At 73.1% G+C, this 56,639-nt stretch carries 51 protein-coding genes and 1 pseudogene (1 of these 52 only partly in view); 22 read left to right on the top strand and 30 right to left on the bottom strand.

All coding sequences use genetic code 11. From position 1 onward, the window contains the following. Positions 1 to 47: 47 nt before the first annotated feature. Both ABVB68_RS04720 and ABVB68_RS04715 read left to right on the top strand, forming a co-directional pair. Positions 48 to 1,064: a DUF8189 domain-containing protein gene (locus tag ABVB68_RS04720; RefSeq protein WP_353599571.1), complete on the top strand. Its 1,017-nt coding sequence runs from the start codon at positions 48 to 50 to the stop codon at positions 1,062 to 1,064. A gap of 10 nt (positions 1,065 to 1,074) precedes the next feature. Then, positions 1,075 to 1,467, top strand: coding sequence for a hypothetical protein (locus tag ABVB68_RS04715; RefSeq protein WP_353599762.1), 393 nt, complete (start codon positions 1,075 to 1,077; stop codon positions 1,465 to 1,467). 238 nt (positions 1,468 to 1,705) lie between these two features. Here the strand turns inward: ABVB68_RS04715 and ABVB68_RS04710 are convergent, their stop codons facing one another. From ABVB68_RS04710 to ABVB68_RS04680, 7 genes are all read right to left on the bottom strand, one after another. Further along, the gene (locus ABVB68_RS04710; protein WP_353599570.1) at positions 1,706 to 2,731 is read right to left on the bottom strand and encodes a cytochrome d ubiquinol oxidase subunit II; all 1,026 of its coding nucleotides are present in this window, start codon (positions 2,729 to 2,731) and stop codon (positions 1,706 to 1,708) included. A gap of 94 nt (positions 2,732 to 2,825) precedes the next feature. Beyond that, a complete protein-coding gene (locus ABVB68_RS04705; protein ID WP_353599761.1) occupies positions 2,826 to 4,208 on the bottom strand; it encodes a cytochrome ubiquinol oxidase subunit I in 1,383 nt (460 codons plus the stop codon). Positions 4,209 to 4,502: 294 nt separating this feature from the next. Next, positions 4,503 to 6,632 (bottom strand): 3-hydroxyacyl-CoA dehydrogenase NAD-binding domain-containing protein, encoded by a 2,130-nt coding sequence (locus ABVB68_RS04700; RefSeq protein WP_353599569.1) that lies wholly within the window; start codon positions 6,630 to 6,632, stop codon positions 4,503 to 4,505. After that, positions 6,629 to 7,849 (bottom strand): thiolase family protein, encoded by a 1,221-nt coding sequence (locus tag ABVB68_RS04695; protein ID WP_353599568.1) that lies wholly within the window; start codon positions 7,847 to 7,849, stop codon positions 6,629 to 6,631. Before ABVB68_RS04695 ends, ABVB68_RS04700 begins: the two co-directional genes overlap by 4 nt. Before the next feature lie 312 nt (positions 7,850 to 8,161). Further along, complete coding sequence (locus tag ABVB68_RS04690; RefSeq protein ID WP_353599567.1) at positions 8,162 to 9,451, bottom strand: ribonuclease D; 1,290 nt, start codon at positions 9,449 to 9,451, stop codon at positions 8,162 to 8,164. Between the two features lie 146 nt (positions 9,452 to 9,597). Next, positions 9,598 to 10,257: a response regulator transcription factor gene (locus ABVB68_RS04685; RefSeq protein ID WP_258778726.1), complete on the bottom strand. Its 660-nt coding sequence runs from the start codon at positions 10,255 to 10,257 to the stop codon at positions 9,598 to 9,600. A 305-nt stretch (positions 10,258 to 10,562) separates the two neighbouring features. After that, positions 10,563 to 11,234, bottom strand: coding sequence for a DUF3000 domain-containing protein (locus ABVB68_RS04680; protein ID WP_353599566.1), 672 nt, complete (start codon positions 11,232 to 11,234; stop codon positions 10,563 to 10,565). A gap of 98 nt (positions 11,235 to 11,332) precedes the next feature. Between ABVB68_RS04680 and hemE the strand changes: the two genes are divergently transcribed. Further along, complete coding sequence (gene hemE, locus ABVB68_RS04675) at positions 11,333 to 12,400, top strand: uroporphyrinogen decarboxylase (protein WP_353599565.1); 1,068 nt, start codon at positions 11,333 to 11,335, stop codon at positions 12,398 to 12,400. A gap of 165 nt (positions 12,401 to 12,565) precedes the next feature. On the opposite strand, the gene ABVB68_RS04670 is transcribed toward hemE, so the two are convergent. After that, positions 12,566 to 13,387, bottom strand: a complete 822-nt coding sequence (locus ABVB68_RS04670) for a rhomboid family intramembrane serine protease (RefSeq protein WP_353599564.1) — start codon at positions 13,385 to 13,387, stop codon at positions 12,566 to 12,568. Between the two features lie 92 nt (positions 13,388 to 13,479). Here ABVB68_RS04670 and ABVB68_RS04665 point away from each other — a divergent pair, with 92 nt between their 5' ends. Then, positions 13,480 to 13,767 carry a hypothetical protein gene (locus ABVB68_RS04665; RefSeq protein WP_353599563.1) on the top strand — a complete coding sequence of 96 codons (288 nt, stop codon included), beginning with the start codon at positions 13,480 to 13,482 and terminating at the stop codon, positions 13,765 to 13,767. A gap of 125 nt (positions 13,768 to 13,892) precedes the next feature. Here ABVB68_RS04665 and ABVB68_RS04660 read toward each other — a convergent pair whose 3' ends face one another. Continuing rightward, on the bottom strand, positions 13,893 to 15,305 hold the full coding sequence (locus ABVB68_RS04660) for an FAD-dependent oxidoreductase (protein ID WP_353599562.1): 1,413 nt from the start codon (positions 15,303 to 15,305) through the stop codon (positions 13,893 to 13,895). Between the two features lie 27 nt (positions 15,306 to 15,332). Further along, a complete protein-coding gene (locus tag ABVB68_RS04655) occupies positions 15,333 to 16,352 on the bottom strand; it encodes a DUF4349 domain-containing protein (RefSeq protein ID WP_353599561.1) in 1,020 nt (339 codons plus the stop codon). 390 nt (positions 16,353 to 16,742) lie between these two features. Between ABVB68_RS04655 and hemG the strand changes: the two genes are divergently transcribed. Together hemG and hemQ are read left to right on the top strand one after the other, a co-directional pair. Beyond that, positions 16,743 to 18,377 carry a protoporphyrinogen oxidase gene (gene hemG / locus ABVB68_RS04650; RefSeq protein ID WP_353599560.1) on the top strand — a complete coding sequence of 545 codons (1,635 nt, stop codon included), beginning with the start codon at positions 16,743 to 16,745 and terminating at the stop codon, positions 18,375 to 18,377. Between the two features lie 5 nt (positions 18,378 to 18,382). Then, on the top strand, positions 18,383 to 19,114 hold the full coding sequence (gene hemQ, locus ABVB68_RS04645; protein ID WP_353599559.1) for a hydrogen peroxide-dependent heme synthase: 732 nt from the start codon (positions 18,383 to 18,385) through the stop codon (positions 19,112 to 19,114). Between the two features lie 274 nt (positions 19,115 to 19,388). Here hemQ and ABVB68_RS04640 read toward each other — a convergent pair whose 3' ends face one another. The 3 genes from ABVB68_RS04640 to ABVB68_RS04630 all read right to left on the bottom strand — a co-directional run bounded on the left by ABVB68_RS04640 (position 19,389) and on the right by ABVB68_RS04630 (position 22,850). Beyond that, positions 19,389 to 21,053: an alpha/beta hydrolase gene (locus tag ABVB68_RS04640; protein ID WP_353599558.1), complete on the bottom strand. Its 1,665-nt coding sequence runs from the start codon at positions 21,051 to 21,053 to the stop codon at positions 19,389 to 19,391. A 149-nt stretch (positions 21,054 to 21,202) separates the two neighbouring features. Further along, positions 21,203 to 21,982 (bottom strand): TIGR04222 domain-containing membrane protein, encoded by a 780-nt coding sequence (locus ABVB68_RS04635; protein WP_353599557.1) that lies wholly within the window; start codon positions 21,980 to 21,982, stop codon positions 21,203 to 21,205. Positions 21,983 to 22,079: 97 nt separating this feature from the next. Next, positions 22,080 to 22,850, bottom strand: a complete 771-nt coding sequence (locus ABVB68_RS04630; RefSeq protein WP_353599556.1) for a DUF4142 domain-containing protein — start codon at positions 22,848 to 22,850, stop codon at positions 22,080 to 22,082. A gap of 791 nt (positions 22,851 to 23,641) precedes the next feature. Here ABVB68_RS04630 and ABVB68_RS04625 point away from each other — a divergent pair. Both ABVB68_RS04625 and ABVB68_RS04620 read left to right on the top strand, forming a co-directional pair. Next, on the top strand, positions 23,642 to 24,355 hold the full coding sequence (locus ABVB68_RS04625) for a peptidyl-tRNA hydrolase (RefSeq protein WP_353599555.1): 714 nt from the start codon (positions 23,642 to 23,644) through the stop codon (positions 24,353 to 24,355). Positions 24,356 to 24,594: 239 nt separating this feature from the next. After that, on the top strand, positions 24,595 to 26,064 hold the full coding sequence (locus ABVB68_RS04620) for an MbnB/TglH/ChrH family RiPP precursor modification enzyme (RefSeq protein ID WP_353599554.1): 1,470 nt from the start codon (positions 24,595 to 24,597) through the stop codon (positions 26,062 to 26,064). A 215-nt stretch (positions 26,065 to 26,279) separates the two neighbouring features. Here ABVB68_RS04620 and ABVB68_RS04615 read toward each other — a convergent pair whose 3' ends face one another. The 9 genes from ABVB68_RS04615 to zapE all read right to left on the bottom strand — a co-directional run bounded on the left by ABVB68_RS04615 (position 26,280) and on the right by zapE (position 35,345). Then, positions 26,280 to 26,462, bottom strand: coding sequence for a hypothetical protein (locus tag ABVB68_RS04615; protein ID WP_353599553.1), 183 nt, complete (start codon positions 26,460 to 26,462; stop codon positions 26,280 to 26,282). A gap of 18 nt (positions 26,463 to 26,480) precedes the next feature. Beyond that, positions 26,481 to 27,326, bottom strand: coding sequence for a polysaccharide deacetylase family protein (locus ABVB68_RS04610; RefSeq protein ID WP_353599552.1), 846 nt, complete (start codon positions 27,324 to 27,326; stop codon positions 26,481 to 26,483). Positions 27,327 to 27,449: 123 nt separating this feature from the next. Continuing rightward, positions 27,450 to 28,976 (bottom strand): FAD-dependent oxidoreductase, encoded by a 1,527-nt coding sequence (locus ABVB68_RS04605; RefSeq protein ID WP_353599551.1) that lies wholly within the window; start codon positions 28,974 to 28,976, stop codon positions 27,450 to 27,452. Between the two features lie 120 nt (positions 28,977 to 29,096). Next, a complete protein-coding gene (locus ABVB68_RS04600) occupies positions 29,097 to 29,987 on the bottom strand; it encodes a PPK2 family polyphosphate kinase (protein ID WP_353599550.1) in 891 nt (296 codons plus the stop codon). A 98-nt stretch (positions 29,988 to 30,085) separates the two neighbouring features. Next, positions 30,086 to 31,111, bottom strand: coding sequence for a slipin family protein (locus ABVB68_RS04595; protein WP_353599549.1), 1,026 nt, complete (start codon positions 31,109 to 31,111; stop codon positions 30,086 to 30,088). Between the two features lie 272 nt (positions 31,112 to 31,383). Further along, on the bottom strand, positions 31,384 to 32,895 hold the full coding sequence (locus ABVB68_RS04590; protein ID WP_353599548.1) for a SulP family inorganic anion transporter: 1,512 nt from the start codon (positions 32,893 to 32,895) through the stop codon (positions 31,384 to 31,386). Positions 32,896 to 32,903: 8 nt separating this feature from the next. Next, positions 32,904 to 33,482: a carbonic anhydrase gene (locus ABVB68_RS04585; RefSeq protein ID WP_353599547.1), complete on the bottom strand. Its 579-nt coding sequence runs from the start codon at positions 33,480 to 33,482 to the stop codon at positions 32,904 to 32,906. A 102-nt stretch (positions 33,483 to 33,584) separates the two neighbouring features. Further along, entirely contained in the window at positions 33,585 to 33,980 is a 396-nt protein-coding gene (locus ABVB68_RS04580; protein ID WP_353599546.1) for a hypothetical protein, read from the bottom strand. 267 nt (positions 33,981 to 34,247) lie between these two features. After that, the gene (zapE, locus tag ABVB68_RS04575; protein WP_353599545.1) at positions 34,248 to 35,345 is read right to left on the bottom strand and encodes a cell division protein ZapE; all 1,098 of its coding nucleotides are present in this window, start codon (positions 35,343 to 35,345) and stop codon (positions 34,248 to 34,250) included. Between the two features lie 37 nt (positions 35,346 to 35,382). Here zapE and ABVB68_RS04570 point away from each other — a divergent pair, with 37 nt between their 5' ends. The 4 genes from ABVB68_RS04570 to msrB all read left to right on the top strand — a co-directional run bounded on the left by ABVB68_RS04570 (position 35,383) and on the right by msrB (position 39,078). Continuing rightward, the gene (locus ABVB68_RS04570) at positions 35,383 to 36,276 is read left to right on the top strand and encodes a pyrimidine reductase family protein (RefSeq protein WP_353599544.1); all 894 of its coding nucleotides are present in this window, start codon (positions 35,383 to 35,385) and stop codon (positions 36,274 to 36,276) included. Between the two features lie 131 nt (positions 36,277 to 36,407). After that, complete coding sequence (locus tag ABVB68_RS04565) at positions 36,408 to 36,881, top strand: indole-3-glycerol phosphate synthase (RefSeq protein ID WP_353599543.1); 474 nt, start codon at positions 36,408 to 36,410, stop codon at positions 36,879 to 36,881. A gap of 380 nt (positions 36,882 to 37,261) precedes the next feature. After that, entirely contained in the window at positions 37,262 to 38,656 is a 1,395-nt protein-coding gene (gene murC / locus ABVB68_RS04560) for a UDP-N-acetylmuramate--L-alanine ligase (RefSeq protein ID WP_353599542.1), read from the top strand. 14 nt (positions 38,657 to 38,670) lie between these two features. Next, positions 38,671 to 39,078 (top strand): peptide-methionine (R)-S-oxide reductase MsrB, encoded by a 408-nt coding sequence (gene msrB / locus ABVB68_RS04555; RefSeq protein ID WP_353599541.1) that lies wholly within the window; start codon positions 38,671 to 38,673, stop codon positions 39,076 to 39,078. 676 nt (positions 39,079 to 39,754) lie between these two features. Here msrB and ABVB68_RS04550 read toward each other — a convergent pair. Together ABVB68_RS04550 and arr are read right to left on the bottom strand one after the other, a co-directional pair. Beyond that, a pseudogene (locus ABVB68_RS04550) lies at positions 39,755 to 39,838 on the bottom strand (IS5/IS1182 family transposase); the annotation flags it as partial. Between the two features lie 49 nt (positions 39,839 to 39,887). Then, positions 39,888 to 40,298: an NAD(+)--rifampin ADP-ribosyltransferase gene (arr, locus tag ABVB68_RS04545; RefSeq protein WP_353599540.1), complete on the bottom strand. Its 411-nt coding sequence runs from the start codon at positions 40,296 to 40,298 to the stop codon at positions 39,888 to 39,890. Between the two features lie 203 nt (positions 40,299 to 40,501). Here arr and ABVB68_RS04540 point away from each other — a divergent pair, with 203 nt between their 5' ends. From ABVB68_RS04540 to ABVB68_RS04525, 4 genes are all read left to right on the top strand, one after another. Further along, the gene (locus ABVB68_RS04540) at positions 40,502 to 41,632 is read left to right on the top strand and encodes an ABC transporter ATP-binding protein (RefSeq protein WP_353599539.1); all 1,131 of its coding nucleotides are present in this window, start codon (positions 40,502 to 40,504) and stop codon (positions 41,630 to 41,632) included. Further along, the gene (locus ABVB68_RS04535; protein ID WP_353599538.1) at positions 41,629 to 42,282 is read left to right on the top strand and encodes an ABC transporter permease; all 654 of its coding nucleotides are present in this window, start codon (positions 41,629 to 41,631) and stop codon (positions 42,280 to 42,282) included. The genes ABVB68_RS04540 and ABVB68_RS04535 overlap by 4 nt, the downstream gene beginning before the upstream one ends. After that, on the top strand, positions 42,279 to 42,947 hold the full coding sequence (locus ABVB68_RS04530; RefSeq protein ID WP_353599537.1) for an ABC transporter permease: 669 nt from the start codon (positions 42,279 to 42,281) through the stop codon (positions 42,945 to 42,947). Before ABVB68_RS04535 ends, ABVB68_RS04530 begins: the two co-directional genes overlap by 4 nt. Positions 42,948 to 43,140: 193 nt before the next feature. After that, a complete protein-coding gene (locus tag ABVB68_RS04525) occupies positions 43,141 to 44,100 on the top strand; it encodes an ABC transporter substrate-binding protein (protein ID WP_353599536.1) in 960 nt (319 codons plus the stop codon). A gap of 165 nt (positions 44,101 to 44,265) precedes the next feature. On the opposite strand, the gene ABVB68_RS04520 is transcribed toward ABVB68_RS04525, so the two are convergent. From ABVB68_RS04520 to ABVB68_RS04510, 3 genes are all read right to left on the bottom strand, one after another. Beyond that, positions 44,266 to 44,721 carry a tellurite resistance TerB family protein gene (locus tag ABVB68_RS04520; protein ID WP_353599535.1) on the bottom strand — a complete coding sequence of 152 codons (456 nt, stop codon included), beginning with the start codon at positions 44,719 to 44,721 and terminating at the stop codon, positions 44,266 to 44,268. A 163-nt stretch (positions 44,722 to 44,884) separates the two neighbouring features. Beyond that, positions 44,885 to 45,346, bottom strand: coding sequence for a DUF6114 domain-containing protein (locus ABVB68_RS04515; RefSeq protein WP_353599534.1), 462 nt, complete (start codon positions 45,344 to 45,346; stop codon positions 44,885 to 44,887). A 5-nt stretch (positions 45,347 to 45,351) separates the two neighbouring features. Continuing rightward, positions 45,352 to 46,050, bottom strand: coding sequence for a DUF6230 family protein (locus ABVB68_RS04510; protein ID WP_353599533.1), 699 nt, complete (start codon positions 46,048 to 46,050; stop codon positions 45,352 to 45,354). Between the two features lie 724 nt (positions 46,051 to 46,774). On the opposite strand from ABVB68_RS04510, the gene ABVB68_RS04505 reads away from it, so the two are divergent. Next, positions 46,775 to 47,428 (top strand): Tat pathway signal sequence domain protein, encoded by a 654-nt coding sequence (locus ABVB68_RS04505; protein ID WP_353599532.1) that lies wholly within the window; start codon positions 46,775 to 46,777, stop codon positions 47,426 to 47,428. An 18-nt stretch (positions 47,429 to 47,446) separates the two neighbouring features. On the opposite strand, the gene ABVB68_RS04500 is transcribed toward ABVB68_RS04505, so the two are convergent. Beyond that, positions 47,447 to 48,403, bottom strand: a complete 957-nt coding sequence (locus ABVB68_RS04500; protein ID WP_353599531.1) for a lytic polysaccharide monooxygenase auxiliary activity family 9 protein — start codon at positions 48,401 to 48,403, stop codon at positions 47,447 to 47,449. Positions 48,404 to 48,886: 483 nt separating this feature from the next. Here ABVB68_RS04500 and ABVB68_RS04495 point away from each other — a divergent pair, with 483 nt between their 5' ends. Further along, positions 48,887 to 49,534 carry a ScbR family autoregulator-binding transcription factor gene (locus ABVB68_RS04495; RefSeq protein ID WP_353599530.1) on the top strand — a complete coding sequence of 216 codons (648 nt, stop codon included), beginning with the start codon at positions 48,887 to 48,889 and terminating at the stop codon, positions 49,532 to 49,534. A 22-nt stretch (positions 49,535 to 49,556) separates the two neighbouring features. Then, on the top strand, positions 49,557 to 50,756 hold the full coding sequence (locus tag ABVB68_RS04490) for a damage-control phosphatase ARMT1 family protein (protein ID WP_353599529.1): 1,200 nt from the start codon (positions 49,557 to 49,559) through the stop codon (positions 50,754 to 50,756). On the opposite strand, the gene ABVB68_RS04485 is transcribed toward ABVB68_RS04490, so the two are convergent. Both ABVB68_RS04485 and ABVB68_RS04480 read right to left on the bottom strand, forming a co-directional pair. After that, positions 50,733 to 51,971, bottom strand: coding sequence for a cytochrome P450 (locus ABVB68_RS04485; RefSeq protein WP_503006015.1), 1,239 nt, complete (start codon positions 51,969 to 51,971; stop codon positions 50,733 to 50,735). The two genes, ABVB68_RS04490 and ABVB68_RS04485, sit on opposite strands and share 24 nt — an antisense overlap. Before the next feature lie 20 nt (positions 51,972 to 51,991). Further along, positions 51,992 to 52,849, bottom strand: coding sequence for an alpha/beta fold hydrolase (locus ABVB68_RS04480; protein ID WP_353599527.1), 858 nt, complete (start codon positions 52,847 to 52,849; stop codon positions 51,992 to 51,994). Between the two features lie 166 nt (positions 52,850 to 53,015). Between ABVB68_RS04480 and cyc2 the strand changes: the two genes are divergently transcribed. From cyc2 to ABVB68_RS04465, 3 genes are all read left to right on the top strand, one after another. Continuing rightward, a complete protein-coding gene (cyc2, locus tag ABVB68_RS04475) occupies positions 53,016 to 55,178 on the top strand; it encodes a germacradienol/geosmin synthase Cyc2 (RefSeq protein ID WP_353599526.1) in 2,163 nt (720 codons plus the stop codon). Positions 55,179 to 55,776: 598 nt separating this feature from the next. Continuing rightward, positions 55,777 to 56,340: a PDZ domain-containing protein gene (locus tag ABVB68_RS04470; RefSeq protein ID WP_353599525.1), complete on the top strand. Its 564-nt coding sequence runs from the start codon at positions 55,777 to 55,779 to the stop codon at positions 56,338 to 56,340. Positions 56,341 to 56,604: 264 nt separating this feature from the next. After that, on the top strand, positions 56,605 to 56,639 hold the start of the coding sequence (locus ABVB68_RS04465) for an aminopeptidase P family protein (RefSeq protein WP_353599524.1). 1,093 nt of this gene lie beyond the right edge of the window; only the first 35 of its 1,128 coding nucleotides appear in the window; its start codon is at positions 56,605 to 56,607; the stop codon falls past the right edge of the window.

The raw sequence follows: 56,639 nt of genomic DNA, 5'->3' as shown, positions 1-56,639 counted from the left end.
CCGGGGGCGGTCCGGCCGCACGGTGCGCACCGGATTAAGGTGAACCGGTGAACGGCGACTGGCTCCTCCGCGGCCGCGACGGCCGGCTCAGCGCCTACCGGCTGTCGTCCGATACCGTCCTGTGCCGCGCAGAGAGCGGCCCCGGCGGCTCCTGGACCGGCCCGCGGCGGGTGGGCGGCGAGCAGAGACTCCATCCCGTCCTCGCCGTCGGCCAGGGCGCCGACGGCTACGCCCACCTGGTCTCCTGGCGCCCCACGGTCAAGGGTGAGTCGGGGCTGGTGCACAGCACGCACTTCCGGCCGCGGCTGGCGGCCCTGGACTGGAATCCGATCGGCCATCCGGACAAGAAGGGCGACCGCACCGGCACGCCCGCCGTCGCGGTCGACGCCCAGGGCCGCGCCCATGTCTTCGTGCGCAACGCCGGCGGCGGCGTGAGCCTCCTCGCGCAGAAGGAGAAGGGCGGCTGGGAAGCCTGGCGGCACCTGGAGGGCGAGGAGGTCCAGGACGGATTCGCGGCGGTGACGGGCGAGTCCGGCCGGGTCGAGCTGTACGCGGCCGTTCCCACGGGCCTGGCGTACTGGCACCAGTCGGAGCCCGGCGCCCGGCCCGTGCTCCAGGAGACCCTGCGGGCCCCGGTCCGGCCGGGCACCCTGTACGCCCTCGCCACGTCCGCCCGCAGCACGACCGTCTTCTACACCGACACCTCCGGCGACCTGTGCGCCTGGCGTCCCGGCGGCAAGCCGGCCACCCTGCTGCCCTCGGCCGGCTCCGGCCCGGTCGCCGCGGTCCGCTGCGAACTCGACGGCCACGACTGCACCCTGCTCGCCCAGCGCTCCGCGAGCGGCCGGGTCGTCTTCGCCGCGTACCCGACGGAGCTGGAGGCGGCGGGCGCCTGGTGGACCGAGTCCGGTCCGCGGCTGCCGGTGGACGCGCGGGTGTCCCTCGCGACGGACGGGACCGGCCGGGTGGTGGCGGCCACCTCGTCCGCGTCGACCGGGCAACTCCTGCTGACCCGGCGCAAGGACGAGCCGGGTCTGGCACTGGAGGCGTGGCGGCAGGTCTGAGTGCGCCATGATGGCTGCCGTGGACACCGAGACACTCATAGGCGCATGGCGGCGACTCCTCAGCGGCTCCGGGAAATCGTGGGTGCTCTTCGAGCACGGCACGTGCGTGGTGCTGGAGGAGCCCGTGGGACCACTCGCCGACCGGGGCACCGAGATCCTGCGCGAGTTCGGCCCCGTCAGCGTGAGCGGCCCGGCGGGCGACTTCCGCGTGCTCGAACTGAAGAACGGCGAGGGCTGGCTGGTGACCGGACACCACCCGGACGTCGTCACCTACGTCGCCCTCGACGAGTGCGAGGACCCCTCGCACCTGGCCGTCGGCATCCACGGACGGTCCAAGCGCGACCGGGACGGCAGGGAACCGCACGTCGTCCACGTCGAGGACGCCCGTCCGCCCGCTCCCTAGGTCCCGCGGCCACCCTCCGGTCGGCCGCCCGCACGGCAGGCCACGCGAGGTCGCCCACGGCGCCTAGGTGTACTCGGCCCATTCGCGTCTGCCGCGCGACGCCGTGCACGCCCTCCCGCCGCACCGGCCCCGGACCCGAGTACGTCCGGTACGAGCGCCTGGGGCCGGCACGCCGAGAGCACGCACCTGACGCCGCGCGGCCGCCCTTCGGGCGACGACGCGAATTGTCGGAGAGGACCTAGGAGTCGGACGCCTTGACGCCCGGCGGTTCGGGGGTGGCCGCCCGCTGGAAGGTGCCGTACAGCAGCCAGAGCCCGGGGATCAGCAGGACGGCGCCGCAGGCCAGGGCGATCAGGCAGGCGGACAGGACGGCGGGGCTGGAGGCGGCCTGGTCCACGGTGAGGCCGCCGACCAGCATGGCCGGGTACTGGGCCGCGCCCCAGGCCCACAGGATCGCCGCGACGGCGAGTGCGGCCGCCGCACGGGCCGCCACGTAGTGCCCCTTCACCAGCAGCCACAGCCCGGTGACACCGGCGACCGCGCTGATCACCACGAGCGGCAGTGCGCGATGGGTCAGCCCGTGGAACAGCTCGGGGGCGTCCGCGTGCAGCACCGCCGTCCCGGCCAGGGCGACGGCACCGCTGGCGAGCCCGCTGACCAGGGCGCGCCGCACGAACGTCCGGGCCAGTTCGTCCTCGCCCGCACGGTCGGCGTCGGCGCACAGGTAGACGGCCGCGAGGTGGGCGCACGTGAGGACGGCCAGTACGCCGCCGAGCACGGACGTGGGGTTGAGCCAGCTGGTGATCACGTTCCCTTCGGCGAGTCCGGGCGGTACCCGTCCCGAGGCGACCGCGCCGGCGACGGTGCCCAGGAAGAACGGGGTGACCAGCGAGGAGACCGCGAAGCACGCGCCGAACAGCCGCTGCTGCCACAGCTCGGTGCTGGCCTTGCGGAAGGCGAAGGCGGCACCCCGCGCGATGATGCCCAGGGCCGCGAAGGTCAGCGGCAGGTACAGGGTGGACATCACGGCCGCGAAGACCGGCGAGAAGCAGGACCACAGCAGGACGACCACGAAGATGAGCCAGACGTGGTTCGCCTCCCAGATCGGCCCGATGCTGTGCTCGATGAGCAGCCGCTGCTCACGGCCGCGAGCGGTGCCCCCGGCGAGCAGGTCCCACACACCGGCGCCGAAGTCGGCGCCGCCGAACAGGGCGTAGCAGGTCAGTCCGACCCACATGACGGCGAGGGCGGTGTCGGCGAGCACGTGACCTCCAACGGGGCGACACTTCGGGGCGGCGGGCGGCGGGCGGCGGGCGGCGGGCGGCGGGCGGCGGGGGCCGGTGACGGCGCGGTCCCGGTCACACGACGGGGTAGCTCCGCACGTCCGCCTCCTGCGGAGCGACCGGTACGGCCGTGCCACGGGCGAGGCGCCGCAGCACGTACACCGTCGCGACGGTCATGGCCGCGTACACCGCCAGCACCAGCCACAGGCCCACCCACAGCCCGGGCGCCGGATTGACGGCGTCCCGCACGCTCATCACACCCCACACGATCCACGGCTGCCTGCCCAGCTCGGTGACGGTCCAGCCGCTCTCCAGCGCCACCACGGACGCCGGGCCGGAGACCGCGACCAGCGCCAGCAGCAGCCGGCTGCCGCGCCGGTCGAGCAGTTCGCCGCCGGAACGCCGGGTCCGCCACCACGACAGCAGCAGCCACAGGCCGAGCGCCAGCAGGAAGAAGCCGATGGCGACCATCAGGTCGAACGCCCAGTGCACGCCCGTGACCGCGGGCCACTGGCTCCGGGGCACCTGGTCGAGGCCCCGGACCACGGTGTCGGCCCGGTACCCGACGAGCAGGGACAGCCCACTGGGAACCTCCAGCCCGTACTTCAGCCCCGAGTCCCCGGCGATCCCACCGAGGGTGAGGGGGACGTGGGAGCCGGTGCGGTAGACGCCCTCGATGGCGGCCAGTTTGGTCGGCTGGTAGTCGGCCAGGAAACGGGCGGCCCAGTCGCCCACCACGAGCTGGAAGGGGGACACGACCGCCCCGACCGTGAGCGGAAGGGCGAACCCGGCCTTGTGGTACACGTCCCGGCGCCCCCGGAGCAGGGCGACCGCGTAGACGGCGGCCGTCAGGAACGACGCCACCATGAAAGCGGCGAGGATCATGTGCACCGTCTGCGGCGGACTCGCCGGGTTGAGCATCGCCGCCCAGGGGTCCACGCGCACCACCTTGCCGTCGCGCAGGGTGAATCCGCGGGGCTGGTTCATCCAGGCGTTCGCGCAGACCACGAAGAACGCCGAGGCGGTGCCGGCGATCACGATGGGGATGCCGGTGAGCAGGTGCCTGCGCGGCGGCAGCCGGTCCCAGGCGTACAGGTAGATGCCGAGGAAGATCGCCTCGATGAAGAACGCGATGCCCTCGAGCGCGAAGGGCAGCCCGATGACCTGGCCGAACCGGCCCATCAGGCCGGGCCACAGCAGACCCATCTCGAAGCTGAGGATGGTGCCGGACACGGCGCCCACCGCGAACAGCACCCCCATGGCCCGGGCCCAGCGCCGGGCCAGCAGCTTCAGCGCCGGATCGTCCCGGCGGATGCCGAGCCATTCCGCCAGCAGGGTGAGCGCGGGCAGCCCGACCCCGAGGCAGGCGACGACGATGTGCCAGGCCAGAGAGAACCCCATCTGCGCCCGTGCGGCCGACAGATCGCCCTCCGTCACGCTGCGCGCGAGGACCGGCATGGGCCAGGAGCCGAAGGCAACAGCGATGTCATACACGGAGAGTCTGTACCCTGCCCTCTGCCGTGAACCGCCCGGACGGCCACATGATCACCCCATTAGGCAGCAATCACCCGCGACATCGGCTCTGTCCGGGATTCGGAGCCGAGTGTCACGCCGTATCAGCGGGGGCGCCGGGGTGACGGGCCGCCGAGGCTGCCGGGCCTGTCCGGGGCGTTCGACGACAGGCCCCGGGGCGAGACGCCGATGCCCGGCACACCAGGAGGTGTGCCGGGCATCGCGGGATCGTGCGGAGGGTTACGCCGGGACGCTCGCCACGCCCGGAGCGAGGAACTTCCTTCCGTTCACGCGCTCCGAGACACCCTCGCGGTCCAGGTACGGCGTGATGCCGCCCAGGTGGAAGGGCCAGCCGGCGCCCGTGATCAGGCACAGGTCGATGTCCTGGGCCTCGGCGACGACGCCCTCGTCGAGCATGAGCCCGATCTCCTGCGCCACCGCGTCCAGCACCCGGGCCCGCACCTGCTCCTCGGTCAGGACGGCGTCGCCCTGCTGCAGCAGCGCGGCGACCTCCGGGTCCAGCTCCGGCTTGCCGCTGTCGTAGACGTAGAAGCCGCGCTTGCCCGCCTCGACGACCGCCTTGAGGTTCGGGGAGACCGTGAAGCGGTCCGGGAAGGCCCGGTTGAGGGTCTCCGAGACGTGCAGGCCGATCGCCGGGCCGACCAGCTCCAGCAGCACCAGCGGGGACATCGGCAGACCGAGCGGCTCGATCGCCTTCTCGGCGACCTCGACCGGGGTGCCCTCGTCGATGACGTTCTGGATCTCGCCCATGAAGCGGGTCAGGATGCGGTTCACGACGAACGCCGGGGCGTCCTTGGTGAGGACCGCGGTCTTCTTCAGCTTCTTGGCGACGGCGAACGCGGTCGCGAGCGAGGCGTCGTCCGTCTTCTCGCCGCGGACGATCTCCAGCAGCGGCAGGACCGCGACCGGGTTGAAGAAGTGGAAGCCGACGACCCGCTCGGGGTGCTTGAGCTTCGACGCCATCTCCGACACCGACAGCGACGAGGTGTTGGTGGCGAGGATCGCGTGCGCCGGGGCGACCGCCTCGACCTCCGCGAACACCTTCTGCTTGACGCCGATCTCCTCGAACACGGCCTCGATGACGAAGTCCGCGTCCGCGAAGCCCTCGGCCTTGTCCAGGACACCGGACACCAGCGCCTTCAGGCGGTTGGCCTTGTCCTGGTTGATCCGGCCCTTGCCGAGCAGCTTGTCGATCTCGGCGTGGACGTAGCCCACACCCTTGTCGACGCGCTCCTGGTCGATGTCGGTCAGCACGACCGGCACCTCCAGGCGGCGCAGGAACAGCAGGGCGAGCTGCGAGGCCATCAGACCGGCGCCGACGACACCGACCTTGGTGACCGGGCGGGCCAGGTTCTTGTCCGGGGCGCCGGCGGGACGCTTGCCGCGCTTCTGGACCAGGTTGAAGGCGTAGATGCCGGAGCGCAGTTCACCGCCCATGATCAGGTCGGCGAGGGCCTGGTCCTCGGCGTCGTAGCCCTGCTGCAGGTCGCCGTTCTTGGCGGCCTCGATGATGTCCAGGGCGCGGTAGGCGGCCGGAGCGGCGCCGTGCACCTTGGAGTCGGCGATGGAGCGGCCCTTGGCGACGGCCTGGTCCCAGCCCTCGCCGCGGTCGATCGCCGGACGCTCGACGGTGATCTCGCCCTTGAGCACCTGGGCGGTCCAGATCAGCGACTGCTCCAGGAAGTCGGCACCCTCGAAGAGGGCGTCGGCGATACCGAGTTCGAAGACCTGCCGGCCCTTGAGCTGCTTGTTCTGGTTCAGCGAGTTCTCGATGACGACCGATACGGCCTTCTCGGCGCCGATCAGGTTCGGCAGCAGCGTGCAGCCGCCCCAGCCGGGGACGAGACCGAGGAAGACCTCGGGCAGCGAGAACGCCGGGATCGCCGCGGAGACGGTGCGGTAGCCGCAGTGCAGGCCGACCTCGACGCCGCCGCCCATCGCGGCACCGTTGTAGTAGGCGAACGTCGGGACCGCGAGGCCCGCGAGGCGCTTGAAGACCTCGTGGCCGCCCTTGCCGATGGCGAGCGCGTCCTCGTGCTTCTTCAGCAGTTCGACGCCCTTGAGGTCGGCGCCCACCGCGAAGATGAACGGCTTGCCGGTGACACCGGCGCCGACGATCGTGCCCTCGGCCGCCTCCTTCTCGACCTGGTCGATCGCCCTGTCGAGGTTGGCGAGCGACTGGGGCCCGAAGGTGGTCGGCTTGGTGTGGTCCAGGCCGTTGTCCAGGGTGATGAGCGCGAAGCGCCCGGCACCGAAGGGCAGGTCGAGGTGGCGTACGTGCGCCTGCGTGACGACCTCGTCCGGGAACAGCTCGGCCGCGCCCTTCAGGAGCTCAGCGGTGGTGCTCACTTGTCGCCTCCGTCGAAGTGCGGGTTCTCCCAGATGACCGTCGCGCCCATGCCGAAGCCGACGCACATGGTGGTCAGGCCGTAGCGGACCTGCGGCTGCTCCTCGAACTGGCGGGCCAGCTGCGTCATCAGACGGACGCCGGAGGAGGCGAGCGGGTGGCCGTAGGCGATCGCGCCGCCGTACTGGTTGACGCGCTCGTCGTCGTCCGCGATGCCGTAGTGGTCGAGGAAGGCGAGCACCTGGACGGCGAAGGCCTCGTTGATCTCGAACAGGCCGATGTCGGAGATGGAGAGGCCCGCCTGCGCGAGGGCCTTCTCCGTCGCCGGGATCGGGCCGTAGCCCATCACCTCGGGCTCGACGCCCGCGAAGGCGTAGGAGACCAGGCGCATCCTGACCGGCAGGCCGTTCTCGCGGGCGAAGTCCTCGCTCGCGATGATCGACGCGGTGGCGCCGTCGTTCAGACCGGCCGCGTTGCCCGCGGTGACCCGGCCGTGCACCCGGAACGGGGTCTTCAGACCGGACAGGTTCTCCAGGGTGGTGCCCGGGCGCATCGGCTCGTCGGCGGTCACCAGGCCCCAGCCGGTCTCGCCGGCCTCGGCGTTGGTACGGCGCACCGAGATCGGCACCAGGTCCTGCTGGATCTTGCCGTTGGCGTACGCCTTGGCGGCCTTCTCCTGCGAGCGCACCGCGTACTCGTCCGCGCGCAGCTTGGTGATCTGCGGGTAGCGGTCGTGCAGGTTCTCCGCGGTCATGCCCATGAACAGGGCGGACTCGTCGACCAGCTTCTCGCTGACGAAGCGCGGGTTCGGGTCCACGCCCTCGCCCATCGGGTGGCGGCCCATGTGCTCCACGCCACCGGCGATGACGGCGTCGTAGGCGCCGAAGGCGATCGAGCCGGCGGTGGTCGTCACGGCGGTCAGGGCGCCGGCGCACATGCGGTCGATCGAGTAGCCGGGCACCGACTGCGGCAGACCCGCGAGGATGCCGGCCGTGCGGCCGAGGGTGAGGCCCTGGTCACCGATCTGCGTGGTCGCGGCGATGGCGACCTCGTCGATCTTCTTCGGGTCGAGCCCGGGGTTGCGGCGCAGCAGCTCCCGGATCGCCTTCACGACGAGGTCGTCGGCGCGGGTCTCGTGGTAGATGCCCTTCGGGCCCGCTTTGCCGAAGGGGGTGCGGACGCCGTCGACGAAGACGACGTCCCTGACGGTACGAGGCACGATGGCTCTCCTCCAGGATGCGGGACGCTGAGCGCTTGCTTACGACCATGCTACTTGCGAGTAATGTAGCTGCCCAGTCCCCCTCGCCGGAGCGGCGAACGTCACACCGGCGACCGAGGCCGCGGGTCGCGCCCCGTCGGTGCGCGGGGAACCGCGCGGCCGGCCGCCACGGCCGGCCCTGGACATCATTCAGCCGTCGGATCCGGCCGCCGGCAGCACTCGGCGACCCGATCCGGCCGCCGGCATCGGTGAACCACCCGTTCAGCCGCCCGCACGGCTCGGCCGCGCGCCCGCCCGGCCGGCTGCGATGCGCTACGCGTCCTTCGCCGCCAGTGCGCCCAGCAGTACCGGCGTCACCTGTTCCACCTGCCAGGGGCGCGCACCGTGTCCGGCGAGCGCGGCCGCCACGGAGTCGGCGTCGGGCACCGCGGGCGGTTCCCAGCACAGGCGCCGCACGGTGTCCGGGGAGATCAGGTTCTCCTGGGGCATGTTGAGCCGCTCGGCGAGAGCCGTCACCCCGGCCCGGGCCGCGGACAACCGGGCCGCGGCGGCGGGGTCCTTGTCGGCCCAGGCCCGCGGCGGTGGCGGGCCGGTGACCGGCTGGCCGGGCTGCGGCAGCGCGCTGTCCGTGAGGGCCTTCGCCCGGTCCACCGCGGCCTGCCACTGCTCCAGCTGCCGCCGCCCCGCGCGGTGCCCGAAGCCGTTCAGCGCGGCGAGCGCGTGCACGTTGGCCGGCAGCGCGAGCGCCGCCTCCACGATGGCCGCGTCGGACAGCACCTTGCCCGGCGACACGTCCCGGCGCTGGGCGATCCGGTCCCGGGTCTCCCACAGCTCCCGTACCACCGCCAGCTGCCTGCGCCGCCGCACCTTGTGCATCCCGGACGTACGGCGCCAGGGTTCCTTGCGCGGCTCGGCGGGCGGCGCCGACGCGATCGCGTCGAACTCCTGCAGGGCCCACTCCAGCTTGCCCTGCCGCTCCAGCTCCTTCTCCAGGGCGTCCCGCAGGTCGACGAGGAGTTCCACGTCCAGGGCGGCGTAGCGCAGCCACGGCTCGGGCAGCGGCCGGGTGGACCAGTCGACGGCGGAGTGGCCCTTCTCCAGGACGTAGCCGAGGACGCCCTCGACCATGGCGCCGAGGCCGACGCGGGGGAACCCGGCGAGCCGGCCGGCCAGCTCGGTGTCGAAGAGCCGGGTCGGGATCATGCCTATCTCGCGCAGGCAGGGCAGGTCCTGGGTGGCCGCGTGCAGGACCCACTCGACGCCGGACAGCGCCTCGCCGAGACCGGACAGGTCGGGGCAGGCGACGGGGTCGATCAGTGCGCTGCCGGCGCCCTCGCGGCGCAGCTGCACCAGGTAGGCGCGCTGGCCGTACCGGTAGCCGGAGGCACGCTCGGCGTCCACGGCGACGGGGCCGGAGCCCGCGGCGAACGCGGCGATCACCTCGGCGAGGGCGGCCTCGTCGGCGACCACCGGCGGAATTCCCTCGCGGGGCTCTAGCAGCGGGGTCGGCGCCTCCGTCACAGAAGATCCGGCGTCGTCCGGGGGCGTGCCTCCGGTGATGCGCAGGGAACTGTCTGCTGCGGTGTCTTGGGCGTCGGTCACGTGTCAAGGGTATCGGTGTACGGACGGCGCCCGTCGCCGGAACGTTCCGTCGACGGGCGCCGGAGGGGCGTAAACCAGTCAGCCCGGTGGAACTCGCGGTTCAGCGAGTGAACCGGTGATTCCTCCGAAGGGGGCACGCACAGGGCTCAGTGGATGATCCCGGTACGCAGGGCCACCGCCACCATGCCGGCCCGGTCGCCGGTGCCCAGCTTGCGGGCGATGCGGGCCAGGTGGCTCTTCACGGTGAGCGCGGACAGGCCCATGGAGACGCCGATGGCCTTGTTCGACTGGCCCTCCGCGACCAGCCGCAGCACCTCGACCTCGCGCCCGGACAGCTCCCGGTAGCCGCCCGGGTGGCTCGGGGCACCCGGGGGGCGGCGGTGCATCCGGGCGGCGCCGCCGAGGGGAGTGGCGCCGGGACGGCTGGGCAGACCGATGTTGGTGCGGGTGCCGGTGACGACGTAGCCCTTGACCCCTCCGGCCAGGGCGTTGCGGACCGCGCCGATGTCGTCGGCGGCGGAGAGGGCCAGCCCGTTGGGCCAGCCCGCGGCGCGGGTCTCGGAGAGCAGGGTCAGGCCGGAGCCGTCGGGCAGGTGGACGTCGGCGACGCAGATGTCGCGCGGGTTGCTGATGCGGGGACGGGCCTCCGCGATGGACGAGGCTTCGATGACATCGCGCACGCCGAGCGCCCACAGGTGCCGGGTGACGGTGGAACGGACGCGCGGGTCGGCCACGACCACCATGGCGGTCGGCTTGTTCGGGCGGTAGGCGACCAGGCTTGCGGGCTGCTCGAGGAGAACGGACACCAGGCCTCCTGGGTGGGGGGACGGGGCCGGCTTGTGGGGAGTTAGCCGGGACGAAACGTGCTTTCAAGGTCACAGTCGTCTTCGGCAGCAAACTCGTCCGCCTTTAGAGAATGATCACGATCTAGTGAGTAACAATCTGTGCAATTCGGACACGCGATCGATCATCGGAAGATCGAGTCGGTTCGTGCGAGTGCGATTCGAGTACGGAATGTGGCCGTATCGACAAAGAGATGGTCAACAGTGAGTGCGTGGGGATTACGGCGTCGAAAACCGGGAGTCGGCTCACCGCGACCGGAACCGGCGGCTCACCGCGACTGCGGGCCCCTGCGCTGCGGCAGGGTGACCACGGAGGCGTCGCCCGGACCGGCCGGCGGCAGCCCCCCGACCTGCGCCAGCAGATCGCACCAGGCGGCCAGGTGACCGCCCGTGTCCGGCACCCCGCCCAGGCCCTCGCGGGGCGTCCAGGAGGCCCTGATCTCGATCTGCGAGGCGGCCGGGCGCTCGGCGAGACCGCCGAAGTAGTGCGAGGCGGCACGCGTGATCGTGCCACTGGGCTCCCCGTAGGCGAGGCCGCGCCCCTGCAGCGCGCCGGTCAGCCACGACCAGCACACCTCCGGCAGCAGCGGATCGGCCGCCATCTCCGGCTCCAGCTCCGCGCGCACCAGGGTCACCAGCCGGAACGTGCCCTGCCAGGCCTCGTGCCCGGCCGGGTCGTGCAGCAGCACCAGCCGCCCGTCGGCCAGCTCCTGCTCGCCGTCGACCACCACGGCCTCCAGGGCGTGCGCGAACGGGGCGAGCCGCTGCGGCGCGGGCGTCGGCTCCACCTCGACCTGCGAGCGCACCCGGGCGCTCCGCAGCGCGTCGACCGCGGCCCGGAACACGGGCGGCAGCCCGCCGCCCGCCCGCCCCTGCGCGGTGTCCTTCGCGTCGTCCATTCCGTCAGCGCCGTCCGACAATCGTCCCTGAGCCGCAGCCATGCCGGGAAGAGTAAGGGGAACGGGGGCCGCGTGCAGGGAGGGACACCCCAGAAGGGCAGCCGCGATTCTCGGCTCGCGGCCGTGCGAGACTTGCCGTCGTGAGTGCCAACGGAAGCCCTTCGGGCCAGCAGCCGACCGCGACGTACGACAGCGCCTTCCTCAAGGCGTGCAGGCGCGAGACCGTGCCGCACACCCCCGTGTGGTTCATGCGCCAGGCCGGCCGCTCCCTGCCCGAGTACCGCAAGGTACGCGAGGGCATCCCGATGCTCGAGTCCTGCATGCGGCCCGAACTGGTCACCGAGATCACCCTGCAGCCGGTGCGCCGGCACGGCGTGGACGCGGCGATCTACTTCAGCGACATCGTCGTCCCGCTGAAGGCCATCGGCATCGACCTCGACATCAAGCCCGGCGTCGGCCCGGTCGTCGAGCAGCCCGTGCGCACCCGGGCCGACCTCGCCCGGCTGCGCGATCTCACCCCCGAGGACGTCTCCTACGTCACCGAGGCGATCGGCATGCTCACCCGTGAGCTGGGCGCCACCCCGCTCATCGGATTCGCCGGCGCGCCGTTCACCCTCGCGAGCTACCTCGTCGAGGGCGGCCCCTCCCGCACGTACGAGAACGCCAAGGCGATGATGTACGGCGACCCCCGGCTCTGGGCCGACCTGCTCGACCGCCTCGCCGCCATCACGGCCGCCTTCCTGAAGGTGCAGATCGAGGCCGGCGCGAGCGCGGTCCAGCTGTTCGACTCCTGGGCGGGCGCCCTGGCTCCCGCCGACTACCGCAGGTCGGTCATGCCCGCCTCCGTGAAGGTCTTCGAGGCCGTGGCCGGCTACGGCGTCCCGCGCATCCACTTCGGTGTCGGCACCGGTGAACTGCTCGGGCTCATGGGCGAGGCCGGCGCGGACGTCGTCGGCGCCGACTGGCGGGTCCCGCTGGACGAGGCCGCGCGCCGGGTCGGTCCCGGCAAGGCCATCCAGGGCAACCTCGACCCGACGGTGCTGTTCACCGACAAGGACACCGTCGAGGCCCAGGCCGGCGAGGTGCTGAAGGCGGCCGCCGGTCTGGAGGGCCACGTCTTCAACCTCGGCCACGGCGTCATGCCGAACACCGACCCGGACGCGCTGACCCGGCTCGTGGACTACGTCCACACGGCGACCGCGCGCTGACCGGACTCGTGGACCAGGTCCACACCGCCGTCGCGCGCTGACCGGACTCGTGGACTACGTCCACACCGCGACCGCGCGCTGACCCGGCTTGTGGACCACGTCCACACCGCCATCGCGCGCTGATCCGGCTCGTGTACCACGATCACACGGCGACCGCGCGCTGACTCACCAGGAGTAGTGGGGCCGCGCCCGCCTGCCGAACAGCAGGCCGGGTGGCTCCGGCGGAGGAGGCGTGCCGGGTTTGAGCGGCCAGGCCAGCAGCATGCCCGCCACGAAGCCCACCACGTGGGCCGCGTACGCCACCGTTCCGCCGGAGATGCCGTGCCCGGAGGAGTACACCGCCTGCAGCGCGAACCAGAAGCCCAGCACCAGCCACGCGGGCAGCCTGAGCGGCAGGAAGACCAGGAACGGGACGAGGACCCAGACCCTCGCCCTCGGGTACAGCACCAGATAGGCGCCGAGGACCCCGGCGATGGCGCCGGACGCGCCGATCAGGGGTTCGCCGGAGGAGTCGTTGAGCAGCGCGAAGCCGTACCCGGCCGCGTAGCCGCAGACGACGTAGAAGAGGAGGTAGCGGACGTGTCCCATCCGGTCCTCGACGTTGTTGCCGAAGATCAGCAGGAAGAGCATGTTCCCCAGCAGGTGGAGCCAGCCGCCGTGCAGGAACATCGCCGTGAAGACCGACAGCGCCGGTGACTTGTCGTAGCCGGGCCGGCTCACCACGCAGCCCGGGCCGTGCGGGCCCACGCCCACCTGGCCGTTGGGGACCAGCTGGGGAAGCTGATGGTGGATCAGCTCCCTCGGCACCGCCGCGTAGTGCTGCATGAAGGCCTGGAGATGACACAGCGGCGCCAGATCGCTGTCGCCGGCCACCGAACCCGCTGCCCCGGGCATGGTGAGGAACACGAACACGTTGACGCCGATGAGCGCGTACGTCACCCAAGGGGTGCGGCGCACCGGATTCACGTCATGGACGGGGATGACCACACAGAAGTAGTGCCCCCGATCAGACGCGCGAATCGGTGAACGCGGCGGGGCGGCTGTGCGTATCTCTCCTCAACCGACGTGAGGATCAGGCGATGACGAACGCTGCGCACATACCGGCGATGCACGCGCTGCCCGACGGCGAGGCCGAGGTGTCCTTGGTGATACGGCTTCCCTGGGAGGACGTCGCGCGGCTCGGCCAGGAGGCCGGGCGGCTCGCTTCCCAGATGCAGCGGCCCGTGACGCTGGACGAGGCGGTGAGCTACCGGCTGCGCTCGACCCGCCCCTCCGCCTCCCACGCCAAGCCCGCCGGTGAGCAGCCCACCGCCGTGACGTCCGGCACGGGCGTCACCTCGCTGCCGCGGATCAGCGGGACCGCCTAGGAGCGTCCGCCCCGGATCGGTGCGAGCCCCTGGGTGGCTGCCCTGGATCGGTGCGAGCCCCTGGGCGGCCGCCGCGGATCAGTGGGAGCCCCTGGGCGCGCCCGTCGCGAGCCGGCGGGACCGCCCTAGGCGCCTTCGGGCCGGTCGCCTCGCCATACCTTCGCCGTTGCCTTCCGCGCCGCCACCAGGACCGGGTCCCACACCGGTGAGAAGGGCGGGGCGTACCCCAGGTCCAGGGCCGTCATCGCTTCCACCGTCATCCGCGCGGTCAGCGCCACCGCGGCGATGTCCACCCGCTTGCCCGCACCCTCCCTGCCGACGATCTGGACGCCGAGCAGCCGGCCCGTGCGGCGTTCGGCGAGCATCTTGACCGTCATGGGGGAGGCGCCGGGGTAGTAGCCCGCGCGGCTGGTCGACTCGACGGTCACCGTCTCGAACCGCAGCCCCACCCGCAGGGCGTCCTTCTCCCGCAGGCCGGTGCGGGCGATCTCCAGATCGCAGACCTTGCTGACGGCGGTGCCCACGACGCCGGGGAAGGTGGCGTAGCCACCGCCGGCGTTGGTGCCGATGACCTGGCCGTGCTTGTTGGCGTGGGTGCCGAGCGGGACGCACTGCTCCTGGCCGGAGACCAGGTTCAGCACCTCCACGCAGTCGCCGCCGGCCCAGATGTTCTCGTGGCCGCGCACCCGCATCGCCAGGTCGGTGAGCAGGCCGCCGTGGGCGCCGACGGGCAGGCCGGCCGCGCGCGCGAGGGAGGTCTCCGGACGGACGCCGATGCCGAGGACCACCACGTCCGCGGGATACTCGGTGTCCTCCGTGGCCACCGCGCGGACCCCGCCGTCCTCCCCGGTGAGGATCTTGGTGACCTCGGCGTCGTTCACCATGGTGATGCCCAGGCCCTCCATGGCCCGGTGCACCAGGCGGCCCATGTCCGCGTCGAGCGTCGACATGGGCTCCCTGCCGCGGTTGACCACCGTCACCTCGAAGCCACGCTTGATCAGCGCTTCCGCCATCTCCACGCCGATGTAGCCGGCGCCCACGACCACCGCCCTGCGGCCACCGGTGCGGGCCAGCGTGTCGAGCAGGGCCTGGCCGTCGTCCAGGGTCTGCACGCCGTGCACCCCGGGGGCGTCCGCGCCGGGCAGGTCCGGGCGGACCGGGCGGGCCCCGGTGGCGATGACGAGCTTGTCGTACGCCGTCCAGTACTCGGCACCGGAATCGACCTCACGCGCGCGTACCCGCTGTCCGGCCACGTCGATCTCGGTGACCTCGGTGCGCAGCCGCAGGTCGATCCCGCGCTCCCGATGTTCCTCGGGCGTACGCGCGATCAGCCGGTCGCGCTCGGGGACGTCGCCGCCCACCCAGTACGGGATGCCGCACGCCGAGAAGGAGGTGAAGTGGCCGCGCTCGAAGGCCACGATCTCCAGCTCACCGGGGCCCCTGAGCCGGCGGGCCTGCGATGCCGCGGACATCCCCGCGGCGTCCCCGCCGATCACGACCAGTCGTTCGGTCCCGTCCCGCCCAGCGCTCATGCTCATGGGAACACGCTACGGTGCGCGGGCATTTCAGTTCCGGTCCGCCCCGGCGCCGGGGTCGGGCACCGGGCGGGCCGACGGCAGCGGACCGAGTGTGGTCATCGCCGGCGCGGGCTCGGCACGGCGCGGCAGCCGGGGGCGTACCACCCGCCGCCACAGCAGCGCCAGCACGACCGCGAGGGCCGCGAACGGCAGGGCGGCGCCCAGCGCCAGGGCGATCCAGCGCAGCATCGTGACGAACACGTGCCAGCCGCCCGCGACCGCGTCCACGATGCCCGGCGTGCCGTCGTCGGCCGCCGCCTTGCGCGCGGGTGTCTCGGACAGCGACAGGGTGATGGTCGCCAGGTCGGTGCGGTCCTTCAGGGAGGCCTGCCGGGCCAGCAGCGCCTCCAGGTCCGCCTGGCGGCTGCTCAACTCGCCCTCCAGCGCGACGACATCGCTCAGTTTCGTCGCCCGGTCCATCAGGCCGCGGATCCGGTTCACGCTGGCCCGCTGGGACGCGACCCGGCTGTCGACGTCCACGACCTGGTCGGTGACGTCCACCGCCTTGGCCGTACGGTGGATCAGCCTGCCCGTGCCCTGCAGCCCGGTGAGGACCTCGTCGTACCGGGCCGAGGGCACGCGCAGCACGACCCGGGTGTGCTCGTGCCCGTCGGCGTCCCGGCTCGTGCTCTCGTCGCCGACGTAGCCGCCCGCGCCCTCGGCGGCCGTCCGGGCCTCGGCCAGGGCCTTGGACGCGTCCTTGACCTCGACGGTGAGGGACGCGGTGCGGACGATCGCGCTGGGGGCGAGGTCGGCTGCCCTGGGGGCCCGCTTCCCCTTCTCCGCGGTGGCACCGGACGCGTCCGCGCGCTCGGCCCCGGCGCCCGCGGCGGACTTCGCGGAGCCCTCGCCGGAGTCGCCACCGGCGCCGCTGCACCCGGCCAGCGCCAGGGACGCGGCGAGCAGGACCCCGGCCAGGGCCCGGACGGACGATGCGGATCGTGCGGGACCTGCGGGATCTGCGGGTCGTGCGGGATCTGCGGGACTTGCGAAGCGTGATGTGCGCATGGGCGGTACCCCCCGATGGCTGAGACCGATGACGTTCCTACGACGGCGAAGTCCGCCGGGACGTTTGCGGCGGCCGGTTCCGAAGCGGTCACGGTCCGGACTCGGTGCGGACACCGGCCCGGCGCAGCGGAATCCCCGGCCCGGACGCGGGTGTCGGTCGGCGGGGCTCCGGGTCCGGACGGGGGGTGTGGGCGGGGCGCCGTTTCCGGCTCGGACGGGGGTGTGGGCGGGACGGGGCCTGGGGCGCGGACGGGGGTGTCCGTGGGGGTGGGAATCCGGGTGCCGGCGGCCGTGGCGGTGGGTGGGGGCTCGGGCGCCGGTGGGAGTGGCGGTGGGCGGGGGCTGCGGGCCGGGACGGGAGTGCCGGTGGGGTCTGAGAGAGTGGAGGGCATGAGCACAACGGGTAGGGGCACGGGGCACGTCGTCGTCGTCGGAGCCGGTATCGCCGGCCTGGCCGCCGCCCACCGGCTGCTGGACCGCGGCGCGCGTGTGACCGTCCTGGAGGCCTCCGAGCGGGTCGGCGGCAAGCTGCTGCCCGGCGAGATCGCGGGCGTGCGGGTCGACCTGGGAGCCGAGTCGATGCTCGCCCGCCGCCCCGAGGCCGTGACCCTCGCGCGCGAGGTGGGCCTCGCCGCGCGGCTGCAGCCACCGGCCACCGCGACCGCCTCGATCTGGACCCGTGGCGCGCTGCGGCCCATGCCCAAGGGCCATGTGATGGGCGTCCCCGGCACCGCCACCGCCCTCTCCGGCGTCCTGTCCGCCGAGGGCCTGGCCCGCATCGAGCGCGACGCCTCACTGCCCCGCACCGAGCTCGGCGACGACGTGGCCGTGGGGGAGTACGTGGCGGCCCGGCTCGGCCGCGAGGTCGTCGACCGGCTCGTCGAACCCCTGCTCGGTGGGGTCTACGCGGGCGACGCGTACCGGATCTCGATGCGCTCGGCCGTCCCGCAGCTCTTCCGCGCGGCACGCGCGCACGACTCCCTGACGGCGGCGGTCCGCGAGATCCAGGCCGACGCGGCGGCGGCCCGGCAGACCGGCCCGGTGTTCCTGGGCATCGAGGGCGGTGTGGGCACCCTCCCGCTGGCGGTCGCCGAGTCGGTGCGGGCGCGCGGCGGCGAGATCCTCACCGGGACGCCGGTGCGGGAACTGCGCCGATGCGGCCCGGCGGAACCGGACGGCGGGCACGGGACGCGCGGCTCCGGAGCGCCGCGGGACAGGGCCGGCCGGCCGGCCGCCCAGGGTGCCGCGGGCGCACCACAGGGCGCCGGGACCGCGGGCTCGGGCGACGGGACAGGTCAGCCGGGCGACGGGACCGGTCAGCCGGGTCACGGGACCGGGCAGCAGGCCGGGTGGCGGGTCGTGGCCGGGGACCGCGTCCTGCACGCGGACGCCGTCGTCCTCGCCGTCCCCGCCCCCGCGGCGGCCGACCTGCTGCGCGCCGAGTCCCCGGCGGCCGCCGCCGGGCTGGCCGCCGTCGAGTACGCCTCCATGGCCCTGGTCACCCTCGCCTACCGGCGAGCCGACCTGCGGCTGCCCGAGGGCAGCGGCTTCCTGGTGCCGCCCGTGGACGGCCGCACCGTCAAGGCCTCCACGTTCGCCTCCCAGAAGTGGGGCTGGATCGCCGACGAGGACCGGGACGTGGCCGTGCTGCGCACCTCCGTGGGCCGCCACGGCGAGACCGCCGTCCTCGAGCGCGACGACGCCGGCCTCGTCGAGGTCTCCCGGCACGATCTGCGCGCGGCCACCGGCCTGGACGCGATCCCGCTGCGGACCCGCGTCACCCGCTGGACCGACGGCCTGCCCCAGTACCCGGTGGGCCACCACGCGCGCGTGGCCCGCATCCGCGAGCACGTCGCCAAGCTGCCGGGGCTCGCGGTGTGCGGGGCGCAGTACGACGGCGTCGGCATCCCCGCGTGCATCGCGAGCGCGTACGCGGCGGTGGACCAGCTGGACGGCGACCTGCGCGGTGTCGAGGAGCTGACGGCCAACCCGGTGCAGAGCCTGCACGGCGGAGCGGGAGAATAGGGACCATGAGTGACGACGCCCCCACCACCGAGTCCGGCAGGATCCCGAACAAGGGCAAGCTGGCCAAGGACCTCAACGAGGTCATCCGCTACACCCTGTGGTCGGTCTTCAAGCTGAAGGACGTGCTGCCGGAGGACCGCGCGGGTTACGCCGACGAGGTCCAGGAGCTGTTCGACCAGCTCGCCGCGAAGGACGTGACGATCCGCGGCACCTACGACGTGTCCGGACTGCGTGCCGACGCCGACCTCATGATCTGGTGGCACGCGGAGACCAGCGACCAGCTGCAGGAGGCGTACAACCTCTTCCGCCGCACCCGGCTGGGCCGCGCGCTGGAGCCGGTCTGGTCGAACATGGCGCTGCACCGCCCCGCCGAGTTCAACCGCTCGCACATCCCGGCGTTCCTCGCCGACGAGACGCCCCGCAACTACGTGAGCGTCTACCCGTTCGTGCGCTCCTACGACTGGTACCTGCTGCCCGACGAGGACCGCCGCCGCATGCTCGCCGACCACGGCAAGATGGCCCGCGGCTACCCGGACGTGCGCGCCAACACGGTCGCCTCGTTCTCGCTCGGCGACTACGAGTGGATCCTGGCCTTCGAGGCCGACGAGCTGTACCGCATCGTCGACCTCATGCGCCACCTGCGCGCCTCCGAGGCCCGCAGGCACGTCCGCGAAGAGGTTCCGTTCTTCACGGGCCGCCGCAAGTCGGTGGCCGACCTGGTGGCCGGGCTCGCCTGACGGCGCCCGTGTGGGGCGCGGGGCCGCAGCGCTGGGCGGATCTGCCGCTCGGTCGCCGGCCGGCCGGGACGAGCCCCCGGTCGGCCGGGACGAGCCCCCGGCCGGTGACGGGCAGCACCCGGCCCGTGACCGGCAGCACCCGCCCGGTGACGGGCAGCGCTGGCCGGCGACCGGCAGCACCCGGCAGGCGACCCGTAGCACCCGGCAGGCGCCCCGGGCCTGTCCGGCGATTCGCGTCGCGGCCGCATGCGTGGCGGACGGGAGTCGGCAGGCCCTAGCGGGGGTCGGCCTTGCCCCTGAGGGCGTCCCGCCGGGCCTGCGTGTCGGTCCGGCCGCCGGAGCGGTCCGGCTTCGGCTCCTGGTGCGGCGCGCAGGACGCGTGCCGTGCCGGGAGACGGCCCTCCAGCAGATAGGCGTCGAGGTGCGCGTTGACGCAGCCGTTGGGGCCGCCGGCGACGCCGTGCGTGCCCGCGTCCCGCTCGGTCACCAGCACCGAGCCGGCCAGCCGACGGTTCATCTCCACCGCCCCCTCGTAGGGCGCGGCCGCGTCCCGCTCGGCTGCCAGGATCAGCACCGGTGGCAGCTCACCCGGCCCGGTCCGCACGTCCAGCGGCCGCTGCCGGGGCGCCGGCCAGTAGGCGCACGGCAGGTTCATCCAGGCGTTGTCCCAGGTCTCGAAGGGCGCCACCCGGGCGAGCCGCGTGTTGTCGCGGTCCCACACCTTCCAGTCCGTCGGCCAGGAGGCGTCGTTGCACTCGACGGCCGTGTACACCGCCCTGCCGTTCTCCGCCTCGGCGGCCGTCTCGGTGTGCGGGGCCGCCAGCCGGACCAGCGGCTCCGGGTCGCCGTGGAGATAGGCCGACAGGGCCTGGGCCCGGCTCGGCCAGAAGTCGTCGTAGTACCCGGCCGTCAGGAACGCGTTCTGCAACTGGCCCGGGCCGACCTTGCCGCCCGCCGGCTTCCCGGCCAGCCGGTCCCGCGCGGTGTCGTAACTGCGCTGCACCCTCCCGGGGGTGGCGCCGAGCCGGTAGACGTCGTCGTGGCGGGCCATCCAGTCCCGGAAGTCCGCCCAGCGCTCCTCGAACGCGGCCGACTGGTCGAGGTTGCTGCGGTACCAGATCTTCTCCGGGTCCGGGTTCACCGACGAGTCCAGCACCATGCGCCGCAGGTGCGAGGGGAACATCGCCGCGTACAGCGCGCCGTAGTAGGTGCCGTACGACGCCCCCATGAACGTCAGCCGGCTCTCGCCCAGCGCGGCCCGCAGGACGTCCAGGTCACGGGCGTTGTTCAGCGAGGTGTAGTGGCGCAGCCCGCTGCCCGACCGCTGGGCGCAGCCCTTCGCGTACGCCTTCGCCTGGGCGATGCGCTGCCGTTTGTACGCCTCGGACGGATGCGTCGGTGACGCGGTGGGCGCCTTGAAGAACGTCTTGGGGTCCTCGCAGGACAGCGGCGCCGAGCGGCCCACCCCGCGCGGGGCGTAGCCGACCAGGTCGTAGGCGGCGGCGATGCGCTGCCACCCCGGCACCTGGCCGACCAGCGGGAAGTACATGCCGGAGCCGCCGGGGCCGCCCGGGTTGTAGACGAGGGCGCCCTGCCGGGGGACCTTGCGCTTGCTGTTGTTCGGGTCCTTCTGCGTGGCCCGGACGCGGCTCACGGTCAGTTCGATCCGCTTGCCGTCGGGGTGGGCGTAGTCCAGTGGGACGGTCACCGTGCCGCACTGCACACCGCTCGGCGCCTCGGGGACGTCGGCGGCGGAGCACGCCCCGAAGTCGATACCGGCAGCCCGGGCGCGGGCCACGGCCACCGCGATGCCGCGCAGTTCGGCCGCGCCGGGCGCCCCGGTCGCCCCGGGACCGCTGGGCGTGCCGTCTGCCGGGGCTGCGGCCAGCGTGGTCAGGAGCAAGGATCCGGCGGCCGAGTACAGCGCGGCAGCTCTCATCGCGTATCCCTTCGGTGCGCGGCGGCGATGGCACGACTGCCACGGCCCGACGCCAACAAAAGGGATATTTCGTACGGCAGTCGGGGAAGGCAAGCACCACCCGGCCGGTGTCGGCGCCAATGCCCCCTATGCGCCCCCTCGAGACGCCCTCACTCCCGCCACGGCTGATCGCGGTGGGTGAGGGCCGCACGCAGCTCCGGCTCCCCGATGGCGCGGATGCCGTCCACGGCGACGGCGGTGAGCAGCGACCGCTCGTCGCCGGCGGGCCCGCGGGTGAGTGTGCCCAGCAGCCGCTGCCCGGCGGGGGAGGCCCAGCGCGAGTACGGGTGCACCTCGATCCGGGCCAGGGCGAGGCAGCTCAGCGACAGCGCCAGCGGCAGCCCGAACCACAGGCCGACCAGCAGTCGTGGCGTCCCGCTCTGGACCGGCAGCAGCAGCGCGGCCGCGCCCAGCGCCACGACGGCCGGCACGGTGCCACGCACCCGGCGGACGGCGGCTCCCACGGTCCCGCCGGCTTCGTCGGGGACCGCGAGGCCTGCGCGCACCAGCCCGTCGGCCAGTCGGCGCACCGCCTCGGCCCCGGCCGCCCGTGCCCGCACCGGTCCGATCCGGCACTGGCCCTCCGGTCCTATCGCCCCTATGACGGACCGTTCCATCTCGTCCCGTCCCCGCGGGTCCACCACCGTGGCCCAGCCGGTGTGGGCGAGCAGCAGACGCCGTTGACGGGCCATGGACACCAGCGTCACGTCGGCGACCCGGGCCGGGCCGCCGGACAGGAAGGCCGCCTCGTAGAGGGTGAGATCGTGCGCTGGGCCGGTCGCCGTGACGTCCGCGTCCACGGAGGCCGCGCGCACGGCGGCGAGGCACAGCCGGGTGCACGCGGTGCCGGTGAGACCCCAGGCCAGCAGGAGGAAGAGGACCCAGAACATGACGTGTTTCTATGCCAGTGGCGCTTGAAAAGGCCATGCCCTGTTCACGATCCGGACGCAGCGTTGCCGGTATGTGACGTTCCGCTTTTCTCGCAGGTCAGGGGCCGCCCGGTGCCGCCACCGGGCTGGCCGTCGCCGGCGGCAGGGGGTACGTCTCGCTGGGCGAGGGTGTCACCGGGACCGCGGCGCCGGGGTCGACCGCCGGCGGGGGTGGCACGGGGGTGGGCGAGGCGGCCAGGTCCCGGGAGAGCGCGGCGAAGTCGACGTACCCCGTCGCCTCCAGGATCTTGATGTGGTCCAGGACGGTCGTGTTGGCGTCGTCGGCGAGGTCGCGGACCAGGGAGTTCTGGGTGCCGGCCCGGACCTGGGCGACCAGGGAGAACACGCGGCCGTGCGCCAGCCGCAGGATGCCGGCGAAACGGCGGTCGAAGTCCTGTCCTCGCGCGGACTCCAGGGTCGCCAGCCACTGCTTCTGCTGCTGGTTGGGTTCGTTGGGCAGCGGGACGCCGAGCTGGGTGGCGACCGTCCGCACGTGCGCGTCGAGCGAGGTGTGCCCGTCGACGAGGTGCTGTCCCGCCGTCCGCACGGCGGATGTGGTCCCCTCGCGCTCCGCCAGTTCCCCGGCGGGCAGCTCCCACAGCCCTGCCAGCCGCACCTTGGTGACGAAGTCCCGGTCCTGCGCGGACAGCGGGCCGTACGGGGTCGTGACGGTCTGCGCGCTCAGCACGTTCGCGGTGGCCGCGCCCTGCCGGTCGGCGTACGACCAGAGCGGAAACAGCAGCGCCGCGGCCGTCGCCGCCAGGCCGGTGATGATGAGCCCGGTGCCGCTGAATATGCCTCGGCCCTTGATCGGCGGTCGCGGTCGCATGACGCCTCCTGTACGACACCGCACACCAAGGGTGCTCGAGGGTGCGTGGGTGCGGCTTGGCATTTTACTGCGCACGCCGAGGCGCCCGGGACCACACCCCCGCCCCGCCCGACGCTTCGGCCGAGGTCACGGTCTGCCCTCCGGGTGGGGCGCGGGCTGCCCTCCGAGTGGGGGCGGTCCGGGCATTCCTCCGGTTGGTCCGGCGGGGCGTCGTCCCGGCTGAGGGCGGTCCGGGCAGCGCCCCGAAGGGGCGCGGGGAACTGCGCGACGGGCCGCGAGGCACCGGCACGCGTACACGCACCGGCGGCACCCGTACGGCACCCGTAGGGGCGCGGCGCCTGGTAGGGGCGCGGGGAATTGCGCGACGGGCCACGACGCACCGGCACGCGCACACGCACCGGCGGCACCGGTACCGCACCGGCAGGGATGCGGCGCCTGGTACGGGCGCGGGGAACCGCGCGACGGGCCACGACGTGCCGGCACGCGCACACGCACCGGCAGTAGGGGCGCGGGGAGCTGCGCGACAGGCCACGACGTGCCGGCACCCGCACCGGCAACCGCACCCGCCCCGCCCGCACACCCGGCCGCCCCTCCACGCGCCGGTCCACCGTGCGCCGCACGGGGCCGACCGGCGGCCCGTGCGCCGCAGCGGGGCGGATCCCCCGGCACCGTTCCCCTCGTGATCTCACCCCTTGAATCCGACCCTCGATCCGTCCCTCGGCGAGAGTGCCGGACGTGATGGGGGCGGGCGCGTTGATCGGCTCGTCCGTGGCTTCGTAGGGTGGACTGTCGTGAGCCAAGTTCCTGCCCCCGGTGACAGTCCCTTCCAGACCGAGCCCCATCCGCGCGATGAGGCCCCGCAGTTCGTGCTGCCCCTCGTCGTACGGATCGAGCGGAGCGCGCCGCCCGCCCGGACCGACGCGCTGGAGACCGCGGCCCGGGCCGTGCTCCTCTTCCTCGGCGACGAACGGGCGCGCGGTGAGGGCGAGTGGGCCGAGGCCGTGCGGAACTGGGAGGACGCGCGGATCCGTAAGGTGGTCCGCCGCGCCCGGGGCGCCGAGTGGCGGCGTGCGGAGGCGCTGCCCGGCATCACGGTGACCGGCAGGTCCGCGGAGGTCCGCGTCTTCCCGCCGATCCCGCTGGACGGCTGGCCCAAGGAGCTGGCGAAGCTCCAGGTGTCGGGCACCGAGCTGGACGACCCGGAGCCGCCCGCCGCGGCCGACCCCTCCCAGCCCGTGCTGTGGCTGAACCCGGAGCTGGAGATGTCGGCCGGCAAGGCGATGGCCCAGGCCGGGCACGGCGCCCAGTTGGCCTGGTGGGCACTGGACGACACCGAGCGCGCGGCGTGGCGCGACGCCGGTTTCCCCCTCGCCGTCCGCCCGGCCGACCCCGCCGACTGGCACCGGCTGACCACCGGCAGACTGCCACTGGTCCGGGACGCCGGTTTCACAGAAATCGCCCCGGGCTCCTGCACGGTCGTGGCCGATCATCCGGCGCTGCGGTAGGAGGACGGAAGTTCCGCGTCAGCCGCGCGGTGGCTCGTTCGGCACCATGCGTGGTGATCATCAGCCTGCCTGCCTGCCTGCCTGCCTGCCTGCCTGCCGATACGGACGACCGGCGGACACTCGGGCCGGAACCTCAAATGTTCCTCTGAACGCGGCAGCCGAGGGGTTCGGTGGCGGTCGGTGGGGCCATACCCCCCTCACTCGACGCACGAGGAACGGGCCGAGGAGGGGGGAGCGCCATGCGGCGACTGGGGACGGGGATCGGCTGGCGGCCGGAGATCGCCGACGCCGTGGAGGGCATGCCGGGCATCGACTGGGTGGAGGTCGTGGCGGAGAACGTCTGCCCGGGGCACGTTCCCGAGTCGCTGCTCCGGCTGCGCGAGCGCGGCGTGACGGTGATCCCGCACGGCGTCTCGCTCGGCCTGGGCGGTGCCGACCGCCCCGACGCCGGCCGGCTGACGGCGCTCGCCGAGCGGGTGGAGGCGCTCGGTGCTCCCCTGGTCACCGAGCACATCGCGTTCGTCCGGGCGGGCGGCGCGCTCACCGCCTCCCCGCCGCTGGAAGCCGGGCACCTGCTGCCCGTGCCACGCACCCGGGACGCGCTGGACGTGCTGTGCGAGAACGTCCGTATCGCCCAGGACGCGCTGCCGGTGCCGCTGGCCCTCGAGAACATCGCCGCGCTGTTCTCCTGGCCGGGCGAGGAACTGACCGAGGGGCAGTTCCTGTCCGAGCTGGTCGAGCGGACCGGTGTGCGGCTGCTCATCGACGTGGCCAATCTGCACACCAACCACGTCAACCGCGGCGAGGACCCGGCCGAGGCGCTCGGCGCGCTGCCGCTGGAGGCGATCGCCTACGTCCACGTCGCGGGCGGCTTCGAACGGGACGGCGTCTGGCACGACAGTCACGCGCACCCCGTACCGCCCCCGATCCTCGCCCTCCTGACCGACCTCGCGTCCCGGACCGCTCCCCCCGGGGTCCTGCTGGAACGGGACGACAACTTCCCCGAGCCGGGCGAGCTGGAGCGGGAGGTCTCCGCGATCCGCGACGCGGTGCGGGAGGGACGCGGACGGGCGGCCGGAGGAACGGCCGTCGCCGCGACCGGGATCGGGTCGGCGATCACGAACGCGACGGGGGGCGAGAACGGGGCCGGGGCCGGGATCGGGACCGTGACCGGGCGTACGGCGGTTGCGGACGACGATGCCGCCGGGGGCGGGAGCCCGGCCGCGATGGGCGCGGCGGGCGGGGGTGTCGCGGTCCTGGTACGGCCGGTGGCCGACGTCGGTGCCCGGGAAGCCGCCCGGGAGCGGCTCGGCGTCGCCCAGGCCGCGGTGCTGTCCGCGCTGGTGGCGGGGACGCCGGTGCCGGAGGGGTTCGACCGGGTGCGGATGGGCGTGCAGGCGCGGGCGCTCGCGGCGAAGCGGGCGGACGTCGTGGCGAAGGTGGCGCCCGAGTTGCCGGTGCTTCTCGGGACGCGATACCGGCCGGCGTTCCTGGAGTACGCGCGGGAGCGGCCGATGAGCGGGGGATACCGGCGCGACGCGCTGGACTTCGCCCACCACGTGGTGCGGGCGGGGCGGTCGGGGGACGCGGAGGTCCGGCGCGCCCTGCGGGAGTGGTGGCTGGACCGTGCCGGGCCGGCGCCCAGGTCTCAGGGGCCGGCGGTACGAATGGTGCGGGCGGCGCGAAGGGTGCTGCCGCGGAGGGTATGAGCCCGACGGCCAGTCCGCTGCGCCGGCGCCGCACCGCCCGTCGTTCAGCCCAGTGCGTCGCACGCCCGCCGGCAGCCCCCTGCGTCGCACCGTCCGCCGGGAGCGCCCTGCGTCGCGCCGCCCGTCGTTCAGCCCCCCACGTCGCGCCGCCCGTCGTTCAGCCCCGTGCGCCGTACCACCCGTCGTTCAGCCCCGCGCGCCGCACCGCCCGCCGGTCAGCCCGAGCAGGCGGTGCGTTGTGCCTCCTGCCACTCGCACACCGGGCAGAGCGTGATGCCCTTGTACGACTCCGGGTACTCCGTCGGCTCCCGGCACAGCACGCACTCCGCGTACGGCGGGCCGTCGGCCTTGGGAGGCCGGGTGGCGTCGATGATCGTGCAGTAATCCTCGTCGCTCATGGTTCCAGCGTAGGCCGTTCAGCGGTGCCCGCTGGTCTGGCCGATCAGCTCGGACACCTTCACGAACCGGTACCCGAGTCTGCGCAGCTCCGGTACGACCCTGCGGACGACCCGCTCGGTCGTCGGGGCGGCGCTGCGGGTGCAGTGCATGACCACCACCGACCCGGGCTTCACCCCGTCCAGCACCTGCCGGACCACCGCGTCGGCGTCCGTGGCGAACGCGTCACCGCTGATCACGTCCCACTGCACCGCCGTCACCCCGAGCCCGTCGATCGCGCGCAGGGCCTGCTGGTCGTAACAGCCGCCGGGGAAACGGAAGTACGGCATCGGATGCGGCACCCCCGCCTTGCGCAGGGAGGTGTACGCGCGCTCGACGTCCGCGCGCATCCGGTCCGCCCCGACGGTCGGCAGGCCGTAACAGTCGTCGGTGAACGCGTAGTGGCTGTAGGAGTGGTTGGCGACCTCGAACTGCGGGTCGTGGCCGAGGGCGCGGGCCTCGGCCGGGTACTGGTCGGCCCAGCGGCCGGTCATGAAGACGGTCGCCGGAACCTTCAGCGTGCGCAGGGCGGTGATGAGCCCCGGGTTGTCGAAGTGCTCGCCGGAGGCCGCGCGGGGCCCCTGGTCGGCGGTCATGTCGGCGTCGAAGGTCAGCGCGACGGTCTTGCCCATGGTGCGCGGGCCGTGCTCGAAGACCGGGGTGAGGCCGCCCGGACCCGGGGTGAGCACGGGTGGCCGCGTGGCGGAGGGGGAGGCGGACACGGAGGGCTTGGCCGGGCGCGGGGTGCCCGCGCCCGTGGTGCCGCAGGCGGCGAGTGCCGCGCCCAGGGCACAGACGGCGGTGATACGGCGTGCTAGAGGGATCACCGTACGAGCGTAGGACCGTATGTCCATTTGTATGGCGATATGGCCGTCGGTGTGGCGGCAGGGTCACCCGGGCGGCGGGGTGGCGGGCGGCGGCCGGCAGGCGGCGGGTGGACCCCCCGGCGCTCAGTCCAGGGTGCGCCGCTCCAGCGGCCGTACCGCCGGTCCCTGGATCACCTCGCCGTCGACGCCGAAGCGGGAGCCGTGGCAAGGGCATTCCCAGGCGCGCTCTGCCCGGTTGAACGAGACCAGGCAGCCGAGGTGGGTGCAGCGGGCCGACACGGCGTGCAGCGCGCCGGTGTCGTCGCGGTGCACGGCGAGCCGGTCACCGCCGGCCCGGACCAACGCGCCGTCGCCGGGCGCGAGGTCGTCCAGTGAGGCGGGCGGCTTCAGCCGGTCGCCGACGAAGTGCTTGGCGACCTCCGCCTGTGTCTTCAGCAACGACGGCGCCTCCCGGATCACCGACTTCAGCCGGCGCGGATCGTACAGCCCGCTCCAGGCCCGGTCCCCGCCGGTGATCAGGGCGGTCAGCAGCAGACCGGCCATGATGCCGCCGCTGAGCCCCCAGCCGCCGAAGCCCGTGGCCACGTACGTGTGCTTCGCGCCCGGGTGGAAGAGGCCCACCAGCGGGACGGTGTCGGTCGACTCGTTGTCCTGCGTGGCCCAGGCGTGCTCCAGGCGCACCCCGGGGAAGTGCTGCTCGGCCCAGGCGGCGAGCCGGTCGAAGCCGGCCCGCGGATCACCGGTGCCGGGAGTGAAGTGCTCCCCGGTGACGACGAGCAGCCGCTGGCCGTCCTCGCCGTACGGCGCGGTCCGCACCGAGCGGGTGTTCTCCTCGGGGGTGATGTACATGCCCTCCGGGTCCGGGCCGTCGCCCAGCGGGCCCGCGACGACCAGTTCGCGGCGCGGCGACAGCCGGGCGAACAGCAGAGCCCGGTCGAAGATCGGGTAATGGGTGGCGACCACGACGTCCCGGGCGGTCACGGTGTGCCCCGACTCGGTCGTCAGCCGGCAGGGCTCGCCGCCCTCGTGCAGCCCGACGACCCTCGTCTCCTCGTACACCCGGCCGCCGCGCGCGATCAGGTCGTCGGTGAGCGCCCGCAGGTACTTGACCGGGTGGAACTGCGCCTGCCCGGACACCCGGACGGCGCCCGCCACCGGGAACGGCAGCCCGGTCCGCGTCGTGAACGTGGCCGGCAGTCCCGCCTCCCGGGCGGCCTCCGCCTCCGCCCGCAGTTCCCCGGCCCGTGACTCGTCCCGCACATAGGTGCAGGCGTCCCGCACCTCCCACTCGCAGTCGATGCCCAGCTCCGTCACCAGCGCCGCCGCGTGCTCGATCGCCTCGGACTGCGAACGCGCGTACAGCCGCGCCGCCTCGGGGCCCCGGGTGCGCCGGAGCCGGTCGTAGACGAGGGTGTGCTGGGCGGTCAGCTTGGCGGTGGTGCAGCCGGTCACCCCGCCCGCCACCCGCCCGGCCTCCAGCACCGCCACCCGCAGCCCGGCCCGGGCCAGTTCATGGGCGGTACTGAGGCCCGCCATACCCGCGCCCACGACCGCCACGTCGACGTCGACGTCCTCGGCCAGGGCCGGGTGGGACCGCCCGGGGGCCGTCCGCAGCCAGTACGAACCGGTGACCTTCCGCTCCTCGCGCATGCGGCCCGGGTACCCCGTCCGTCCCGGCTCACGTCCGGCGCCACCCGGACGGGGAGAGCCGTGGGGGCCGAACGGCGGCCGGGGGCGGGACGGAAGCCCGGCGGCGAGGTGGGCGCAACGTCAGGGGAGCCGGGCCGGTTCCTCCCTGTCGAGGACGGGGCCCGCCAGCAGCCGTTCGCGGTATTCCGCCACGTCGAAGTCGGTCTTCGGGTACTGCGGGTCGAGGGCTGTCAGGTGCTCCAGCAGCAGCCGGCTGATCGCCCAGTTCCGGTACCACTTGCGGTCCGCCGGGACCAGGTACCACGGCGCGTTCGCCGTGGCGCAGTGTTCCAGGGCCAGTTCGTACGCCTCCTGGTAGGCGGGCCACAGGGCGCGCTCCTCGATGTCGCTCGGATCGAACTTCCAGCGCTTGTCCGGACGGTCGAGGCGGCGCAGCAGACGCCGCCTCTGCTCCTCGTAGGAGATGTGGAGAAAGCATTTGACGACGGTCACCCCGTCCTCGGCCAGCTCGCGCTCGAAGTCGTTGATCAGGCCGTAGCGACTGCCGATCTCGGCGGGCCGGGCCAGCCGCCGGACGCGGGCGATGAGGACGTCCTCGTAGTGCGAGCGGTCGAAGATGCCGATCTCGCCGGCTTCGGGCAGTGCGCGCCGCACCCGCCAGAGGAAGTCGTGCGCGCGTTCCTCCTCGGTGGGGGCCTTGAACGCCTTGATGCGGCAGCCGGACGGGTTGAACTGGCCGATGACGTGCTTGACCGTGCCGCCCTTGCCGCTCGTGTCCATGCCCTGCAGGACCAGCAGCACCCGTCGCCGGTCGCCCGCGGTGCCCGCCGCCCACAGCCGCTCCTGCAGTCCGGCCAGGCGCGCGCCCATCCGGGCGGTGTCCGCGCGGGCGGCCGCCTTGGTGTCCGGGGAGCCGGGGGTGGCCCGGGCGTCGTACGCGCCCAGCTCGATCCGCTCGCCGGACGGGAGCCGCAGCAGCTCCCGGAGTTCCTTGTCGTTCCGCTTCGCCACGGGCGCCCCTCCTCGTCCGGCCACTGTCGGAGCCGTCCACCGATGGTGCGCCCGGCCACCGGCCTTCGCCAGACCGGCGAGCGGGTACGGCCGCGCGCTCAGCCGGAGGCCGCCCCGGCCTCGCCGTTCGGTACGGGCCGTTCCGTACGCGCCTCCGTGACCGCCGCCGTTCCCGGTGCGTCGGGGACGGCGGCCTGTTCCGCGGCCGGACCGGTGACCGCGGGCGCTCCCAGCGCATCCGCGACCGTGGTGATCGCCTGCTGCGCCGCGTCGCCGTTCGACGCGGTCTGCGCTGTCGGTGCGGCGTCCGCCTTTCCCGGAGCGGCGGTCGCGCTCCGGCCCCCGGCGCTGTTCGGTGTCGTGGTCTGCGCGCCCCTCTCCAGGAAGTGCAGCAGCTCCACCGGGATCGGCAGGACCAGCGTGGAGTTCTTCTCGGCCGCCACCGCCATCACCGTCTGCAGCAGCCGCAGTTGGAGGGCGGCGGGCTGGTCGGACATCTGCTCGGCCGCCTCCGCGAGCTTCTTGGACGCCTGCAGTTCGGCGTCGGCGTTGATGATCCGGGCCCGGCGCTCCCGGTCCGCCTCGGCCTGGCGGGCCATGGACCGCTTCATGGTGTCCGGCAGGGACACGTCCTTGATCTCCACCCGGTCGACCTGGACGCCCCAGCCGACGGCCGGGCTGTCGATCATCAGCTCCAGGCCCTGGTTGAGCATCTCCCGGTTGGAGAGCAGGTCGTCCAGGTCGCTCTTGCCGATGATGGAGCGCAGCGAGGTCTGCGCCATCTGCGACACCGCGAACTTGTAGTCCTCCACCTTGACCAGCGCACTCGCGGGGTCGGCCACCCGGAAGTAGACGACCGCGTCCACGCGCACGGTGACGTTGTCGCGGGTGATGCCCTCCTGGGCCGGGATCGGCATCGTCACGATCTGCATGTTGACCTTGTGCAGCCGGTCCACGAACGGGATCACCATCGTCAGGCCCGGAGCGCGTAGGCCACCCGTGAGCCGCCCGAGCCGGAACAGCACACCGCGCTCGTACTGTTTGACCACCCGCGCCCCCATCGCCACGTACACGACGCCCACGGAGGCCGCCGCGGCGAGTGCGCCCAGCAGTTCCTGGATCATGATGACCTCCTCGTTCAGAGGTCGGGTCTGTCCGGTATTGCAACGATATGCCCGGGTGGGGGCGGAAGCCATGGGCCGGGCGGGGCACCGAGGGGCGTCGTCGCCCCGGCCCGGGGCCGGGGCGACCGCAGCAGCGGCTTCGCGCCGCCGCTGCTGCGGCCCGGAGGCGGTCCACGTCAGGCCGGGGCGCGAGGCGGTCCCCACCCTGAGCCGGACCGAGAGACCGCTCCCACCGGGCCGGGGTGGGCCGGAAGGCGGGCCTCACCCCGGTCTCACCCTGCCGGCGCCCGGGTCCGCTGCCGTGGTGCGGTCGGCGCGGTGACCTGTACCGGCTCGGTGCCCGCCGCGCTGTGCCGCAGTGCCCAGTTCTCCAGGGCCATGCGGCAGGCGTGGTCGAGGTGGTGGAGGTCGGAGAGGTCGAGGCGGACCGGGCGGTCCTGGGGGAGGGACTCCAGGCTGTCCAGGATCTTCGGCAGCCGCAGGAAGGTCGCGTTGCCGCCGAGGTGCGCCTCGATCGGGCCCGCCCCCTTGTCGACGACCTCCAGCCGGACGTGCGAGGCCTCCCAGGCCGTCTTGACCACGGCAAGCGCCAGCCCGATCAGCACGCCCTCGAACATGCTCACCGCCACGATCGAGATCGCGGTGACGGACAGGATCAGCGCCTCGCCCCGGTTCTCGCGCCACAGCACGGCCAGCGCCCGGACCGGCACCAGTTTGGCGCCCGCGTGGATCAGGATGCCGGCGAGGGCGGGGATCGGGATGTGGGCGAGCACGCCGGGCAGCAGTGCGGCGAACAGCAGCAGCCACACGCCGTGCAGGACACGGGAGGCCTTCGTCCGGGCACCCGCCTGCACGTTCGCCGCGCTGCGCACGATCACCGCGGTCATCGGCAGCGCGCCCAGCAGCCCGCAGACCGTGTTGCCGGCGCCCTGCGCGACCAGTTCCCGGTCGTACTCGGTGCGCGGCCCCGAGTGCAGCCGGTCCACGGCCGCCGCGCTGAACAGCGACTCGGCGGACGCGATGAGGGTGAAGGCGACGACCGTGCCGAGGGCGCCGACGCCGGCCAGTTCGCCGAAGGCGCTCAGCGGCGGTGGCTGGACCGAGTCCAGCAGACCGTGCACCTCGACGGTGGCAACCGGCAGGTTCAGCGCGAACGCGGCCAGCGTGGCGAGACCGACCGCGGCGAGCGGTGCGGGCAGCGCGCGCAGCTTCACCGGGGTGTGCCGCCACAGCAGCAGCACCGCGATGGTGCCGGCGCACACCGCGAGCGAGGTCAGCGCCTTTCCGTCGCCGAGGACGTCCAGGAAGGCTCCGGGCAGCCCGGCGATCTTGCCCAGTCCGGAGTCGGGGGCCTTGGCCGTCAGCGCCGGATACAGCTGGCCGGCTATGAGGACCAGACCGATTCCGGCCAGCATGCCCTCGACGACGGAGACCGAGATGGCGCGGAAGTAGCGGCCCAGCCTCAGCAGGCCCATGGCCACCTGGAGCAGGCCGGCGACGAGCACGATCGCGCCGAGCACCGGCAGACCGAACTCCTCGACCGCCTCGAAGACGAGCACGGTCATACCGGCGGCCGGCCCGGACACCTGCAGGCTGCTGCCGCGCATCAGCCCGGTGACGATGCCGCCGACGATGCCGGTCACCAGGCCCAGTTCGGCCGGCACCCCGGAGGCGACGGCCACCCCCACGCACAGCGGGAGGGCGACCAGGAACACCACGAGGGAGGCGGCGACGTCGTGCGCGAGATGCGGGAATCGGGATATGAGGGTGTTCTTCGGGGTCATCGGCGCGCTCACAGGGACTCGAAGGTGTCGGTCCGCGGGCGGTGCGTCCGGACGGCGCCGGTGTGCACCTCGTAGTACCAGGCGTGCAGGCCGAGCCGGCCCTGCGCCGACCTGCGCTCGACGCACGGGTACGAGCGCAGCCGCAGCAGCTGGGTCAGGACATGGCTCTGGACGGCCTCGGCGACCTCCGGGTCCTCGGCCGTGCCCGCCGGGCGCGGGGTGGCGTGCGCCAGCCAGTCGCGCACGGCCGGTACGGCGGTCAGGTCGTCGCCGCGCACCAGCGCGCCGACGGCGCCGCAGTGCGAGTGCCCGCAGACGACGATGTCGCGGACGCCGAGCACCTCCACGGCGTACTCGATGGTGGCGGCCTCGCCGGTGGGGTGCTGCGAGGCGTACGGCGGGACGATGTTGCCCGCGGTGCGCAGCTCGAACAGCTCGCCCGGGCGGGCGCCCGTGATCAGGGCCGGGACGACCCGGGAGTCGGAGCAGGTGATGAAGAGGACCTGGGGAGACTGGCCTTCGGCGAGCTTGGCGAACTCCTCAGGGCGCTGTCCGAAGGTACGGGCGTTGTCGATGAGGGGCTGCATGTGCGTGAGTTCCTCCTGGCGCGCCGCTCCGGCGCGTCGGACTTGAACGACGGTTGTGGGGGGGAGGGGGCGGCCCGGCTCGCGGCCGGACCAGGCCCGGTGTCAGCAGCGGAAGACCTGGAGCGCTGCCGGGGTGTGGGCTCTGGCGGTTCCCGGCGCCTGGCGCGGCGGGGTGCCCAGGGTGTCGGAGGGGTCGGCGGCGGCCGACCGGCCGGTTATGAGCGGGTGTTCCTGCGCCCAGCCGGAGGCCGAGCCGCGCTGGCGGTCGCGTACGTGGGGGATGCCCGCGGGTTCACCCGGGCGGCCCGGATCGCGGACCGTGTCCGCTCCGTCACGCACCGGCTTGGCGGGAGGGGTGCTTCCGGGCTCGGCCTTGGCCAACACCTGACCGGCTGTGTGCGCAGATGCGAAGGTTCCCGTGGGAGCGATGAGCTGAAGGGCGAGAAGAGCCGCGGCGAGGAGGCCGAGGAGGGTCCGGGCCGTCGCATCTCGGAACACGCGCCCCCCTTCCCCTCGTACGCATCTCTTGTGCACACCAAACATTGGTCAATGGATGGTCAAGAAACACGTTAACCCGGCTCGGTCCTTTGCAGGGTTAACTGCGCGTTACGCCCCCAAGAGAGCGTGAAAAGTGCGGGTGGCGTGGCGTGAACTCGCCCTTGACGCGCCGAGGGCCGGCGGCGATGTGCGGGCGGCCGCCAGGTCCTGCCTGACCATTCGCGTCGTCGCCCGAAGCGCGGCAGACGCGAATGGTCCGACAGGTGCCTAGGAGCCGACGAGCCCCTTCGCGTCGCGTGCCAGCGCGGTGAGCCGCGATATCGCGCGGAAGTACTTCTTGCGGTAGCCGCCGTTCAGCATGTCCTCGCTGAACAGCTTGTCGAACGGCAGCCCCGAGGCCAGCACCGGGACCTCGCGGTCGTAGAGCCGGTCCGCGAGCACCACCAGCCGGAGCGCGGTCGACTGGTCCGGCACCGGCCGCACACCGGTGAGGCACACCGCCGTCAGTCCGTCGGTCAGCGCGCCGTACCGGCTCGGGTGCACCTTGGCGAGGTGGTCCAGCAGGTGCGGGAAGTCGTCCAGTGAGGCGCCCGCGGTGGCGTACGCCGCCTTGGCCACCTCCTCGTCGGTGAAGGGGGCCGGCGCCTCCGGCAGGCCGCGGTGGCGGTAGTCCTCGCCGTCGATGCGCAGGGCGTGGAAGTGCGCCGACAGACCCTGGATCTCGCGCAGGAAGTCGGCGGCGGCGAACCGGCCCTCGCCCAGCTTGCCGGGCAGCGTGTTGGAGGTGGCGGCGAGCGCCACGCCCGCCTCGACCAGCCTGCCGAGCAGCGTGGACACCAGGACGGTGTCGCCCGGGTCGTCCAGCTCGAACTCGTCGATGCACAGCAGGCGGTGGCCGCTGAGCGTCCGCACCGTCTGCTGGAAGCCGAGCGCGCCGACGAGGTTGGTCAGCTCCACGAAGGTGCCGAACGCCTTGAGCGCGGGCTCGGCCGGGGTGGCGTGCCACAGCGAGGCGAGCAGATGGGTCTTGCCGACGCCGTAGCCGCCGTCGAGGTACACCCCGCGCGGCCCGGCCGGGGCCTTGGCGGCCCTGCCCCTGCCGAAGCCGAGGAAGCCGCGCTTGCCGGAGCCGGAGGCGTGCGCACCGCCGAGCCCGGCCGCGAAGCGCTCCAGCACCCGTACGGCCTCGGTCTGGCTGGGCTGGTTCGGGTCCGGCAGGTAGGTGGCGAAGCGCACCGAGTCGAAGCGCGGCGGCGGCACCATCTCGGCGACCAGCCGGTCGGCGGGCACGTGCGGCTCGCGGGCGCACAGGGAGAGGGGGCCCGCGTCGGTCAGGGATCCGGAGGCGGTGCTGGAGGACGACACGGTCACCCATGCTAAGCGCCGTGTCACACTGCACGGCATGCGACGCCTGTTCCCTGTGACCGACGAGACAGCAGCCCGGACCCTCGGCGGTGGCGGGGAGGGGCAGGGGGCGAGCGGGGCCGCCGGGGCCCAGGGGGTCCGCGCCGGCGAAGCGCCCGCGGGGACGCGTGGGGCCGCCGCCCAGGAGGACCGGGACTGGAGCCTGGCCGAGCTGGCCGCGGCCTATGCCTACCCCGAGCCCGAACCCGAGCCCGAGCAGGGTGCCCGCCGGCCGTGGCTGCGCGCCAACATGGTCTCCACCCTCGACGGCGCCGCCCAGCACGAAGGGCGCTCCCAGCCCATCTCCAGCGCCGCCGACATGCGGATCTTCGGCACGCTGCGGGCGCTCGCGGACGTCGTCGTGGTGGGCGCGGAAACGGTACGGCAGGAGGGGTACCACCCGGCGAAGGCGCGTGCCGAGTTCGCCGCCGCGCGCCAGGCCGCGGGACAGGGGCCGGCCCCCGCGATCGCCGTCGTCACCGCGAGCCTGGACCTGGACTTCTCCCTCCCGCTGTTCACCTCGCCGGTGGTCCCCACCATCGTCCTCACCGGTGCCGCCGCGGCCCCCGAGCGGGTCGCCGCCGCCGAGAAGGCCGGCGCCCGGGTGGTGGTCGCCGGCGAGGGGATGGGGGTCGAGCCGGCGCGCGCGGTGCGTGCCCTTGCCGACCTCGGGCACACCCGGCTGCTCACTGAGGGCGGCCCCCGGCTGCTCGGCCAGCTGATCGCCGCCGAGGTGCTGGACGAGCTGTGCCTCACGGTCTCGCCGATGCTCACCGCGGGAGACGCGCAGCGCATCGCCGGGGGGCCGTCGGTCGCCGTACCGCGCCGGTTCGAGCTCGTGTCCCTCCTGGCCGAGGACGGTTTTCTGTTCAGTCGTTACCGCCGGCCCTGAGCTGAATGGAATCTATCGTTCCGTTTCGCTCACGGCGGGCAAACTTAGTCCGGCAGTACCCGTGCGATCACGGGGAAGGATGGTTTCCGCAGGGGCCTTGTCCCGGGCCCACGGAGGAGAAGAGGCGTTTGGTGTTCACAAGCGTTCTGATGATCGAGAAGGCCATGACGTCCGCTGACGTGGAGTTCGTCACCACCTTGCACGGAGACGAGCCGGTCCGGTTCCACGTGCTGCTGCAACCGCGCGGTGACCAGGCGGACCGCCTGCTGCGGGCCATCGACGACATCGCGCTTGGCGAACTCGACGAGGCCGTACGGGAAGGGGAGACGCCGGAGGGCGAGGAGGCCCGGAGCGTGGGGCAGCGGGCCCTCGACGTCTCGGTGGAGGCGTTGCGCTCCGCGGGGAGCCGGGCGGAGGGGCGGCTGGTCGAGGACCACCCGCTGGACGCGCTCAAGGCGCTGGTGGCGGAGGCGGGGGCCGACGAGGTGATCGTGCTGACCGATCCGCACTACGTGGAGGAGTTCTTCCACCGGGACTGGGCCTCGCGGGCCCGGCACCGGGTCGGGGTGCCGGTGCTGAAGTTGTTCTCGCACAGCAAGGCGTAGCGCTTCGCTCCGCTCGGGGGGCCGTTTCGGGGCGGGGGCGGCGCGTTTTGCGGGGGCGGGTGCGGCGTGGCCGGTCGCGCGGCCCCGCGCCCCTGGGCCGGCTCGCCTGGCGTTCGTGGACGGGCTCAGGCGCGCCCCTGGGCCGGCTCGAGTGGCGTTCCCGGGCGCCTCGCGTCGCCGGGGCGGCTCGTCTCGTGCCCCCCGGTGGAGCGGCTCGTCTCATGCCCCCCCGGTGGGGCCGTTCTTCTCGTGCCCCCCGGTGGTCCCGGGCCGTGGCTCGGCTGCTGGGGTGGTGCGGCTCGCGCCCCTTGCGGAGTGGGCGCGGTGGGAGCGCATAGGCTAGGCGTGCTTCCAACACGCACCGTCTCTGGGGAGAACGCATGGCATCCGGCCTTCCTGCCGCCATGGACCGACCGCACTTCATCGGCATCGGCGGCGCCGGGATGTCGGGCATCGCCAAGATCCTCGCGCAGCGTGGCGCGAAGGTCGCCGGCAGTGACGCCAAGGACTCGGCCACCGCCGAGGCGCTGCGGGCGCTCGGCGCGACCGTGCACATCGGGCACGCGGCCGAGCACCTCGCCGACGACGCGAGCTGTGTCGTCGTGTCGTCGGCGATCCGCCAGGACAACCCCGAGCTGGCCCGCGCCGCCGCGCTGGGCATCCCGGTGGTGCACCGCTCGGACGCGCTGGCCGCGCTGATGGAGGGGCTGCGCCCGATCGCCGTGGCCGGCACCCACGGCAAGACCACCACCACCTCGATGCTGGCGGTCTCCCTGACCGCGCTGGGCCTGAAGCCGTCGTACGCGATCGGCGGCGACCTGGACGCGCCCGGCTCCAACGCGCTGCACGGTGAGGGCGACATCTTCGTCGCCGAGGCCGACGAATCGGACCGCAGCTTCCACAAGTACGCGCCCGACGTCGCCATCGTCCTCAACGTCGAGCTCGACCACCATGCCAACTACGCCTCCATGGACGAGATCTACGAGTCCTTCGAGACGTTCGTCGACCGCGTCACCGAGGGCGGCACGCTGGTCGTCTCCGCGGACCAGGAGGGCGCGCGCGAGCTGACCCGCCGGGTGGCGGGGCGTGCGGTGCGGGTGGTGACGTACGGCGAGGCGCAGGACGCCGACGTGCGTGTGCTGTCCGTGCTGCCCCAGGGGCTCAAGAGCGAGGTGACGGTCCTCCTGGACGGACGGGAACTCACCTTCACGGTCTCCGTCCCCGGCCGCCACTACGCCCTCAACGCGGTCGCGGCGCTCGCCGCCGGCGCCGCCCTCGGCATCCCGGCCGACGCACTGGCCCCGGCGCTGGCCGCCTACACCGGTGTGAAGCGCCGGCTCCAGCTGAAGGGCGAGGCCGCGGGCGTCCAGGTGATCGACTCCTACGCCCACCACCCGACCGAGATGACCGCCGACCTGGAGGCCATGCGTGCCGCCGCCGGCGGCTCCCGCATCCTCGTGGTCTTCCAGCCGCACCTGTTCTCCCGCACCCAGGAGCTGGGCAAGGAGATGGGGCAGGCGCTCGCGCTCACCGACACCTCGGTCGTGCTCGACATCTACCCGGCCCGGGAAGACCCGATCCCCGGGGTGACCAGCGAGCTGATCATCGAGGCCGCGCGCGCCGCGGGCGCCGACGTCACCGCCGTGCACGACAAGGGGGAGATCCCCGCGGTGATCACGGGAATGGCGAAGCCCGGTGATCTCGTTCTCACCATGGGCGCGGGTGACGTGACGGACCTGGGCCCGCTGATCCTGGACCGTCTGTCGCAGCAGTGAAGGGGCTGAGGCTCATGTCGTACGACGTCGAGAAGCCGGAAGAGCAGTGGCGTGCGGAGCTGAACCCGGCGGAGTTCGCCGTGCTGCGCCAGGCCGGCACCGAGCCGGCCTACACCGGTGAGTACACGGACACCAAGACCGAGGGCGTCTACTCCTGCCGTGCCTGCGGTGCCGAACTGTTCACCTCCGACACCAAGTTCGAGTCGCACTGCGGCTGGCCGTCCTTCTACGACCCGAAGGACACCGACGCGGTGGAGCTGGTCCAGGACCGGTCCCACGGCATGGTCCGGACCGAGGTGCGGTGTGCCCGCTGCGGCTCTCACCTCGGGCACGTGTTCGAGGGTGAGGGGTATCCGACCCCGACCGACCAGCGGTACTGCATCAACTCGATCTCCCTGCGGCTGGCCCCCGCGGAGGGCTGACCGGCCGGGGTCCGCCAGGACCTGGGGGAGCGCCCGGGCCAGGGGCGACGGCTGCGCCTGGTGCTCCGCTCGCTCGGGTTCGAGACTCTGCGGGGGTGTCGGGTGTGGCGCGCTGGATCCAGTCCCGTCGTAGGCCCCCTCCCTTCGGCAGTGCGCACCGTGACGACGGCGGCACCGGAGACGCGGTCGGCCAGGTCCGCGGCGTCCACCAGGGCGAGCGCGGCGGCCCGGGCAAGAGCCCGCAGCGCGATTCGGCGCGTTGCGGCAGGGGCGCGGCGCGCTGCGGCAGGCCCTGGCCGCCATCGGTACGGCCTTCGACGAGCCCACGACCTGCGCCGAGCCCGACCCGCGCCGCCGTCCAGCGGGTCGGCGGAGCCGCAGCCGTGATGCGCCGCGCGGGGCACGCCGTCTCCGCGTACGAGGCGGTCGACGGCGACGCCGACACACGCTCCCCGACGCCCGCCGGGCCGCCGCGCTGGCCCGCGAGGCGGGTGTGCCGGGGGTCGGCGCGGCGCCGCCGCCCGTCTGCCGGTCCGCGTCGACCCGGGGTGCGGCCAGATCACGCCGGCCGGCGCCGGCCATCCGCCGCCCGTGCCCATCGCCGAGGAGGGGGAGGTGGCACTGGTGCCCGTCCCCGTCGGACCGCCGCTGGGGACCGGGCTGGGCGGGTCGGTGTCCGCACCGCCTTCGGCGACCCCGAAAACTGCGTCACCCGCAGCCCCGTGAACGTCTCCCCCCACACATGCTCAGCCCTGGACACCCCGGCCGTACACGGGAGATGTCCTGTTCAAAGCCTTGTGCGACGCCCTTCAGTTGATGATTTCGGCGCGGTCGTCCGTGCGGATCGCGGCCAGCCGGTCCCGCCACATCTGGAGAGCTTCGGGTGTCTGCCGCGTCCAGTCGGTGACCTCACCAACGATCCGGAGCGGTTCCCTGCTGCGATAGGAGCGGGTGGGGTTGCCGGGGAACTTCTTGTCGGTGACGTTCGGATCGTTCTCGAACTCCCCGGTCGGCTCGACGACGTACACGCGCGGGGCTCCGTCGCCCGCGGCGAGTTCGGCGGCGAGTCCCGCGCCGTCGCGCAACGCGGTGAAGTAGATGTGGTTCATCACGATTTCGGGCCGGTAGTTGGAACGGAAACCGGCGGTGAGGTGATCTCCGATCCGCAGCTCGGCCTTTGTGCCGTGAAAGAACGGCCCCTCGTCCACAACCTCGTCCATCGCCACAGGTTATCAACGCACGCTGTCGTGACGGCCGGCTGTCCGGGACGGCTCGGACGCCGTGATCACGCCGGGCATATCAAGATCATTCGACTCTGGTCGGTAGTTACGGGACACCCCTTAGACTCTCCCCGCAACGGCCTGCGCACGATCGTGGCCGATAGTGGGCGGAAAGCTGCCAAACCCGAAGGGTATCCGGCGTTTTGATACGGATAGATTCAGTCACGAAGCGGTATCCGGACGGCACGGTCGCGGTCGACCGGCTGTCGCTGGCGATACCGGACCGCGCGATCACCGTGCTCGTCGGGCCCTCGGGGTGCGGCAAGACGACGACCCTGCGGATGATCAACCGGATGGTGGAGCCCAGTGAGGGCACCATCCTCCTCGACGGCGCGGACATCCGGCAGCAACCGGTCAACACCCTGCGCCGCTCGATGGGTTACGTCATCCAGAACGCGGGACTCTTCCAGCACCGCACCATCCTCGACAACATCGCCACCGTGCCCCGGCTGCTCGGCTGGAACAAGCAGAAGGCGCGCGCCCGGGCCGCGGAGCTGATGGAGCGGGTCGGGCTCGACACCGCGCTGGCCAAGCGATACCCCTACCAGCTCTCCGGCGGCCAGCAGCAGCGCGTGGGCGTGGCCCGCGCGCTCGCCGCCGACCCGCCGGTGCTCCTGATGGACGAGCCGTTCTCCGCCGTCGACCCCGTCGTGCGCAAGGGACTGCAGGACGAACTCCTGCGCATCCAGGGAGAGTTGGGCAAGACCATCGTCTTCGTCACGCACGACATCGACGAGGCGATCAAGCTCGGCACGATGGTCGCCGTGCTGCGCACCGGCGGCCGGCTCGCCCAGTTCGCCCCGCCCGCCGAACTGCTCAGCGCCCCCGCCGACGCCTTCGTGGAGGACTTCCTGGGCGCCGACCGAGGCATCCGGCGGCTGTCGTTCTTCCCGTCCGAGGGGCTACGGCTGCAGACCGAACCGGTCGTCGGCATCGACGCGGACGCCGAGGAGATCGCCTCCCACGCCGACGCCCCCTACCTCCTCGTCACCGACCCCGACGGCCGGCCCCTCGGCTGGGCCGAACCCGCCCGCCTCACCGCCGGCGACATCGACCGGGACCAACTCCTGCCCTGCGGGCGGCCCTTCATCCCCGGGGCCGACTCGCTGCGCACCGCGCTCGACGGTGCCGTGCTCTCGCCGACCGGCTGGGCCGTCGCCGTGGACGCCGAGGGCCGCGCCGTCGGCGTCGTCTCCCAGCAGGTCATCGGCGAGGCGATCCGGGACGCCCACAGCCGCGTCGGGGAGCAGGCCGGCGTGAAGGCCGGGCGATGAACGGCTTCTTCGACCTCCCGAGCGACCTCCAGCACAGCTACCTCGGCCTCGTCGGCCTGCACCTGCGCGAGGCCCTGCTGCCGGTACTGGCCGGGCTGCTCGTCTCCCTGCCCGTCGCCCAGCTCTGCGTGCGCTACCGGTGGATCTACCCACCCGTCCTCGGCATCACCACCGTCCTGTACGCCGTCCCCTCGCTGGCCTTCTTCGTGGTGCTCATCGACTACTTCGGGCAGAGCGAGACCACGGTGATGATCCCGCTCGCGGTGTACAGCCTGGTGGTGCTGGTGCCGGCCATCGTGGACGGTGTCCGCTCGGTGCCGCCGGAGACCCTGGCCGCCGCACAGGCCATGGGCTTCGGGCCGGTACGCCGCTACCTCCAGGTCCAACTGCCCATCGCCGTACCCGCGATCATCGGCGGCCTCCGGGTCGCGACGGTGTCCAGCATCTCCCTGGTCAGCGTCGGCATGCTCATCGGCAACCAGGGCGCCCTCGGCAACATGCTCTACGACGCCAGCGTCTACCACCGGCCCGCCCTGGCCGTGAACTCGGTCCTGACCATCGCGGTCCTCGGCATCCTCGCCGACGCCGTACTGGTCCTGGTCCGTCTGCTCCTCACCCCGTGGATGCCGCGGAAGGGGGCCGTCCGGTGAACGTCCTCGACTTCGCGCACGCCTTCTTCAGCGACGGCGCCCACTGGCACGGGTACGACGGCATCCCCACCCGCCTCGTCGAGCACGTCCAGTACTCCGTCGAGGCCCTGCTCCTCGCCGCCGCCATCGGAATGCCCGTCGGTCTGCTCACCGGCCACTACGGGCGCGGCGGCAACGCCCTCGCGCTGATCGCCACCGCCGGCCGGGCGCTGCCCAGCTTCGGTCTGCTGGTGCTGATGTTCATCTGGATCGGGTTCGGCCTGGGCCCGGTGATGATCCCGCTGGTCGTGCTCGCCGTACCGCCGATCCTGGTCACCACCTACGAGGCGATCGGCTCCGTCGACCCGTCCCCGGTGGACGCGGGACGCGGCATGGGGATGTCCGAGGCGCGGGTGCTGTTCCAGGTGGAGCTCCCCGTCGCGCTGCCGCTGGTGCTGAGCGGCCTGCGCACGGCGGCCGTCCAGATCGTCTCCACGGCCACCATCGCCGCCTACGTCAGCCTCGGCGGTCTCGGCCGCTACATCATCGACGGCCTGTACCAGAAGAACTACGAGAAGGTCGTCGGCGGTGCCACCCTGGTCGCCGGTCTCGCCCTCGCGACCCTGGCCGTGTTCTGGGCGGTCTCCCGGCTCACGGTGTCCCCGGGGGTGCGCCGCAGCGGCTGACCGGCCACCGCTCGGTGCGGGCCGGCGTCGCCTCCGGGACCGGTTCCCCTGCGACGACCGGCCTGACCGGCGCGCCTGCCTCGAGGATCCGTCACGAAGAGAGCGCTCCGCGTGCGCAACCGGCCGCAGATCGAGGCCAATCGGTGATCTGATGCACTTGACTGACCGAGAACCGGCTGGATTGGATCAGTGGGTGACTTCCACAACCCACATCAGCAGGTCCATCCGGGGGAACCGAGGCGCGGCGGTGGTCGCCCTGGTAGCGGCGACGGCTCTGCTGACGGGCTGTTCCTCCGGCGACGACAAGTCCGGCAATCCCCTGACGGACGGCAAGGCGAGCGGCGACAGCGTCGTCGTCGGCTCCAACAACTTCCCCGAGAGCACCCTGCTCGCCGACATCTACGGCGAGGCCCTCAAGGCCAAGGGGACCAAGGTCACCTACAAGCCGAACATCGGCAGCCGCGAGACCACCTACGGTCTGCTCAAGAACGGCTCCATCTCGGTGCTGCCCGAGTACAACGGCGCGCTGCTCGCCTACCTCGACTCGAAGGCGAAGCCGAAGACCGCCGAGGAGACGACGGCGGCCATCGAGGCGAAGCTGGACTCCAAGCTGACGCTGCTGAAACCGTCGGCAGCGCAGTCCAAGGACTCGGTGACGGTCAACGCGGCCACCGCGAAGAAGTACGGCCTCACCCAGAAGTCCTCCATCGCCGACCTCAAGGACAGCGCGAAGGACCTGGTCATCGGCGCCTCGCCGGAGTTCCAGACGCGGCAGCAGGGCCTGGTGGGACTGAAGTCCGTCTACGGCCTGGAGTTCAAGTCCTTCAAGGCGCTGGACGCGGGCGGCCCGCTGACGCAGGAGGCGCTGAAGAAGGACGCGGTGCAGGTCGCGGACATCTTCACCACCGACCCGACCATCACCAAGGAGAAGTTCGTCGTCCTGCGCGATCCGAAGAACCTCTTCGGATTCGAGAACGTCCAGCCGCTCGCCTACAAGAGCGCGCTGGACCAGAAGGCCTCCGACGCCCTCGACGCCGTCTCGGCCAAGCTGGACACCGCCACCCTGCTCCGGCTGGACTCCCAGGTGCAGACGCAGAACAAGGACCCGCTGGACGTCGCCAGGGCCTGGCTGAAGTCGGCGGGTCTCGCCTGACCTGCCGGTGGCGCCGAGGCGTGGTCGAAGCCGCGCCGAGGCGTGGCTGAAGCCGGCCCGTCTCGCCCGGCCGCGCCCGCTCGACGGTCGTGAACGCGAGGACGTGGGTGCCCCCGGATCACGGGCGCACCCACGTCGTTGCGCTTACCGGAGTCCAGCCGTGGGTCAGAGGTCGAACTCGTGCGGCGGGAGATCCAGCGTGAAGCACGCCTCGCGCACCACGGCCTGCTCGGTCTTGTCGAAGTCGCCGTCCGCGCCGCCGATCACGATGCCGATCTGGACGACGGCCCGCGCCTCGGCCGGCTTCTTCTTCGCCTTGGCGATCTCCTGCAGCACGCTCACCTTGCCGAAGGCGAAGTCCGCCGTCAGCTTGTTCAGATTCTCCTCGAAGCGGCGCCGCAGGTCGTCCGCCGGGAAGTTCTGCAACACCTCGTTGGTGGCGATGAGCTGGGCGACCCGCTGCCGCTCGGACGGGTCGACGGTCCCGTCGGCGGCGGCCACGAGTGCGCACATCGCCATGCTCGCGTCACGGAAGGCGCCGCTCTTCAGGTCGTTCTTCTTCGCCACCAGCTGGGTCTGCATCTGCGACGCCGACTCCTTGAAGCGGTCCCACAGGGCCATGTCCACTCCTCGTATCCCTCGATCGGGTGCTCCGGCAGCACACCGACCGCGATTTCCACAGCACCGTGGAAACTCGTGGGACGAACGGGAAGTTCCGCGGACCCGGAGGGAATACCGCGCGGCTCCGTGACCGCTGAACGGCGCCCGTGACCTCTGTCCGGGCTCAGGCCGCTCCTTCCGTTCCCTCGGGCAGGCGGGCGCGCGTCGCCGCCCGTTCGGCCCGTGCCCGCCTGCGGCGTGCGCGTCGGCTGACACGGGGTTCCTGGTCCGGCAGCCAGCCGAAGGTGAGGCAGCTTCCGACGGCGCCGAGGAGGAGGCCGAGGAAGAAACCGCCCAGGTTGGAGGTGAGCCAGGTGCCCAGGGACAGCAGGATGCCGGTGACGGAGTAGAAGAGCCGCTGCGAGGGGTTGAAGAGGATCAGCAGGCCCAGCAGCAGCATCAGCGTCGGCAGCAGGTAGCCGGCCAGGCCCTGCACGCCGATGTGCATCACGACCTTCAGCGAGGCCTTCTCGGTGAGCAGGATCTCGCCGCCGCCGAGGGCGAGCAGCAGCCCGCCCCAGAACGGCCGGCGGGCCCGCCATCCGCGGAAGGCGAGCCTCGGTCCCCGGCGTGGACGGTCGGGCACGGCGATCAGCAACCCGAGCCGCTGAAGCCGAGCTTGAGACCCGGGAGCTTGAACACCCCGGCGGTCGTCGCATAGTTGGTCTGCCTGAGGTTGGCGATGCGCACGGTGTCGGCCTGCTGGCTGAAGACGCCGATCGGTCCCTTCACGCCCGCCTTCGTCAGCGTGCTCGCGTCGTTGCCGATCTCGATGTTGTCGAACGCCGCGTCACCCGACAGCTCGGTGGAGTCGGTGGTCAGGTCGGTCGCCGACACCTTGTCCTTGCCGCCGCCCGCCCTGATCAGCAGGTTGGTGCCGCCGAGGTCGACGCTCTGGCACAGCTTGGTGAGCGTGGCGTTCTTGATGGCCGAGGTGACGACGAGCACCTGGCCGCCGGTGTCGCCGGCGTTCGGGCTGCCCTCCGCCATGTTGTCGAGCGAGCCGAACTGCTCGAAACCGGTGCCGTTGAGCTCGGTCGCGGTGACGGTGAACGGCATGCCGGAGATCGCGAACTGCACACCCAGCGCACCCTGCGCGGTGAGGACCGCGAGGCCGGCGGCGACGAGCGTGGCGGGCACCGCCATGACGGCGGCCCGGCGTGCCCGGACCCGCCCTCGTCGATGGCCGCCCGTACCGGCCGCGGCGGTGCTCGGCGCGTCGGACGGTGAACCGCTTCCCGGGTTCTCGGGGTTGTTGCCGTCGGACGGGATGTCCGGGGACAAGGCCATGTCTGCTCCCAGGGGCATGATCAATGCGGGTTGGGCTTCAGTGGCGCGGTGTCCTGGCGCGGACAGCGGCTGCCGCGTACGCCTCCTCGCACTCCCGGCGGATGCAAGGGCTTTCTCGTTACGCGGCAGTAGCCTGACTGGAAGTTACCGCCGGTTACTTTGGGGGGTCAAGGGAGCTGTGGAAAGAGGGTGCCGGTTGTGCGGGACCGGCGTCCGCGGGCAACAACTCCCTTTCAACTCCTTGACGTTGACGGTTGAGCGGGTCTACAAATTCCCCTGTTTCACGGATCCGTGGCGCCGGATCCGCCGAGCGGCCCGGCCGCGTTCCCGGCCCTGTCACGGCAGCCGCTCACTTCGGCTCGGCGCAACCGCTCACTTCGGCTCGCGGCACCGCGCCCGTCGGCTCACGACGGTCGGACACGCCGGTTCACGAAACCGCTCACACCGGCACACCCGGTGGCACGCGCCGGTCCACGGCAACCGCTCACCGCAGCACGGCTCCGGCACGGTCCCGCTCCACGGGTCCGTCACCGGCCGCCGCCCCCTGTCCGGCCCGGCCGCAGGTCTTCCCCAAGGCCGTCGGCCGGTACCGGCCCGCCACCGTCGCGGGTCCGTCGCGTACGGAGAAGGCGCGACGTTCCCGCCTCGGCGGCACCCTCGTACGGCCCGCCACCCCCCGACAGCACCTCGTCCTCACCCCCACTCAGGAAAGAGGCACACCCGCATGCGTACGCGAACCCTCCTCGCCCTCGCCGGCACCGCCGCCGCACTCGCCCTCACGGCGGCCGGACCCGCCTCCGCCGACGCCGGCGCCGTCCTCACCACCGGCAGCGCCGGCGGTACCGCCGCCGCGGTCGGGGACACCCTGACCGCCCCCCTGGCGTCCGGCACGACCGCCACCTTCTACTCCAGCGCGACCGGTACCAGCGGCGTCACGTGCACGACCTCCCAGTTCACCGCCCAGCTCACCGGCAACCCGGCCGCCCCGGGCACGGCCACGGAGTCCGTCACCGCGCACACCTTCGGCAGCAGCAGCTGCACCAGCAACGTCACCGGTGTCCTCGGCGTCAACGGCATCACCATCAACAACCTGCCCTACTCGGCGACGATCACCTCGGCCGGCACCCTCACCGTCTCGCCCCCGAGCGGCTCCGTCATCCAGGCCACCGTCCAGCTGCGCACCCTGCTGGGCAGCGTGACCTGCGTGTACCAGGCGCCCGGTCTGACCGGCAAGGCCGACAACGCCGACAGCAGCATCACCTTCACCAACCAGCAGTTCACCAAGAGCTCCGGGTCGTCGCTGTGCTTCGCCAACGGCTTCTTCACGGCCAAGTACGCGCCGGTCACCGACGCGGGCGCCCGGGTCTACGTGAACTGAGCCGAACCGCCGGTCACTTCAGCGTCGGCGTAGACGCAGCACGAAGGCGGCGCCCCCGGTGAGCAACAGCACCGCGGCGGCGCCGCCCGCCAGCAGCGGAGCCGAGGGCCCCGAGCCGCCGCGCGTCGCCTCCGCCACCGGAGTGCTGCCGCCGGCGGCTTCCCGCCGCCCCGAACCCCCGCCGTCCTGAGCGCCACTCACCCGCGCCCCGCTGTCGCTCCCCACCGGCGTGCTCCCCGCCGAGGGACTCTTCGGCCGCGCCGGCCGCCCGTCCGACGGAGGCACCGTCTTGGCCGTCGCGCCCGGGGCCTTCGCCGCCCCGGCCGCCGTCCCGCCTCCCGGGAAGACCACGTCGGAGCACGAGTAGTAGGTGTCCGTCGTGCTGCTGTTCTGCCAGATCGTGTACAGCATGTGACGCCCTGTCCGGTCCTTCGGCAGGGTGGCGCCGAGGTGGTACGCCCCGTTGCGCAGCGGCGGGTCCGTGATCTCGGCGAAGGGGCGCTCCGGCAGATCCGCCCACGTCAGCGGCTTCGCCGGATCGTAGCCGGGCTCCGTCAGATACAGCTTGAACGTGCCCGCGTGCGCGATCGTCGAGGCGTACGTCATCGTCAGCCGGCCGCCGGGCGTCAGCCGGGTCGCCGGCCAGTCCCGCCGGGGCAGGTCGAGGCCCCGGTAGGCCGGCAGGCCGCCGCTGCACAGCCTGCCGTCGGGAATCACCTGCCGGTCCCGGCCCGCCACACCGGCCACCCGCAGGTTGTCCCATGCGGTGAACGGAGCGCCGTTCGCGGCGATCGCCGCCTTGCAGGCCGCCGAGCCCGCGGCACTGCCGCCCTCGGGGGAGCACGCGTAGACCCGGCTGACCGGGTCCGTCGGGGCTCCGTGTGCGTGGGCGGGCCCCGCCGCCCAGGACAGGAGCAGGAGCGGGGCCGCGGCGGCGGCCCCGACGACGCTCAGGCGGGCGGTCGTCCGGGTCATCGGGCTGTCTCCTCGACGGGCGCGGGAAAGGGTCTGCGGCGTCCAGTACGGCGCCCGCGCGCACGGCGTTCAGCCGGTGCGGTGCGGTGCTGTCCGGTGGGGTGTGGTGCGGTCCTGTCGCGGACCGGACAGGGCAGTTCCCGGGGCCGCGAACACACCGACCGGTACGACTGTTTCGCATCCCTCGCGACACCTCGTCGAGCACCCCGTCGGGGAGGCGGCCGGCCGCCTCGTATCGTGGCGACCACGGGACGGCGACCGCCTCCTCGCGGCCGCCGGGCACAGCCGTGCGGCGAACGGCGAGGCGACGGCCTCGGCCGCTCGCCGGGACGCCCGGCCCGGCGCCGCACGCGCGGCCGACACGTGTCCGACAGAGGTCCCGACCTCCTGACTCCCGTTGCCCCTCGGTGAGTTATCGTGTGCGACAGGTCATAAAACAAACCGCATGTCCCGTTGGTTCAAGGCGCAAGGAAGGGTCACACGATGGCGAGGCAGTTACGCGCTGAACAGACCCGGGCAACGATCATCACGGCCGCCGCCGACCTGTTCGACCGGCACGGTTACGAATCCACCAGCCTGAGTGACATCGTCACCCATGCGCAGGTCACCAAGGGCGCGCTGTACTTCCACTTCGCCGCCAAGGAGGACCTGGCCCACGCCATCCTCGAACTCCAGGCCAGGGCCGGCCAGAAGCTCGTCTCCGAGGTCGAGAGCCGCGGGTACTCCTCGCTGGAGACCCTGATACGCGCCACCTTCGGAATCGCCCGGCTCGCCGTCGACGACCCGGTGCCACGCGCCGGACTCCGGCTGGTCAGCGCGGACATCGCCGTACGGCCGCCGCTGAGACATCCGTTCACCGAGTGGCTCGAGTTCGCCACCCGCAAGTTCGCCGGCGCCGTCCGGGAGGCCGATGTGCACGGGGACCTCGACGTCGGTGCCGCCGCCCACTCCCTCGTCTGCTTCTTCGTCGGCACCCGGCTCGCCGGCCGCTCGATCGAACCGGTCGGACGGCTCCCGCGACGGGTCGCCGAGATGTGGCACCTGATGATCCGGGGGCTGGTCCCGGTGCACCGCCGCCCCCGCTACGTCACCCTCGCCACGCAGCTGGAGCGGGAGCTCAGGACGGCCTGACCGGCGCGGTACGGTGACGGGCATGCCCGACACCCCCCTCGCGCCCGTGATCCTCGGCAACGAACCAGGCTCGTTCCCGCACGGGGTGCTGGCCGAGCGGCACCCCGCGATCATCCGGCGGGTACGGGACGCCTTCCCCTACGGCCCCGGGCAGCACCGGGCACTGGACGAGCTGCTGGCGAGCTGCGCCGACGGGGTGATCGAGCCGCTCCCGGCCGGCGCACCGGACCGGGACCACTGGGACGACTGGGACCTGCCCGAGTATGTCGGGCGGTCCTGGTACGACGTGCCGTGGCTGTGGTCGGAGAGCTACTTCTACCGTCGGCTGCTCGACGCCGTCGGCTACTTCGGCCCCGGCACCTGGCAGGGGATCGACCCCTTCCGGCCGTTCAAACAGGCCGAACTCGACGCGCCGGAGACCGACGAGGAACTGGCCGCCCTGGACGCCCTGGGCGAGCTCTCCGAGCGGGAGCGCGGCGACGCACTGCTGCACGGCTCCCTGTGGGGCAACCGCGCCGACCTCGGATTCCGCTTCTCGTCCGCGGGCGCCGAGGCGCGCGAGCCGGCCCCGGCGCTGGTCGCCGACGACAGCGAGGCCCTGTGGTCGCTGCTGCCGCCCGGCGGGGCCGCCACGCTCGTGCTGGTCGCGGACAACGCCGGCCGCGAACTCGTCCCCGACCTGCTGCTGATCGCCCACCTCCTCACCGAGGAGCGGGCCGCGCGGGCGGTCCTGCACGTCAAACCCCACGCGTACTACGTCTCCGACGCCACCACGGCCGACGTGGTCGATGCCCTGCGGCGGCTGCGCGCGGCCCCCGGCGCGGCCGCCGAGTACGGGCGCGTCCTCCGGTCGGCCATGGCGGACGGCCGGCTCGACGTGCGCGCCCATCCGTTCTCCTGCGCGCCGCTGCCGTACGCGCGGATGCCGGACGACCTGCGCGCCGAGTTCGCCGCGGCCACGCTGACCGTCGTCAAGGGCGACCTCAACTACCGCCGCCTGGTGGGCGACAGGCGGTGGCCGCCGACCACACCGTTCCAGCGGACGACCGCCTGGTTCCCCGGCCCGGTCGCGGCCCTGCGCACACTCAAGTCCGAAGTGATCACCGGCCTGTCCGCGTCGGCCGAGGCGGCCCTGGTGGCCGCGGAGGGCCAGCGGTGGCGCACGAGCGGCACCCACGCGCTGATCCAGGTCGGGCCGTCAAAGTACCTGCACGGGCAATGACTTGATGCCGTTGATGAAGTTCGACACCAGCCGCCCGGCGGGCCCGGCGAGTCGGGGCGCCGGCAGGACGCGCAGCACCTCCTCGTGCAGCAGGCGCAGTTGCAGCCGGGCGAAATGGGCGCCCAGGCACACGTGCGGGCCGTCGCCGAAGGAGACGTGCGGGTTCGGGGCACGACCGGGATCGAGCCGGTCCGGGTGCGGGAAGGCCCGCTCGTCCCGGTTGGCCGAGGCGTGGAACACCACGACCTTGTCGCCCGCCCGGATCCGACGCCCCGCCAGCTCCACGTCCCGCACCGCCGTGCGGCGGAAGGTCAGCACCGGCGGATGCCAGCGCAGCAGCTCCTCGACGGCCGAACGGACCTCCACCTGCCCGGAGCGCAGGCGCTCGTAAGCCTCCGGATGCTCCGTGAGGGCCAGCAGCCCGCCGGGAGCGGCACTGCGCACCGTGTCGTTGCCCGCCACCGTGAGCAGGAAGAAGAACATCTCCAGCTCGTGGTGGTCCAGTTCGGCGTCGTGGGCGAGCGTGGTCAGGACGTCGTCGGCGGGATGCCGTCGTTTGTGCGCCGCCAGCTCCCCGGCGTAGGCGAACATGTCCCGCAGCAGCGCCGGGGAGCGCGGATTGACCGGCCTGCCCGTCTCGTCCAGTACCGGCCGGCCCGCCTCGTCCGGGTCCTGGTAGCCGATGACACGCTGCGTCCAGTGCAGCAGCAGCCGCCGGTCGCCCTCCGGAACGCCCAGCAGATCCGCCAGGTTGAGCAGGGCGTACTCATCGGTGACGGCGGCCACCAGATCGACCGTGCCGTCCGTCTCCCGGGCGGCCTCCGACGCCGCCGCGAGCAGGGCGCGGGCCCGGCTCCGGGCCACCGCGGCGAACCGCTCGACACGCCCCGGGGTGAACGCCCGGCTCACCAGGCGCCGCAGCCTGCCATGTCCCGGCGGATCCTGATTGAGCATCATCCGGCGGATGAACGGCAGGTCCTCCGGATCGGGGTCCCGGATCTGCGTCGCACCGAGGTGCGAGGAGAAGGCCGCCGCGTCCTTGAGCACGCGTACGACGTCCGCGTGCCGGGTCACCGCCCAGAAACCGGGCCCGGCCGGCCAGCCGAGCACCTCCGGCTCCTCCTGCCAGGCCACCGGATGACGGTCGCGCAGGAGGCGGTAGTCGTCGTGGGGCACCCCGGCGGCGTACCGGCGCGGGTCGAACACGTCGGGCACCGGCGGCGTCCGGCACGCGCTCACGCCGATCCGCCCGCATCGCGCGCGCCGGCCGTGTCGCCCCCGTCGCCCGCGCCGGCCGTGTCGCCCGCATCGCCCGCGCGGACGGTGGTGTCCGCGCGCAGGAAGTCCTCCACGACCCTGACGAGTTCCAGCGGTGTCTCGTCCATGGCGTAGTGACCGGCGGACGGCAGGGCGACCAGTTCGCCGCGTGGGTACCAGGCCAGCCAGGTCTCCCGCAGGACGGCCGGGGACAGGGCCGGGTCGAGCTCGCCGGCCACGGCCAGGGCGGCCACCTCGCTGCCCTCGACGTCCGCGTGGAAGTCCTCGCCCGCCCAGGAGTCGAGCCACGCCCGGAACGCCTTGGGGTCACTGCGTTCCAGCGAGCGCGCCACCATCCGGTCCAGCCAGGCGGCGGGGCGGCGGCCCCCGGTGGTGAAGTCGATGATCGCGCGCCGGTTCTCCGCCCGGTGCGCCGCCTCCGCGAACAGCGCGTCCTGCCCGGCCGGCAACGGCATGCCCGAGGCGGGAACCGGAGAGACACCGACGATCCGGCGCAGCCGGTGCGGGGCGACGGCCAGCAACCGCTGGGCCACGGCGCCGCCCATGGAGTGCCCGATCACCGAGAACCGCTCCCAGCCCAGCCGGTCGGCCAGCTCCACCAGGTCCCGGGCCGCCTCGGCCGTCGTCCAGGAGCCCATGGCGTCCCGGGCCTCGCCGTAGCCGCGCAGATCGACCAGCGCGTAGGTGAAGGCGGTGCGGTCGAGATCGGGCAGGACGGGCGCGTAGGCGGACCGGTCGGCGAACCAGCCGTGCACGGCGAACACCTTGTGGGCGCCGTCGCCGTGCACCTCATGGGGCAGCACGAAGGAGGTCATGGGCCTACCGTGGCGCCCGGACGGGGCCACGGCAAGACCGCGCACCGGGCGTACGGGCGGGCCGCCGGAGTGCGGAAGTTCGGCGTTTCGCGGGCGGTTCACGCGATGGTGTGACCATGTGTGCGGCGGCGGATGGGGGTTCGGGACCCCGGGTAGGGCCCCAGCCATGACGCAGCCGTTCGAACTCCCGCACTTCTACATGCCGTATCCCGCGCGGCTCAATCCGCACCTCGACGAGGCCCGTGCGCACTCGACGCGGTGGGCACGCGAGACGGGCATGCTGGAGGGCTCCGGGATCTGGGAGCAGGCCGACCTGGAGGCGCACGACTACGGGCTCCTGTGCGCCTACACCCACCCCGACTGCGACGGACCCGCGCTCTCCCTCATCACCGACTGGTACGTCTGGGTGTTCTTCTTCGACGACCACTTCCTGGACATGTACAAGCGCACCCCGGACCGCGCGGCCGGAAAGGCCCACCTGGACCGTCTGCCGCTGTTCATGCCGCTCGACCCGTCGACCCCCGTGCCCGAGCCGGAGAATCCGGTGGAGGCGGGCCTGAAGGACCTGTGGGCGCGTACGGTGCCGTCGATGTCCGTGGACTGGCGCCGCCGCTTCTCCGTGGCCACCGAGCACCTGCTCAACGAGTCGATGTGGGAGCTGTCCAACATCAACGAGGGGCGGATCGCCAACCCCGTCGAGTACATCGAGATGCGCCGCAAGGTCGGCGGCGCCCCCTGGTCGGCGGGGCTGGTGGAGTACGCGACCGCCGAGGTACCCGCGCGCGTGGCCGGCACCCGGCCGCTGCGCGTGCTGATGGAGACGTTCTCCGACGCCGTCCATCTGCGCAACGACCTGTTCTCCTACCAGCGCGAGGTGGAGGACGAGGGGGAGAACAGCAACGGCGTGCTCGTCCTGGAGAAGTTCTTCGACTGCACCACCCAGGAGGCCGCCGAGACCGTCAACGACATCCTCACCTCACGCCTGCACCAGTTCGAGCACACCGCCCTCACCGAGGTCCCGGCCGTCGCCCTGGAGCAGGGCCTCGCCCCGCACGAGGCCGCCGCGGTCGCCGCCTACACCAAGGGACTCCAGGACTGGCAGTCCGGCGGCCACGAATGGCACATGCGCTCCAGCCGCTACATGAACAAGGGCGCCCGCTCCGCCTCGCCGTGGCAGATCCCGAGCGGCCCCGGCGCCTCGGCCGCCGACGTCCGCGCGCTCCTCGCCTCGGCGGCACGGGAACGGCTGCGCGCCTACTCGCACATGCCCTACCAGAAGGTCGGCCCCTCGCGGCTGCCCGAGTTCCACATGCCGTTCCGGCTGGAGCTGAGCCCCCACCTGGACGGCGCCCGCCGCAACCTCCTCGCCTGGACGCACCAGGTCGGCATCCTCGAGGAGGGCGTCTGGGACGAGGACAAACTCGCCGCGTACGACCTCGCGCTGTGCTCCGCCGGCCTGGACCCGGACGCCACCCCCGAGGCCCTCGACCTCAGCACCCAGTGGCTGGCCTTCGGCACCTACGGCGACGACTACTACCCGCTCGTCTACGGCCGCCGCCGGGACCTGGCCGCCGCGCGGCTGGCCACCGCCCGGCTGTCGGCCTGCATGCCCATCGAGGGCGAACCGGCCGTCGTGCCCGCCAACGCCATGGAACGGTCGCTGATCGGCCTCTGGGCGCGCACCACGGCCGGGATGACGGCCGGTCAGCGGCGCGCCTTCAAGGAAGCCGTGGACAAGATGACCGAGAGCTGGGTGTGGGAGCTGTCCAACCACCTGCAGAACCGCGTTCCCGACCCCGTCGACTACCTGGAGATGCGGCGTGCCACCTTCGGTTCCGACCTCACCCTGAGCCTGTGCCGGATGGGCCGCGGCCGCGCGGTGCCGCCGGAGGTGTGCCGCAGCGGCCCGGTGCGCTCCCTGGAGAACGCCGCCATCGACTACGCCTGCCTCGTCAACGACATCTGCTCGTACCAGAAGGAGATCGAGTACGAGGGCGAGATCCACAACGCCGTCCTGGTCGTGCAGAACTTCTTCGGCGCGGACTACCCGGCCGCGCTCGGTGTGGTCGCCGACCTGATGAACCAGCGCATGCGGCAGTTCGAGCATGTGATCGCGCATGAACTTCCGGTGCTGTGCGAGGACTTCGGGCTGACCGCGGAGGGGCGGGCCGCCCTGGACGGCTATGTCCGCGACCTGCAGAACTGGCTGGCGGGCATCCTCAACTGGCATCGCGAGGTCGACCGCTACAAGGCCGAGTGGCTGGCCCGCCGGTCCCACCGGTTCCTGCCCGACCGCGCCCCCGCACCGCCCGTACAGCTCGTCGGCTGACCGGCGTCAGACCGGCCGCCACACCCGCGCCGCGTGGCCGACGGTTGCCTTCTCCGCGTGGCGGGCGGCGGTGCGTGCCGCGTGGTCGACGGCCGTCCCTTGCGCGTGGCGGGGGCCGTGTGTGCTGCGTGGTCGTCGGCCGTCCCCTGCGCGTGGTCGACGGCCCTCCTCTCCGTGTGGCGGGCGGCCGTGCGTGCCGCGTGGTCGACGGCGGTCCCCCCCCACGTGCCGGGCGGCCGTGCCTGCCGCGTGGTCGACGGCCGCCCGTGCCCGTGCCCCGGCCGGCGGGTGCGGAACCGACGCGTCGTCGGACACCGCCGACCTCGCTCTCGTCGACGGGCTTGGCGCACCCAGCGACCCGCTGCGACTACGGCGGCAACCCCCCGTGAGCGGCGGCGCAGACGGTCCGCGGACTGCTGGCACCCACATGACGCCTGCGTCCGGGAGCCTGGCCGGCCGGGGTGCCCGTGGCGTCCGGGCCCCCGCGACAACTCGACGGCTATGGCTACCCTCGGCGGCCCTCCGGCCAGTCTCACTCGTTCGAGTCTCGTCACGGCCCGGCGCCCCGGGTAGAGCACAAGCCGGAGGCGAGCGAACCATGGAACAGACTGCGTTGCGTCCCAAGCCCATGCCCGGCCAGGACCGGCGGGACGGCGCCACCCCCGGCCCGGCCCACCGCCCGCACGCCGCCCCCCGGCGCGCACGGCGGCTGCGGACCCTGTTGCTGGGCGTGTCCGCCGGCACCGTGCTGGTGCTCGCCGGCGTCGGAATCGGCACCGTCGGGGCCACCGTGATCGGCATGAGCAGGCTCGCCGAGCTGCAACGTCACGCTCCGCCGGCCGCCCCCTCGGCCACGGCCGCGCCCGCCGCCACGCGGTACCCGGCCTCCGACCGGCCCACGGCGACGCTGGGCGTGGAGGCCGCCGACGCCCAGAAGGCGGGCGCGGTGGTGGTCGGCGTGCACGTGCCCGGACCGGGCTACACCGCTGGCCTGGTCCGCGGGGACGTCCTGCTGCAGTTCGGCGGCACCCGCGTCGACACCACCGCCGACCTCGTCCGAGCGGTCGCCCACGCCCGTCCCGGCAAGCACGTACTCCTCACCGTGCGTCACAGCAGCGGGGGGTACCAGCAGTTGACGGTGGTCCCGGGAGCGGTGATCTGAGGGTGATCCGAACAGCACCCTTCACTCCGCACCCCCGCATCCGCTGAAACCGCACCCCCGCGCATCCGCCCGCGTATCCGTCCGGGCCCACCCGCGTATCCGGTCGGTGCCGCCCGCGTATCCGCCCGGGTCCACTCCCGCATCCGCCCGGTCGCCCTCGAATCCGCTGGTGACCGGACGCCCGGCACGCCATGATGACCCCATGGCGAGTCCCCTCCCCGGGACGCCGCCGCCCCGCTTCCCAGCCGCCCCCCGGAGGCCCGGATGACCGGTAGTACGCCCGCGCCCTTCACCACCGC

The sequence above is a fragment of the Streptomyces sp. NPDC096012 genome, from assembly GCF_040426375.1.
GTDB lineage: Bacteria > Actinomycetota > Actinomycetes > Streptomycetales > Streptomycetaceae > Streptomyces.
Note: the sequence above shows the minus strand (reverse complement) of the source record. Positions and strands in the feature narration are given on the sequence as shown.

Coding starts and splice junctions, on each gene's coding strand:
- ABVB68_RS04630 (WP_353599556.1), bottom strand. CDS start 22,850: ATGCGACCGCGACCGCCGATCAAGGGCCGAGGCATATTCAGCGGCACC.
- ABVB68_RS04620 (WP_353599554.1), top strand. CDS start 24,595: ATGCGGCGACTGGGGACGGGGATCGGCTGGCGGCCGGAGATCGCCGAC.
- ABVB68_RS04705 (WP_353599761.1), bottom strand. CDS start 4,208: ATGCCGGTCCTCGCGCGCAGCGTGACGGAGGGCGATCTGTCGGCCGCA.
- ABVB68_RS04495 (WP_353599530.1), top strand. CDS start 48,887: ATGGCGAGGCAGTTACGCGCTGAACAGACCCGGGCAACGATCATCACG.
- hemG (WP_353599560.1), top strand. CDS start 16,743: ATGAGCACAACGGGTAGGGGCACGGGGCACGTCGTCGTCGTCGGAGCC.
- ABVB68_RS04505 (WP_353599532.1), top strand. CDS start 46,775: ATGCGTACGCGAACCCTCCTCGCCCTCGCCGGCACCGCCGCCGCACTC.
- ABVB68_RS04520 (WP_353599535.1), bottom strand. CDS start 44,721: ATGGCCCTGTGGGACCGCTTCAAGGAGTCGGCGTCGCAGATGCAGACC.
- ABVB68_RS04535 (WP_353599538.1), top strand. CDS start 41,629: ATGAACGGCTTCTTCGACCTCCCGAGCGACCTCCAGCACAGCTACCTC.
- ABVB68_RS04665 (WP_353599563.1), top strand. CDS start 13,480: ATGACGAACGCTGCGCACATACCGGCGATGCACGCGCTGCCCGACGGC.
- ABVB68_RS04615 (WP_353599553.1), bottom strand. CDS start 26,462: ATGAGCGACGAGGATTACTGCACGATCATCGACGCCACCCGGCCTCCC.
- ABVB68_RS04660 (WP_353599562.1), bottom strand. CDS start 15,305: ATGAGCATGAGCGCTGGGCGGGACGGGACCGAACGACTGGTCGTGATC.
- arr (WP_353599540.1), bottom strand. CDS start 40,298: ATGGACGAGGTTGTGGACGAGGGGCCGTTCTTTCACGGCACAAAGGCC.
- ABVB68_RS04640 (WP_353599558.1), bottom strand. CDS start 21,053: ATGAGAGCTGCCGCGCTGTACTCGGCCGCCGGATCCTTGCTCCTGACC.
- ABVB68_RS04480 (WP_353599527.1), bottom strand. CDS start 52,849: ATGACCTCCTTCGTGCTGCCCCATGAGGTGCACGGCGACGGCGCCCAC.
- ABVB68_RS04470 (WP_353599525.1), top strand. CDS start 55,777: ATGGAACAGACTGCGTTGCGTCCCAAGCCCATGCCCGGCCAGGACCGG.
- ABVB68_RS04500 (WP_353599531.1), bottom strand. CDS start 48,403: ATGACCCGGACGACCGCCCGCCTGAGCGTCGTCGGGGCCGCCGCCGCG.
- ABVB68_RS04585 (WP_353599547.1), bottom strand. CDS start 33,482: ATGCAGCCCCTCATCGACAACGCCCGTACCTTCGGACAGCGCCCTGAG.
- ABVB68_RS04605 (WP_353599551.1), bottom strand. CDS start 28,976: ATGCGCGAGGAGCGGAAGGTCACCGGTTCGTACTGGCTGCGGACGGCC.
- murC (WP_353599542.1), top strand. CDS start 37,262: ATGGCATCCGGCCTTCCTGCCGCCATGGACCGACCGCACTTCATCGGC.
- ABVB68_RS04570 (WP_353599544.1), top strand. CDS start 35,383: ATGCGACGCCTGTTCCCTGTGACCGACGAGACAGCAGCCCGGACCCTC.
- ABVB68_RS04590 (WP_353599548.1), bottom strand. CDS start 32,895: ATGACCCCGAAGAACACCCTCATATCCCGATTCCCGCATCTCGCGCAC.
- hemQ (WP_353599559.1), top strand. CDS start 18,383: ATGAGTGACGACGCCCCCACCACCGAGTCCGGCAGGATCCCGAACAAG.
- cyc2 (WP_353599526.1), top strand. CDS start 53,016: ATGACGCAGCCGTTCGAACTCCCGCACTTCTACATGCCGTATCCCGCG.
- ABVB68_RS04635 (WP_353599557.1), bottom strand. CDS start 21,982: ATGTTCTGGGTCCTCTTCCTCCTGCTGGCCTGGGGTCTCACCGGCACC.
- ABVB68_RS04510 (WP_353599533.1), bottom strand. CDS start 46,050: ATGGCCTTGTCCCCGGACATCCCGTCCGACGGCAACAACCCCGAGAAC.
- ABVB68_RS04655 (WP_353599561.1), bottom strand. CDS start 16,352: ATGCGCACATCACGCTTCGCAAGTCCCGCAGATCCCGCACGACCCGCA.
- ABVB68_RS04680 (WP_353599566.1), bottom strand. CDS start 11,234: ATGGCTGCGGCTCAGGGACGATTGTCGGACGGCGCTGACGGAATGGAC.
- msrB (WP_353599541.1), top strand. CDS start 38,671: ATGTCGTACGACGTCGAGAAGCCGGAAGAGCAGTGGCGTGCGGAGCTG.
- ABVB68_RS04490 (WP_353599529.1), top strand. CDS start 49,557: ATGCCCGACACCCCCCTCGCGCCCGTGATCCTCGGCAACGAACCAGGC.
- ABVB68_RS04715 (WP_353599762.1), top strand. CDS start 1,075: ATGGCTGCCGTGGACACCGAGACACTCATAGGCGCATGGCGGCGACTC.
- ABVB68_RS04595 (WP_353599549.1), bottom strand. CDS start 31,111: ATGATCCAGGAACTGCTGGGCGCACTCGCCGCGGCGGCCTCCGTGGGC.